Raw genomic sequence first — 57,671 nt, 5'->3', positions numbered from 1 at the left:
GCAGCATAGCTGCTTAGTTTCTTATTAAACATACCGGTCATCATTTCTTCCATTACAAACGCTTTGCTCTTGTCGAGAACTTGTTTACTCTCTAAATGAGCATCGTATAATATATTTCCTTCATGATCCATAATGCGGCGAATGAAAGTAGGTTTTACTTCTTTTCCACCATTTGCGAACATGCTATAAGCGTTAACCATTTCAATTGGTTTTACTGGTGATGTACCAAGAGCTAGAGAAGGCACATCTTTTAATGCACTTTTAATTCCAAATTGTTTCGCTGTTTTTGCAAGCGCGTCATCGCCTAAAAACAAATTCGTTTTCACAGCATAAATGTTATCAGAGACTGCGAGAGCTTGTGCCATCGTTACGAAATCATCTGCATAATAATCTTTATAGTTCTTCGGTTTATACTTTGAAACGCCGTCACCTAAGGTGAATACAGTATATTCGCTTTTTAAGCGCGTAGCAGGCGTGAATCCTCGTTCTAATGCCGCATAATATAGAAATGGCTTAAATGTAGAACCAGGCTGACGAATGGCTTGTGTAGCCCTGTTAAATTGACTCGTAGTATAATCAGTTCCACCAACAAGAGCAGCCACTTCACCTGTCTTTGGATTCATAGAGACGAGAGCAGTTTGTATGTTTGTTGTGTCAGGTATGTGATCTTTTACAGCTTGTTCTGCTACAGCTTGTAGTTTAGGGTCTAGCGTTGTATAAATTCGCAAGCCACCCCGTTGTAAAGCTTGTTCGTCTAATCCAACATCACGAAGGAGCGAAGCTTGTACAGCATCTTGGAAATATGGTGCGACCTCTGCTACTTCTTTCGTATCTAATGAGGCAAAAGTTAGTGGCTCTTTCTTCGCTAAGGCTGCTTGTTGCTTCGTAATATATCCTTGTTCTACCATTTCATCTAATATGAGAGCTTGTCGTCCTTTCGCACGATCCTCTTTCAAAAAGGGAGAATAGACACTTGGCCCTTTCGGGATACCTGCGAGCATACTAGCTTCTGCTAATGTTAACTCTTTTGCCGTTTTATCGAAATATAGACGGGATGCAGCTTCGATGCCATAAGCGCCATGTCCGTAATAAATTGTATTTAAATATCCTTCTAAAATATGATTTTTATTATAATTCACCTCAAGGCGAATTGTGTACATTGCTTCTAATAGTTTACGTTTCCACGTTTTATCATGATCTAAGTAAAGGTTACGAGCATACTGTTGTGTAATCGTACTAGCACCTTGGACTTTTGCCATCGCTTTTAAATCGGCAACAATGGCACCAGCAATACGTTTCATATCAAAGCCATGATGTTTGTAGAATCGTTGATCTTCAATAGATAGTGTCGCCTCTTTTACATAAGGTGAAATTTCATTAAGAGATACATTGTAACGTTTTTGCATTTCATTACTTTGTCCTATAACAGTGTCATCATTTGCGTAAAAGACGCTTGTTTGCGGGACCGCAACAGGAGGAGGTCCCATAATTTTTGCAACTATAATAATAACAAAAAAAGAAAAAACGAAGAAAAGGACGCAAGAAAACATTGCGGTGAAGAAAAGACGTTTATATTTTTTAAGTTTTGGATTCATAGTTTGATCCATCTTTTTTCAGCCCCTCATTAATACAAGCGTTATTGTATTAGTATTGAGGGTTTTCATTTATTTTAAACAATGAAATTTCGAAAATAAAAAAGCCCCTTCCATTAAGAAAGGAGCTCAAAGGCACGTGCTGGCCAATCAGTAATGATGACATCTACACCATAATCAATCATAGTTTGTAAATCTTTGTATTCATTAATTGTATATGGACGGAAAACATACCCTTGCTCTTGTGCTAACTGCACAAATTCTTTCGTTAATAACTGGAAGTTTGGATGTAATCCATTTGCTTCTCTATGTTTTGCTTCGGCAATTGGATCAGCAAGTGGTGTATCATATAAAATTGCTCTTGGGATTTCAGGAGCAATTTCTGCTAATAATGAAACAGAGTCATGGTTAAATGATGAAAATACAATTTGATTAGAAAGATGATATTCACGCACAAGTGCAACAGCTTTTTCCTCAATATTTGGGTAATGAATAACATCTGTCTTTAATTCAATATTTAGTTGTAAGTTCGTTGTGGAAAGCCAAATGAAAACCTCACGCAACGTTGGGATTTTTGCTTCATGGAAAGAAGGGTCTTTATAGCTACCAGCGTCCAATGATTGTAGTTCCTCTACCGTTTTTTCCGAAACAAGTCCAACGCCATTTGTTGTACGATCGACGGTTTCATCGTGAATTACGACAAGTTCACCATCTTTTGATAAGTGGACATCGAGTTCAATTCCGTGAGCGCCAATGCGTTCTGCTTCTTGGAAGGCAATCATCGTATTTTCGGGATGTGTTCCTTTTACTCCGCGGTGAGCGAAAATAAGTGGTTTACTCATGTGAAATTCTCCTTATTATCTCTTTTCTTTCATTATGAAACTGCTTTAGAGAAAATACAATTGAATATGACAAACATTTACAAAAGTCTAACAGTTGCAGAAAAGTTAACGTTAACGTAAAATGTAATAATTAAGTGAAGGGAGGAATAAACATGTATAAAATTGATGAAGTAACAAAGCAAGTCGGTTTAACAAAACGTACACTTCGTTATTATGAGGAAATTGGTTTAATTCATCCCCCAGAACGTAGTGAGGGAAATATTCGTCTGTATACGGATGAGGATATTGCCAGAATTAAAAAAATTGTAGAAGCGAAAGAAGTGCTAGGAATCACACTTCAAGAAATGCAGCATTTTTTATCGTTAAAAGAAAGAATGGAGCAAAGAAGAAGTAGTGAAAATCCTCGTGACCGTGAAGTGATTCAAGAAATTAAAGAGATGCTTGAACAACAAGTGCAAACGTTAGACGAGAAAATGGAGCAAATGCAGCGTGTAAAGACAGAGCTTGAAGATAGCTTACATCGTGCAGTAACATTTTTAGAGAACACAAAAGGAGAGTAATCAAAATGGAGAGCAAACAAAAATTAGGGAGATTGATTACAGTGGTGGCTACCTTCCTTGCCTTTTCGGGTATAGGGGTAGTCGACCCAATTTTACCAAGCATTGCTGAACAAATTGGTGCATCGCATTGGCAAGTAGAGATGTTATTTACAGCATATATTTTAACGATGGCAATTATGATGTTACCAGCTGGAATATTCGCATCGAGATTTGGTGATAAACGAATGATGACGATTGGTCTTGCGATCGTGACTATATTTGCGTTTATATGCGGTATATCGCAAACGATTGCTCAATTATCTCTTTTCCGCGCTGGATGGGGATTAGGAAATGCGATGTTTTTTGCTACAGCAATGACGCTATTAATAGCATTAAGTAAAGAAGTTCATGAAGCAGTAGGATTGTATGAAGCAGCTATCGGTTTAGGGATGGCAGGCGGACCGTTATTAGGCGGGATATTAGGTGGACATTCTTGGCGTTACCCATTTTTTGCGACGAGTATTTTAATCTTCTTAGCATTTATTTTAGTTTTCTTTTTTGTAAAAGAACCGGAGCGAAAAGTGAAGCGTAAAGCGGCAGGCGTAGGAGAATTACTTAACTTAGTTAAATATAAACCGTTTATGCAAGGTGCGATTTCAGGAATGTTATACTACTATGGATTTTTCGTTGTGTTAGCATATTCACCACTTATTATGCATTTATCTGCTATTCAATTAGGGTTTGTGTTTTGCGGATGGGGATTAGCGTTAGCTTACGGTTCTGCAATTTTAGCCCATAAGCTAGAAGGTAAATATGAGCCGAAAACATTGTTGAAAGGAAGTTTACTCGTATTTGCGCTTTTCTTAATCGCGCTATTCTTTGTAAAAATTATGTGGTTACAAATTGTATTAATTGTTCTATCAGGATTAGCATCTGGATTAAATAATGCATTATTTACAAGTTATGTAATGGATATTTCACCTTATGAAAGATCTGTTACATCAGGTGTTTATAATTTCGTTCGTTGGTTAGGTGGTGCAATTGCGCCAATCTTATCAGGGGTCATCGGTCATACTGTTTCACCGCAAAGTCCGTTTTTAGTCGGTGGAATTGTTGTATTAGTTGGTTGCGTAATGCTTTTAATTCCGATTCAAAAACCGGTAGAAGTAGAGAAAAAAGCCCTTTCTTAAGAAAGGGCTTTTTTTATGTATAGATATTGGAGCCCTCTGACTAAAATATATTTTCGCTATTTTTTTACTTTTAACTATACTTTTTGGATGTTTTGTTTTATTTTTGTTAGGGGACATTAATGATGTCCCTATTATAAATTTGCATTGAAAGGCGTGATTGTACGATGGAACTATGGTTCACTGAAAAACAAACAAAACATTTTGGGATTACGGCGCGTATTAACCGCACATTACATACGGAGCAAACAGAATTCCAAAAATTAGATATGGTTGAAACGGAAGAGTTCGGAAACATGCTTATTTTAGATGGCATGGTTATGACAACAGAAAAAGATGAGTTCGTTTATCATGAAATGGTAGCGCACGTACCTTTATTTACACATCCAAACCCTGAAAACGTATTAGTTGTTGGCGGCGGTGATGGCGGTGTTATTCGTGAAGTATTAAAACACCCAAGTGTAAAGAAAGCAACTCTTGTTGAAATCGATGGAAAGGTAATTGAGTACTCTAAACAATATCTACCATCAATTGCAGGCGCATTAGATAATGAGCGTGTAGAAGTAAAAGTAGGAGATGGCTTCCTACACATCGCAGAGAGCGAAAATGAATATGACGTAATTATGGTAGATTCTACTGAGCCAGTAGGACCAGCAGTAAACTTATTTACGAAAGGTTTCTACGCTGGAATCTCTAAAGCGTTAAAAGAAGACGGTATTTTCGTTGCACAAACGGACAACCCTTGGTTTACACCAGAATTAATTACAACTGTGTTTAAAGACGTAAAAGAGATCTTCCCTATTACTCGTTTATACACAGCGAACATTCCAACTTACCCAAGTGGTCTTTGGACGTTCACAATTGGATCTAAAAAACATGATCCATTACAAGTAAGTGAAGAGCGTTTCCACGAAATCGAAACGAAATACTACACAAAAGAATTACACAACGCAGCGTTCGCATTACCAAAATTTGTTGGCGATTTAATTAAGTAAGAAAATCGCGTTTGAACAAATAAAGTGTGAGTAGCTCATTTAAGGTGTTTGTCCAGAAGACTTGAACATGCTAGCTACTTACACTCCTGTAAAGAAAACCGTCTTCTTGTTATGAAACAGAAGACCCGGTAAATCGAGAAAGAGGAGCAATGCGCTCCAAATTTGAGAAATAATGAAAGGTTGGGATACCTTAAGTTCCACATAAGGAGGAAAAGAATATGCGTTTTGATGAAGCTTATTCAGGTAAAGTATTTATTAAAAGTCATCCAAGTTTTGAAGAGTCAAAGGTAGTTATTTACGGGATGCCTATGGATTGGACAGTAAGTTACCGTCCGGGATCTCGCTTTGGCCCTGCACGTATTCGTGAAGTATCAATCGGTCTTGAAGAATATAGCCCGTATTTAGATCGTGAACTAGAAGAGGTAAAATATTTTGATGCGGGTGATATCCCATTACCATTCGGAAACGCACAACGCAGTTTAGACATGATTGAAGAGTATGTATCAAAACTTTTAGATGCCGATAAGTTTCCACTAGGTCTCGGTGGTGAGCACCTAGTGTCTTGGCCAATTTTTAAGGCAATGGCAAAAAAATATCCGGATTTAGCAATCATCCATATGGATGCTCATACTGATTTACGTGAGTCGTATGAAGGGGAGCCTTTATCCCACTCTACACCTATTCGTAAGGTGTGCGATTTAATTGGTCCGGAAAACGTATATTCTTTCGGTATTCGTTCTGGAATGAAGGAAGAATTCGAATGGGCAAAAGAAGTAGGTATGAACTTATATAAATTTGACGTATTAGAACCGTTAAAAGAAGTATTACCGAAACTGGCAGGACGCCCAGTTTATGTCACAATTGACATTGACGTATTAGACCCAGCTCACGCTCCTGGAACAGGAACGTTAGAAGCTGGAGGTATCACATCTAAAGAATTATTAGATTCCATCGTGGCAATTGCAAATTCAAATATAAATGTAGTTGGAGCAGACTTAGTAGAAGTAGCTCCTGTCTACGACCATAGTGATCAAACACCAGTTGCAGCAAGCAAATTCGTGCGGGAAATGCTGCTCGGTTGGGTGAAATAAAAGTACAGCCAACTGTTTAGACCCGGTGACTAAGGTTTTTTCTTGCAAAAGGTGCTTTTTACCTTTTGGCAGGGAAGGTTCTTAGACGCAAGGGGTTAGGAGACGTAACTGGATAAAATAAAAGCGGAAGCGGCTCGCTCAGAATGTGAGGGGGATGGAGCTTCAGACGTAGAGGCGCTTTTTGCCTCGAAGGAAGAAGCGAAGCCACCGATCATTCTAGCCGCTGCAGCTAGATAAAATAAGAGCCCTCTATATGATTAGAGGGCTCTTATTTTGTCGTTATGTGTCGGTAAGTCGATATATTGAAAAAACCGCCGATATAATTTCATTTACCGTTACGCAACACAAAAAAAGCTATTCTCAAACGATGGGAATAGCTCTTTTTCTTATGCAACCTTCTCTTCTGAAGTAACTCCGCGAATTTCATCAGCAGAGCGGATTGGATATTTACGGAACACAATAGATCCAATGTATCCGACAATAGTAGTAACGATTCCACATAATATAGCAGCAATTGTTACTTTTACAACGTCATTAAATCCGAATAGGACAAGAAGACCTGGAATTGGTGATGCTGTTCCTGGTGCATTATTAACAAGCTGGAATAGCGATGTAATAATACCGGCAAGTGCACCGCCAACGAAATTTGTCATATAGATTGGAATTGGATTTGCTGAGACAACATCGGCTTGTGTTAAAGGTTCGATTGCTACAGCAATTGTATCTTTCTTTGAACAAATTTTTAATCGTTTAAAGAAAATAAAGTTCATCGGGGCTGAGGCCGCAACGGCAAGACTACCAATCGCCATAGGTAAACCTGTTAATCCAAGCATTGCAGTTAGTGCCATAGAACTCAGTGGAGAGGTAGAAATAACTGTTATTAATCCACCAAGCATAATACCCATAATGATAGGGCTTTCTGTAGTTGCAACTGAAATCATAGAACCGATTTTACCGAGTGTTGCGTTAACAAGCGGATCCATAAGCATTGCCATTCCGCGTGAGATTGGTGCAGCGATAAATAGGATTGCTAAAAATTCCACGCCAGCTGGTAATTTCTTTTCGAGAAATTTCACGACGAAAGCACAAACGTATCCAGCGAAAAATCCTGGTAAAATACCGAATCCACTAGTAGCGATACCAATTAAAACAGCGTATACGGGGGAAACACCGATTGCTAATGCGACTAAAATCGCTGCTGCGACACCGCTCATACTACCGGAAGCTTCTCCTACTGATTGTAAAAAGTCATTATGAAACATTTCCCCACCTATATAACGGTGAAATGCTTCAATAAGAAAACTTGCGATTGCTGCATTAGCTAAAGCACCCATCGCCTTCATTCCATAAGGCGCACGGTAACTAAAAAGTGTAAATAGACAAAGTACAACAAGTAATAGTGCTAAACCTTGCAAGATAGCCATTTGAAAACTGTCTCCTTTGATTTTTGTAATAAAAATTCGTATCATTCAATAATAATATAAAAGTGTATGAAACGGAAAAATTTTTTCTTGGGAACTTGCTGTAAGAAAAATCCCTTACAATAATGTAAGGAAAGTGTAAGACTTTTAGATAGAGTATAGTATGCTCTTTTCCGTATAATACAAGTATAGATATAATACTAGTGAGAAAGAAGTGCAAACAGGAGGTTCATGTATGAAATTGGTAATTAAAGTTTTAGCTGTATTCGCCATTATTCTAGGTGGAACAGCGTATTATTTGAACACAAAAACAGAAGGTGTACATGCTTTTGTAGACAACTTCTTTTCAAATAAAGAAATACAAGATTATTATGCGGTTATAGATAAAGGTGAGAAAAAAGACGGAGAATACTTGTATACTTTTAAAGGGTATACAGAAGACGGAAAGTTACAGATCATTAAAAGAATGATGAACCGTGAATTGCATACGGGGGCGTTTATAAAAATTTATGCAAAAGGTATGCAAGGAAAAGGATGGGCTGAAATCCCGAAAGAATCTATTCCACAAAAAGCGTTGGAAAAAATAGAAAAACCATAAAAGGAGCGACTCATTCGCTCCTTTTTAGTGCGTTAAAATAGTGATAGATGTTTTTTCCTTGTTAGAAATAATTTTTGCACGTCCACCAATTGGGAAAGTGAAAATCGGGGTTGTATGCCCGAAACTTGCGTTTGCAATGATAGGAATATGTGCAAGTTCAGATTTTGAAGCAATCATTTCTTGAATGTCTTCTATCGTACATTCTGCACCTTTTTGCATCTTTCCTATAACGATTCCCTTTATGTATTCAAAATCTTGCTGCTGCATAAGGGAATGTAAATAACGATCAAAAGTTTTAAGAGTAGATGTTCCAGTTAAACTATCTTCTTCAATAAATAAAATTTTTTCCGTTAAATTTGGCATATATGGTGTGCCTTGCAGTAAGTTAAATGTGCTCATATTGCCACCGATAATATCTCCCGTAGCTTCTCCTTCCTGAATTGAAACGTATCCTTCATTTTTAATAAATTCTCGATTTTCCTGATCTATATACCAAGAATCATCGCTCCATGTTTCAGATGGCAGGACTTCAATAGGCTCATTAGAAGTTAAGCACTTTAAAAAGTAATCGGTTGTATACTCGAGCCCTTTCTCCATTCCAAAGGAAGAGAAATGGGGTCCTGAATATGTAACGAGCCCTGTTTTTGCGTAAATTGCATTATTTAAAGCAGTAATATCTGAATAACCACAGAAAAATTTCGGATTTTTACGAATTAGATCATAATCGAGATGTTTCAATAAACCATTGGAGTTGTATCCGCCAAGTGTCGTCAAAATAGCTTTTACATTAGGGTCTCCAAATGCTTTATGGAGGTCTTGAATGCGGGAAGAAATAGAAGAGGAAGCAAATCGATCTATCTCATCGGCATATTTTGAGAATGTAACTTGAAAGCCCATGTCGGTTAATCTTTTTATAGCAAATTTTTTATTTTCATTTGAAACAATACTTAAACTACACGATGGTGAAATCACTCGTATTTCATCACCCTTTTTTAACTTTGTTGGTATCACTATATTCACCTCTTTAATTGAAAGAATATTTAGATTTAAAAAATATTTTATCATATAAAATAAAGTAGAAGTGAATTATTTTTTGAAATGGAGTTTTCCTGATTTTTCAGCAGACAGACAGAGTCTTTTTTTGATATGATAGGAAAAGTGATTTATTATAAGTAGTATTTAATATCTATAACATTTGAAAGGTGTGCAAGACGTGGAGAAACAACTTGCAGGCTTGCCGGTACACGTTCATTTCGTAACAGAAATCCGTGAAGGGGCGAGGAAGGAAACCGTTGCTTTTGAAGCAAATGGTCAATACTATGTAAAAGGTCAAGGTACATATGTAACATTCCAGGAGCCGAACGAACAAGGCGAAGTGAAAACAATTATTAAAATTCAAGATGAACAAGTTCTCATTATGCGTTCAGGTGCTGTTTCTATGCGTCAGACGCATGTGAAAGGTGAATGGACAACTGGTACGTATACGAGTGAACTTGGTACGTTTGCATTGCAAACAAAGACTGATAACGTTCTTTTTAAATGGTCGGATGAAAAGAAAAAAGGACAACTCTTCTTAACTTACGCATTGCTTCTAAGTGAACAAGAAGCTGGCAGATATACTATTACAATTAATTTGAAGGAGGCAAAATAATGAATTCCTTAGAACAAGTAAAAGGATTGATTAAAGAAGAAATTCAGGCTGCTGTATTAAAGGCAGAATTAGCGACAGAAGAACAGATTCCAAACGTTGTATTAGAATCTCCAAAAGATAAAACAAATGGTGACTTCTCTACAAATATGGCAATGCAACTTGCACGCGTTGCGAAAAAAGCACCCCGTATGATTGCAGAAGAACTAGTTGCAAACTTCGATAAAGCAAAAGCTTCTATTGAAAAAATCGAAATCGCTGGTCCTGGTTTTATTAACTTCTATATGGATAATAGCTACTTAACAGATTTAATTCCAACAATCGTAAACGCTGGTGAAGCTTACGGTGAAACGAATACTGGTAAAGGTGAAAAAGTACAAGTTGAGTTCGTATCTGCGAATCCAACAGGTGACCTTCACTTAGGACATGCACGTGGTGCGGCAGTAGGTGACACTTTATGTAACCTATTAGCAAAAGCAGGCTACGATGTATCTCGTGAGTACTACATTAATGATGCTGGTAACCAAATTCATAACTTAGCTCTTTCTGTTGAAGCTCGTTACATGCAAGCTTTAGGCTTAGATAAAGAAATGCCAGAAGACGGTTATCATGGTGCGGATATCATTGGAATCGGTAAACGTTTAGCTGAAGAATTCGGCGATCGTTATGCGAAAGCTGATGAAAAAGAAAGTTATGAATTCTATCGTGAATACGGTTTAAAATATGAATTAGCAAAACTTCAAAAAGACTTAGAAAGCTTCCGTGTTAAATTTGATGTATGGTTCTCAGAAACATCACTATACAAAAACGGAAAAATCGATCAAGCTCTTGCTGTATTAAAAGAGCGTGAAGAGATCTTTGAAGAAGACGGCGCAACTTGGTTCCGTTCAATGACTTACGGCGATGACAAAAATCGTGTATTAATTAAAAACGACGGTTCTTACACATACTTAACGCCAGATATCGCGTATCACCGTGATAAATTAGAGCGTGGTTTTGATAAGTTAATCAACATTTGGGGTGCTGACCACCACGGTTACATTCCTCGTATGAAGGCTGCTATTCAAGCACTTGGTTACGATAAAGACACGCTTGAAGTAGAAATCATCCAAATGGTACAACTATATCAAAATGGTGAAAAAATGAAGATGAGTAAGCGTACGGGTAAAGCAGTTACACTTCGTGAGCTTATGGAAGAAGTAGGCGTGGACGCAATGCGTTACTTCTTCGCAATGCGTAGCGGTGACTCTCATTTAGACTTCGATATGGACTTAGCTGTATCAAAATCTAATGAAAACCCAGTATACTATGCACAATATGCTCATGCTCGCGTATGCAGTATCCTTCGTCAAGGTGAAGAGTTAGGATTAGCTACAGGCGGAGATGTGAACTACAAGCTTGTTACTTCTGAGAAAGAAGTAGAGTTACTGAAAAAACTTGGTGAATTCCCAGCTGTAGTTGCGGATGCAGCACAAAAACGTCTGCCACACCGTATTACAAACTATGCATTTGAATTAGCAGCAACATTACACAGCTTCTACAATGCAGAAAAAGTATTAAACCAAGATAACGTAGAATTAAGTAAAGCTCGTTATGAATTAATGAAAGCAGTACGCACTACACTTCAAAATGCATTAGCAATCGTAGGAGTATCTGCACCAGAAAAAATGTAATGAAGAAAAGCGGAAGCGGCTCGTTTAGAATAGGAGGGGGATGGAGCTCCTGACAGAGAGGTGTACTTTGCCTCGGAGGAAGGCGCGAAGCCACCGAGTATTCTAGCCGCTGGAACTGGAAAATAAAGAAAAGCGGAGCCGACTGTTTAGTCCCGAAGGCTAAGGTTCTTTCCCACAGAAGATGCATTTTATCTTCTCGTGGGGAAGGTTCTTAGACAGAAGGGGCTAGGAGGCAGAGCTGGACATAAAGAAAAGCGGAGCCGATTTTTCGCTTTCAGTAAAAGGCAATCACACAATGTTGTGATTGCCTTTTTGTATGGAGATAATAAAAAAAATTATCAAACAAAAGGGGAATTTGCGTCGTCTTATATAAATGACAGGAGGCTTATGATGGAAGAAAAGATAGAAGAATTAATTGATATATATAAGCAGCAAATATATTCCTTATGCTATAAGTTAGCGAAAACGAAAGAAGATGCGGAAGATATTTTTCAAGAGACGTGGATAAAGGTTTTTCATCAAGGCACCAACTTTTTTATGTGGATAATTATAAAAAGTGGATTACTACAATTTGCGTTCGTACATTTTATGACTTTTACCGCAAGAAGAAAAGATGGAAAGATCGCGTCTTAGATTTATTTCATAAAGAAGATGGTGGAGAAATAGATTTCGCAGATGATGTGAATATATCAGAAGAATTTATTCAAAAAGTGGAAGCGGAAATGATACGGGAAGTTATACAGCTATTGAATGAAAAATATAAAACCGTGCTCGTACTCTACTATTATGAACAATACTCTTATAAAGAAATGAGCGAAATATTAAATATACCGATTGGTACAGTGAAATATCGCCTTAATTATGCGAAGAAGCAAATGCGAGAACATTTGGAGGGGTTCGTTTATGACAGAAGATAAATTTGAACAGAAGGTAAAGAGTAGCTTAGCAGAAGAGATAACTCCAAACGAAGAGCTAATCAATAACACGAAGCAGAGTGTGCGAAAGGCTCAGAAGTTAGAGAAGAGGTGGCTAATTAGTATTCATGCCAGTTGGATTGTTTTGTTAACAATTGTTATAGAACAATTTATCACTCATTTGGATCATAAAATTCCTATGCTGATAGCAAGTGTGATTATGATGCATGTATACATTCCGATATATGTTGTAATACAGTCATTTTTAAAGAAGGAGTATAAATTACATGAAAGAGTTCGCTAATCCGTTTGTACTATTCGAAGTAGCTGGAGTGACGATGTTTTTAGCTTTTATAGCACTTTTAATATGTGTTGGGTCATGGGTATATACAGATGCTAAAGCACATCAAATGAGCAAAGGATGGAGTATTTTAGCAGTTATATTACCATTCTTTATTGGGTTTTTATTATATATGGCAAGAAGAAATAAAAAGAAGGTTGAAGGAGAACGTAAGGTGAATTTTGTTAAAAAACAGAAAGTAACATTAGTTGCGATATTGGCAAGCACAATGTTTGTATTACTTAGTGGTTTTACTTTTGCACAAACGTTAGATGATGCGTGGAGAGCCGGAGATATATATTTAGCAAATGAGAAGCAAGGGAAAACAAGTTACGAGGCAAAATTCTCATCATGGGATATTGCCGGTAAGGATATTGAATTTCAGTATGAAAAGGATACAGAAGTGACATTTTCTTATGAGACAGATGCAAAACGAGGAAACTTATGTTTTAGTGTGTATGAAAGACAAGGAGAAGGTATAAAAGAGTTAAAGGAAATTTGTGAATCGAAAAAAGGTACTTTTACAGTTACTTTAAAAGCAAATGAGGAATATGTATTGAATATAAGCGGATTAACAGTAAAAGATGGATTTGTAAAAGTGAATTGGGAAGAGAAATAAAAGGGGTCCTATAAAGGACCTCTTTTCTATTGAATAGTATAAGTAACAGAAAAACTAACAGGACTATAGTAAACGTAAGGTGCATGAAATTGAACATACATATTTCCATCTGTTTTTGCAGTGAAAATTCGGCCGTAACCATCAGAATAACGTCCAATAAGGTTATGATTTGAGTCATAAACACTGTAACTAGGAGTTTTGCTGTTAGGTTGAATTGTTAACTCTTGTCCCTTTTGAAGGAAAACAGGTTCTTGTTCAGAACTACCTCCAGTTTGCAAAGAATAAAATTTTGTAAAGCTTTGTTCTTGAGCGGCAGCAGCGACTTTTGTTTCAGGAATAAACGCGGTAGCGCCGGTAATACCTGCTAAAGTTAACGCACCTGCTAAAATCATTTTTTTCATAATAGAAAAAGCCTCCTTATAAGTTGTAATCGGTATTGTTACAGTTAATATTGTATACGATAATGAGTAGGATAAAATATGCTTTTATGCATATATATTTTTTCTCAATAAAAGACCACTGATAAAAATCAGTGGTCTTTTATTGATTAAGCAGCTTTCTGTTCAGTTTGAGTAACAGGTTTTTGAAGCGAGTTATAAACACCTGTTCCGATAACGTCTAATGCCATTTTCATTCGTTCAGGTGAAATATTTTCTAATACGTTATCTTGAGGTGTATGGTATACCTTCTCAATATGATAGATTAATGGATTCCAACTATCGACACCCATCCAAATAAATAGAGCAGCAGGAATACCAGCTTCAGTAAATGGAACATGATCACTAGAACCGAATTTACCTTGTAGGACGAGGTCATTATTTAGTTGTTTACCTGCTTGCAAGGCAGCGTCTGTTACAAAGTTTGTAGAGCCATCAGGTGTCATAGCATATAAATTCTTTGCTTTATCATAATTTGTTGCAACCATGTCGGCGTTAAAGACACCTAAAATACGGTCGCGTTCTTTTTGGGATAGACTATTCACGTAATAATCCGAACCAAGTAATCCAGTTTCTTCAGAACCAAAGGTAATAAAGCGAATTTCTTTATCAGTTTCTACATTTTGAAAAGCACGAGCTAGTTCTAATACTAATCCAGTTCCAGAAGCATTATCATTTGCGCCAGGTGCTCCGACAACACTATCATAGTGCGAGCTTACAACGACTTCTTTTTCATTACCTGTACTCTTCTTTGGTTTCTTTTTGGCGATAACATTTAGAGATGTTAATTTAGATTCATGTCTCGCTTTTAGGGAAAGAATTGTTGTCCCCTTTTTAGCGATTTCTTCTTTAAATGCATTTCCTTGCGCATAAGCAAGACCAAAGACAGGGATAGATTGCTTTTTCATTAGGCGGGGATTGAAGGTTTGTCCATAATTTCCGCGTCCGCCAATTAAACTGTATAAAAGAACACCTTTTGCACCTTTGCTAACAGCATTTTCAACTTGTTTATTATAGTCGGTAACTGTCGTTCCTCTTTCAAATAAAACAATTTTACCGTTTACTTCATTTGGAATATCTTCTAATTTTGTCCCACCTTGAACAAAGATAAGGGGAGCTGTAACAGCTTCTGTAGAAATTAGTGCATTAGGAGCAGCACCAGCTTGCCAATTACGTTTTGTTGATAGGGGTGATTCAATGAATCCAACGTATTGATCGGGCACCTGAAATGGTTGATATTCTACTTCATAGCCCATTGATTTAAGCTGCATACCAATGTAACGAGAAGCCCATTCTTCGGATTTTGTTCCACCGGGGCGAGGACCAATTGTTTCAGATAAGAAACGAACATGTTCAATCGCGCGGTTTGGATCAATCTGTTTTGTAATAGATGGAGTTTGTGTAACCTCTGACGTGGAATCCGCTTTTGCTTGCCCAATTGGAGCTAAGCTAACAGCAAGTGATACAGCAAGCAAAGAGCTTACTATTTTTTGTTTCAATGATTTTCTCATTTTTTCCTCTCCTATTCTTCTATTCTCTCTGACTGACAAAAGAAGACGGATAATGACTTTATTTTACCTTCACACCTTTTATTTTTAAATATTCTGACATTGAGAAATAAAAAAAACGATATATGCATATTTGCATATTTTTGAGGGAGATATGTATGCTATCATTTTAAACGAAGGTTCGCTTTCTACTCTGAAAGCTCCTACATTGCATGAATCTAGTGTACCCAAACTTTAGATTATGTAGAGGAATGGAACCACTGTAGGGTTTCATTTCTCATGTTTGAATCAGTTGATGGTAATTATGTTTCCGCATTTCATAATTATTATCAGTGATATATGTAAGGCATCCATATGAAAATAAGAGGCTGTTCAAAGGTTTTCCGTACTTTTGGGCAGCCTCACCCCGTTAAAAGGACGATACTTTATGTATCGTCCTTTTTGTATAAAAAAACATCCAATCAATTGAGAGATTGATTGGATGTGAAAAAATTATTAATAATTTTTTTTGCGTTTTGTAGCTAAAATACTTAATAATCCAGCTAGTAGAAGAACAATACCTACTGTTTGTGTAGGGTCTTCTTTATGACCTGTATTTGGAAGGTGCTTATCCGTATTTCGATCATCTTGCTGTTTGTTATCTGTTTTATTCGATGTTTCTTCGGAAGTTCCGTTTTCGTGTTTCTCAGGTGTTTCATTATTTTGTTCTTCAGAAGTTCCGTTTTCGTGTTTCTCAGATGTTTCATTGCCTTTGTTATCTTCTTTATTTGGAGGAGTAATTGGCTTGTCATCTCCACCTGAAGAAGATTCAATTTTTTTATTTGAAACTGTAATTTGTAGTGGCTTAGCTTGGGCTTTATCAATTGTAAAGTTTATTGGTGATGCATCTAATTGATAGCCTTTAGGAGCCTTTGTTTCTACTAATTGATAATTACCAGGTTTCAAATCATTTACGATTACTTTTCCGTGTTGATCTGTTTTTAAACCTTCTCGGATGACTTTTCCATCTTGGTCTAAAATATTGAAAATGGCACCTTCAAGTGTTCCATGGTGATCAATATCAACTTTAGTTAACTCAATTGAACCTGTTGTTAAACTATTTAAGGCTGTAACAGAGGTAACCTGAGATTGTCCTTTCGTAATTGTGAAAGGAATTGGTTTAACGTTTAAATCATAGCCAGTTGGAGCTTTCGTTTCAATGAACTGATAATCTCCCGGACGTAAATCAGAAACTGAAATCTTCCCATCTTTATCAGTAGTTAAATCAGTGCGAACAATTTTACCTTTCGCATCGATGATGTTAAACACTGCATCAGAAAGTTTTGTATCTGGATTTATATCATCCACTTTTATTAATTCTACAGCACCCTCAGTTAAGCTATTTGTAGCAGTAACTTGGAGCTTTTCTTTTTGGCTTTTCTTAATTGTAAACTTAATAGGTGTACTATCTAATTTATAGTGTTCAGGAGCTTTCGTTTCAATAAACTGATAGTCCCCAGGACGTAAATCAGAAACAGAAATTTTTCCATGTACATCTGTTGTAAGCTCAGTGCGAATGTCGTTACCATTCATATCAGTAATTTTAAATATCGCATCTTTAAGAGCAGTACCATCTACATCATCTACTTTAGAAAGTTCCACAGCGCCTTTCGTTAAGCTATTTGTAGCTGTAACGGAGATAGGATCAGCTTGGCTCTTTGTGATTGTGAAAGGAATTGGCTCTTTGTTTAAATCATAGTGTTTCGGAGCCGTTGTCTCGATGAATTGATAATCACCAGGACGTAGGTCAGAAACGCTAATTTTACCTTGTTGATTCGTAACAAGATCTTTGCGAATTACAGTGCCATTCATATCCACAATTTTAAATACTGCGCCTTCAAGAGTAGTGCCATCGACGTCATCCACTTTAGAAAGTTCCACGCCGCCTTTTGTTAAACTATTTTTCATAGTAACGGTAGCAATATCTTTTTGGCTTTTTTCAATTGTAAATATAATTGGTTTTTTGTCTAAATCATAGTGTTCAGGAGCCGTTATTTCAACGAATTGGTACGTACCAGGACGTAAGTTTTCGATAACGATTTTACCTTCACTGTTTGTTTTTAAATCTGTTTTAAGTACTTTGCCATCTTGATCTAGTAAATTAAATACCGCATCGGCAAGTTTTGTTTGAGTGTTTAAATCATCAACTTTAAGTAATTCGATACTACCTTGTTGTAAGCTATTTGTAGCAGTTAAAGAAATAGCTTTCTTCTGTCCTTTTTCAATAGTGAATTTGATTGGTGTTTCATCTAAAACGTAATGCTTCGGAGCTTTCGTTTCGATAAATTGGTAATCACCAGGACGTAGGTCGTTAATTTCGATTATTCCTTGTTCATTTGTAACAAGGTCTTTATGAACTACATCACCGTTCATATTAACAATTTTAAATACTGCATCTTTAAGAACAGTGCCATCAACATCATCTACTTTAGAAAGTTTAACTGCACCCTTTGTTAAAGCATTTGTAGCAGTGACATGAAGAGTTTCAGTTTGGCTCTTTTTAATTGTAAATACGATAGGTTTTTTATCTAAATCGTAATGTTCAGGAGCAATTGTTTCAACGAATTGATACGTACCAGGACGTAGGTTTTCAACAACAATTTTACCTTCATCATTTGTTTTTAAGCCTTCTTTAACTAGCTCTCCGTCTGCATCTAATAAATTAAATACGGCGTTAGCAAGTTTTGTATTCATATCAATATCGTCAATCTTTGTTAGTTCAACGCTACCGTTTTTCAAAGCATTTTTGCCTGTAACATTGATCTCTTTCGTTTGACTTCTTTCAATTGTAAATGGAATCGTTGTTTCATCTAATACATAGTGCTCAGGAGCTTTTGTTTCAATGAACTGATAGTCTCCAGGGCGTAAATCAGAAACAGAAATTTTACCGTTTTTATCTGTAACAAGATTCGTATGAACTTCCTTACCATTCATATCCACAATCTTAAAGATTGCACCTTCGAGCATCGTACGATCGATGTCATCAATTTTTGTTAATGTTACTGCACCTTTCTTTAAACTGTTAGTAGCGGTAACAGTAATATTCTCTTTTTGACTTTTTTCGATAGTGAACGGAATAGGGTCTTTGCTTAAGGTATAGTCTTTTGGAGCTTTTACTTCAATAAATTGATAGTCTCCAGGACGTAAATCAGAAGCAGTAATTTTACCGTTTTTATCAGTCGTTAAACCTTTGCGAATTACCTTTTTAGTATCATGAGCGTCAACGATTATAAATTCTGCACCTTCAAGAGTAGTGCCATCAACATCATCAACTTTTGTTAAAGTGACGCCACCTGTAAGTAAACTATTTTTTACAGTAACAGGGATAGGAAGATCTTCCTTACTAGCTTTTTTAATTGTGAACTTAATAGGTGTTTTGTCTAATTTATAATGTTCAGGGGCTTTTGTTTCGATAAATTGATAATCCCCTGGTGCTAAATCAGGAATAACTAATACTCCGTGATCATCTGTTGTTAAATCTTTCATAATTTCTTTGCCAGTTGCGTCTTGCAATGTGAATACAGCGCCGGCAAGAGCTTTACTACTTTCCACATCATCTTCTTTAATAAGTTTAACTTTTCCTTTCGTTAAACTATTTTTAAATGTAAGTGGAAGGAGTTTTTGTTGTCCTTTTTCGATTGTAAATTCAATTGGTTCTACATTTACATCGTAATAAGTTGGAGCCTTTGTTTCGATAAGTTTATAGTTACCAGGACGTAAGTCATCTACAACTAGCCTTCCTTTACTATTCGTAACAAGGTCCGTACGAACATCTTCATTAGTATCTCTATTAACGATTTTAAATACTGCACCTTCAAGTGTTTCCTTTTCATCTGCAGCATTCACTTTTGTTAACTCAATACCGCCTTTTGTTAAGCTGTTTTTAGCGGTAACAGTAGCCTGAGTTGTTTGACTTTCTGTAATCGTAAATTTAATTGGTTTTGTATTTTTGTCGTAATACTTCGGTGCTGTTACTTCGATAAATTTATAATCGCCAGGGCGTAAGCCAGTAGCGATAGCTTTACCATCCGCACCAGTTTTTACATTTTCGCGAATGACTTTCTTTTCATCATTAGCATCAACAATTTTAAATACAGCACCTTCAAGAGCTGTACCATCGATATCATCAACTTTTGTTAATTCAACATCTCCTGGTTTTAAAGCATTTTCAGCTTTCACAAGTAGAGTTTCTTTCTGACTTCTATCGATTGTAAATTCAATAGGTTCTGCTCGTAAAACGTAATGTTCAGGAGCAGCTATTTCAATAAATTTATACGTACCAGGACGTAGGTTACTAACTTTAACTTTACCGTGTTTATCAGTAGTTAAGTTAGTGTAAGGGGAAACGTCATTATTATTTGTATCGACAAGCTTGAATACTGCACCTTCAAGGGGTTTTTTCTCACCAAACTCATCAACTTTTAATAATTCAACTTCGCCCGTTTTTAAGCTGTTATTTGCCGTAACAGTAGCAAGAGCTTGTTGGCTTTTATCAATTGTAAACTCGATAGGGTTTGTACTTAACGTATAATCCTTAGGAGCTTCTGTTTCAATAAATTTATAAACACCAGGCTCTAGATCTTTAATGGTAACTTTTCCATCTGAACCTGTTTTTATATTTTCACGAATTACTTGTTTCTCGTCATTCGCATCGACAATTTTAAATACAGCACCTTCAAGGGCAGTGCCATCGACATCATCGACTTTCGTTAAAGTGACACCACCTTTAATGAGGTGATTTGTCGCGGTAACAGTAAGTGCTTTCTGTTGGCTTTTTTCAATTGTAAATTTAAGCGGTTTTTTATCTATTTCATAATGTTCAGGTGCTTTCTCTTCAACAAACTGGTACTCTCCAGGAAGTAAATTTTTCGCTTCGATTTGTCCGTTACCATTTGTCGTTAATTTGGTATAACCAGGAATTCTTTTGTTATTTTGGTCCCGTACACTAAATACAGCACCTTCTAAAGTATTACCCTCTTTATCAACTTTTGTTAGGATAGCTGAGCCTCTAATTAAGCTGTTTTGGGCCGTTTTATTGATTACTGTTGTTTGATCTTCCTCGATTGTAAATTCAATAAGTCGATCATCTAATTGATAATGCTCAGGAGCCTTTATTTCTTTTAAATAGTAAGTTCCTGGTTTTAAATTATCTACAGTAATTTGTCCTTTATCATTTGTTGTTAATTTTTCGTGTTCTGAAATTATTTTTTTATCTTTATCAAGTAGTGTGAAAACGGCACCTTGCAGTGTGACGTTTTTATTCAGGTCATCAGACTTTGTTAAAACTACTTTACCGACAAACTTCTTATTTGCAAGTTTATATGTTGTAGTCTCTTGTGTACCAAGTTCAACAATTTTCCCTTGTTTTAAATCCCAGCTAATTACATAGCCTTCAGGAGCCTTTGTTTCTTTTAATAAATATTTATCGCGTTTTAAATTATTAAATTTAGCGATACCGTCTTTGTCTGTTGTAATTTTACGGATAACAGTTTTACCTGTACGATCGTATAAAGTAAATTCTGCCCCAGCTAATAGTGCGTTTTTATTGTCGTTATCTACCTTTATAATTTCAAGGTTTCCACGGCCTTTAGTAGCAGATCCTCCGCCTGAACCAGAAGACATTCTCACTTCAATCGTTTCAGTAGTTTCTGTGTTTTTAACTGTCAACTTATTGCCTGTGATTTTCGCTTTATTACTTACTTTTTCTTTATCGTCTGCATTAATAAGTGAGCGATATTCTAAAATATAAGCTCGATCAATTTTTTTCAAGAAGGCAATTTCGAAATGTTGCTTTCCGGTATTATTGTCTGTTGTTATTTTGAGTTTATAGTCTGTTCCTTCTTTTAATTCGTTTACTGTATCTTTTGTTAAATTTCCATATGGATCAACAGTTGTAGGATATAAGTGGAATGAATCTTCCACAATTACCTGATTTTCGGTTGGGTCATCTGTTACAACGGCATCTGCAATGGTTGATTGGCTTTCGTTAATTGCGATACTCCAATTAATATAGTTGTCGTCTTGCACAGCTTTTTTAGTAACGAAGCTGCCACCTTTATTTACTTGAGTGTCACCTGTAAGGGTGTTTACAATTTTAGAGCCATCTTTTAAATCTGCCTCGTTTTTGTAGGTACCTTGGATAAGTTCACCATCAAGGCTTGTTTTAAAGATAATATAGTAAGGTGAATTAATTGATTGTTTGAAATGAACCTTTAGGGTGTTTTTATTGTTCTCTGTAGGTTCTTCAAGTTCATATTGCTCAGTTGGTACAGCATTACCAGGTTGTGCATTATTAGGATTTCCATTTAAAATCATATCGCGCACTTCAATGGATCCAGGCACTAACTTTTGTTTATCTTGTATGACGTCTATAACATAAGGATCTTTAATCTCAACATTATTATAGTTAAAGCCTATTATCCAAGTAATTTCCTTCGTTTGGGCGTTATAAGAACCGTATTTATAACCATTTGCTTTTGTGAAAGTATCAGGATCAAAATTAGCTTCAACCTTATTTGATTGTGGATTAGAATCCGTATCTATCCAAGATAGGTTACCTGTATTTTTAAATGAAGTTTTACCACTTTCTAGCTTTGTATAATCAAAGTCTGTCGTATATTTTACGACTAATGTCTTTGTCATATTAGACTGATACGTACCTATAAGAGTAATTTTGAAGCCTTTATCTGTTGTATCTAAAATATAGTCAGTCCCAGCCTGAAGGGTATAATTACCGTCTTTAATTTCTAGTTTCTTATCTTTTAATTGTAATCCACCATGATCAAAGGTGTCCGTAATGATCGCGTTGTTTAATGGATAGTTGTTATTATTTACTATAATTGTCCAAGTTGTTGTTTTGTCTTTATAATTTGTTTCAGCTTTATTATTAGATTTAATAATATTTTGCTGCTTGAAGCTAGCTTCATTTTCTTTACTTGAATCATTATCAGCTGTAACTTTATTTTTTACTTTTCCATCTTCTATAACTTTATTAGTTGGCTTGGTTTTATAGGTAATCACATAAGCACTATTAATATCATCATTAAACTGTAAATCGAAGCCATTCTTCTTGTTACTTACAGTGTAATTATTAACAGCGTCTCCTGTTACAAGCGTTCCTTTTTCATTATATGAAGCGTTTTTTACAACAATAGAATTTGCATCTAGTTCATGTGTATCGTCAAAAATATCTTTTAAAATCGCATCTGCTTTTTTGATCTCTCTTTGATCACCATTGTAAGTAATTGTCCACTCAATTGTTTGCGTCTTTGGATCATATTTACTTGTTTTATTTAAGTGTGTACCACGAGAAACCGTTACAGTAGAGCTTGCGTTTTGTTGCTTTTGATTATCACTCGTTATCGTAACGTTATTTCGGAAACTTTTAATATTTTCATCAGTAATTTTTGTGGCATATTCGATTTGATATGCTTTATTGATAGAATCTTTAAAAGCAATCTCCAATTTTGAGCCATCTGATGAAATAATATTGTAATCTGTTGGCTCAGCTTCTGCACCACGCGTTACATTCCCATTAACATCAACTTCTAAATAATAAACTTTAATAGAATCTTTATTTAAGTTTGTACCTTGTGGAATGTTATCTTTAAAAATAGCGTTTTTAAGGGTGTCTTGCGTTTTGTTCATCTCTACTTTCCAATTAATTTCATTTGTATTAATTGGTCTATCAGGTAATCCTTTTTTATTCGTAGCTGTTTGTACATTAGGCTTAAAGTCAACTGTAATAGAAACATCCTTATCTTTAATCGGGAAAGGAATTTCTTGTGTTGTTGTACCTTTAATTTCAGCTTTATTAAATTCTGTCTTTAATTGTAGGTTACCAGCAACATCTGGATGCTCTTCAACATAATCGTTGAATGTCATCGTGACTTTTCCATCTTTTGTAACAGTAAAATTACCAATTTGATGGTTTTCACTATCATATAAAGGACTGTTAATTGTATTGTAAATCTTAAAATGTTTAGGAAGATCAAAAATATAGTAATCTCCATTTTTCACATTCATTGACTTTAAAAGTTCCCATGTAAACTCAATATTGGCAGGGGAATCTGTACTTGGACGGTTATCCTCTGTAAATGGTTTTCCGTCTTTATCCGTCAACTTTACACCGGTTAAAATGTTTGTTGTTATTTGCTTTGGACCTGAATTTGTATTCTCAGCAGGGTCGCTTGATAGCTTTTGTTCTGGATTGTCAGTAGCAATTTTAGCTGCTAGGTTTTGTTCCGGATTATCAGTGGCAGTTTTAGCTGCTGGGTTTTGTTCCGGATTATCAGTGGCAGTTTTAGCTGCTGGGTTTTGTTCCGGATTATCGGTAACAGTTTTAGTTGCTGGGTTTTGTTCCGGATTATCAGTAACAGTTTTAGTTGCTGGATCTTGCTCCGGATTGTCAGTAACAGGTTTAGCTACTGGATCTTGCGCTTGTTTATTAGTATCCTGTTTGGTGCCATCTTCTTTAGAGTTTTCTACTTGAACAGGAACTGATATAGGCTGAACCATTGTTCCTAAAGGAAAAGCGATTTGAACAGATTTTTCCCCAGGTTTTAAAGTTGAGTTAAACACGGTATCAACTTTAATTTTTCCTTTAGCGTCTTTCAAATTTTCTACTTGATCATTAAATATTAATTTTAGTTTATTATCTTTAGCTGTTATAAAATATTGACCAATATTTTTTTGATCTGTTACTAAATCCCCTTGCAAATCTTTAGATACTTTTAATGCAAGTGGTATTTGAACTACTGCTGTATCATTTGCGTGTGCAACTTGTTGATCCTTTATTGACCAAGCGTATTCTACTTGAATGGTTGATCCTATCTTTATTAAATTGTTAGGATTTTTTGCTTCGTCAATAATATGATTCGTCGCATCTTTCATTTCAACAGTGTCAAATAAGGAATCTCCTGTTAAGGTTTCCGCTTTTACTTGATTGTATGGAAAACTAGCAAGTTGCGAAAATAGTACGAATACAATTAAACATACATTAAAAAGTTTTTTCATTTTTCCTCCTCTGAACATTCATTTGTCCATTGGGGACTTATTCCACATGAACAAATGGAATATTAAAAGTATTTGTTATAAGCTATTTATTTTTGTTATCCCTCCGTTTCTATACGCGTTCTCAGACAAACAGAATTATGTTCAAAGCAATATTATTTAACGTAAAACAAAATGTATATTTACACAGTTCTATGGAAATATACACAATTCGACAAAAAATGTCGAAAAAAATACTGATATAAATAATGATATCAGACCTTTATATGTGAGATAGTTTTCATGTATATCTAGTAAAAAAGAATGGTTATAAAGGTAAGTTTTACGATACATACTAACCAATGTAGTGTATCCCTTTGTGAAGGCTTATTTTTGCCTTAAAGTTATGTGGAAATAAAAATCTAGATAGGGTTGGTTTTGGTCAGAATGAAGACAATATGTACTTTGAAAATAGTCATTTATTTTGTCTAAAGAGAGTTGTGCGATTAGTGGACCGAAGTTGAAAGGTGATAGTTTCTTACATTGTTAGAGAAATATAAGGATTACAGAATATTCGACTAACACGTTACTACGGTCATTTTTGAGCCTGTTTAAACAATAGGAAAGAAGGTGTTTTACTCCTTAGTTACAATATCTTTTTAGTAAAGATAAGCTTAAGTAACCTCCGCTAAAGATTATATACTTAAATGATAAAGAGTTCAACACTAGTTCACATATTTTCCCAAAAATAAAAAACGGCTGTTTTATGTGGAATAAATCTACAAAACAGCCGTTTTTGGTATTAGATTTCTGTTAAGATTATTGGTTCACCGCGTGTTACGACAACGGTATGTTCACATTGTGCAACAAGACTTTTATCTGGTGTAACGAATGTCCAACCATCGTCACCACGTTCAATAATATGATCAGCTTTCATAGAGATGAACGGTTCTACAGCGATAACAAGACCGTCTTTTAGAAGCGCATTATCCATTGGGTCATAGTAACTTAAAATGTGATTTGGTGCTTCATGTAAGCTAAGACCAATGCCGTGACCAGTTAAGTTTTGGATAACATTGTATCCACTTTTATGTGCGAAGTTTGAAACAGCACGACCAATTTGATTTTGTTTTGAGCCAGCTCTAACCTTTTTCATTGCTGCCCAAAATGCATCAACCGCTGCTTGGCAAAGTTTTTCTTTTGCCTCGTCTTCTCCAAGAACAAATGAAATGCCTGTATCTGCATAATAGCCATCAAGTGCAGCGGATACATCGACGTTTACTAAGTCGCCTTCTTTTAATACACGATCTCCTGGAATACCATGAGCAACTTCTTCATTTACACTAATGCAAGTTACACCTGGAAAATCATATTCTTTTTCAGGTGCAGAAATAGCACCATGCTCATCTAATACTTTTTTACCGATCAAATCAAGCTCTTTCGTTGTCATACCTGGCTTCGCTTGTTTTTTCATTTCTTCACGTGCAAGCGCAACGATGCGGCCGATTTTTCGTAAGCCTTCTAAATCTTGTTCATTACGAATAATCATGAAAACCACTGTCCTTCCTCGAATATATATCTTATCCGATTGTATCATGTTTATTTTCGTCCTGCTACTCGCTTGCGGTATGCAGGTTGATTCCTCTCATAAAGAATACATGACAATTGTCATATCGATGTCATGACGCATCATACTGTTTCCTAAGTTTTCCAAGGAATACAATGTAAATATAAGAAACAGCGGGGGTGGAGAGATGGAAAAGATTATTGAAGTAAATGATGTTTCTAAAACATTTAAACATAAAAACGCAGTAAATAATGTTTCATTTCATGTAAATAAAGGGGAAATAGTAGCGTTGCTTGGTCCAAATGGTGCGGGGAAAACAACGACGATGTCGATGATGCTTGGATTAAAGGAACCAACGGAAGGTAAGGTCTCTATATTTGGAAAGAGTCCAAAGCATAAAGATGTTCGTAATAGCCTCGGTGCGATGCTGCAAGAAGTAAGTGTCATTGATAGTATTACGGTGGAAGAGGCAATTGAGTTATTCCGTAGTTATTATACGAATCCTATAGAGAAAGAAACATTACTGCAGTTATCAAATTTAGAATCAGAGCGAAAGCAAAGATGTGAGAAATTATCAGGTGGGCAAAAAAGAAGGTTAAACTTTGCACTTGCACTTGCGGGAAATCCGGATTTGTTATTTTTAGATGAGCCGACAGTCGGAATGGATATTACGTCTCGAAGAACGTTTTGGGAAACGATTCGAAAGTTAGCAAGTGAAGGGAAAACGATTATTTTAACGACGCATTATTTAGAAGAAGCAGATGCTTTAGCAAATCGTATCTTATTATTTGCGAACGGAAAGATTATCTCAGATGGTACACCAGACGAAATGAAAGCAACGATTTCGAGAAAAACAATCACATTTTACTCAAAGGAAAGCATTCCTACAAAATTACTAAAGGAATTACCAAATGTAATAGAAGTAAAGTCAAACGAAGGCCGCTTCATTTTAACAACGGAGGATACGGATGCAACTTTAAAAGCCATTTATCAAAGGAGTTTACCTGTAACAGATGTTTCAGTTGAACGTGGAAGTCTTGATGAGGCATTTGAACAATTCGTTGCAAATCAGAAGGAGGAAATCGCATGAGAGCGTTATGGATGCAGTGCAAAATAGAAATTTTACGTACATTCCGCAATAAATTATTTATCTTTTTCTCATTATTAATGCCTGTTATGTTTTACTACATTTTCACAAATGTTGTTCAAGTACCACAAAACGGAGATGCGTGGAAAGCACATTATTTAATTTCGATGGCAACTTTCAGTATTGTAGGGACTGCACTCTTTAGTTTCGGTGTAAGGCTTTCTCAGGAAAGAGGGCAAGGATGGACACATCTTCTAAAAATTACACCGCTTCCAGAGGGAGCATATTTAACAGCAAAAATTATCGCTCAAACAGTAGTAAATGCTTTTTCAATATTAGTTATCTTTATTGCAGGGATACTAATTAATCATGTTGAGTTAACGGTAGGGCAATGGATTGGTGCGGGGTTATGGTTATTGTTAGGGGTAACACCATTTTTAGCGTTAGGAACAGTAATAGGTTCCATTAAGAAGGCGGACGCAGCTGCTGGCTTAGCTAATATTTTAAATATGAGTTTAGCTATAGTTGGCGGGTTATGGATGCCGATTGAAGTATTCCCAAAAATATTAAGAACGATTGGTGAATGGACACCAACATACCATTTCGGAAGTGGTGCGTGGGATATTGTAGCTGGAAAATCAATTGGATGGGAAAATATCGCGGTATTAGGAGGTTATTTCCTTATATTTGTTGTAGTATCAATATATATAAGAAAAAGACAGGAAGCGGTATAAATGATAGAGAAGAAGAGGATTGAGATTTTTCCGAAACATATGGGATTCTTTCCGTACATGTGGTTTGTTTATCTATTATTTCCAATTTATCACTTAGCACAAGCATCAGGATGGAAGCTTGTGCTAGGGAGCGGTATGTTGATACTTTTTATTATCACATACCGTCAGCTTTATTTTGTTCAGAAGACGTTTATTTTATGGGCATGCATTCAAATGATACTCATTTTTTTATTTGCTTTATTTTATAATCCTTTTATGATATTTTTTGGCTTTTTCACAGCAAGTGCGATGGGATTTGCGCCGAATAAGAAAGTATTTCAAGTGCTGTTATGCTCGTTAGTTATAATGCTTGGAGCATTTGTATTTGTAAATATGAATCAACTAACACCAACAAGTTTAGTAAATATCGTCCCGATGTTTATTTTAATGCTTCTTACGCCATTTGGTATGCGTAATTTTAATCAGAAAAAGATGTTAAGAAATCAATTAGATGAGGCGAACGAGCAAATTAAAGACTTAGTAAAACGTGAAGAACGGCAGCGGATTGCAAGAGATCTTCATGACACATTAGGACATACGCTATCTCTTATTACTTTGAAAAGCCAGCTTGTAGAGAAGTTAATTGTGAAAAATCCGGAGCGTGCAAGTGTGGAAGCGAAGGAAATTACACAAACGTCTCGTACAGCCTTAAAACAGCTGAGAGAATTAATTTCTGATATGCGTATGATTACGGTAGAAGAAGAGCTAGAGCAAATAAAAGCAATCTTACAAGCAGCTAATATTGAATTAGAAGTGAGGCAAGAAGCAAGATCGAGCTCGTTATCACCAATTGAACAAAATATTGTCGGGATGTGTTTACGTGAGGCCGTTACAAATGTTGTAAAACATAGTAAGGCGACGCGGTGCGCAGTTTCTGTATTAGAATCACAAGGTGAACTAATTTTGAAAGTAGAAGATAACGGAATTGGTTTAACAGATCAAAATCATGATGGAAATGGTATTCGTGGCATGAAAGAACGAATTGCTCTTATTGATGGATTTGTTGAACTAGGTACAATCAATCCAGGGACGTTGTTAACAGTAAAAGTTCCAGTTGTTATTAGAACAGGAAAAGATGAGGTGAGGGCATGATCCGAATTATTATTGCAGAAGATCAGCGGATGCTTCGTGGTGCGTTAGGGGCTCTGCTTGATCTAGAAGATGATATCGAAGTAATTGGACAAGCGGCAAACGGGGAAGAGGCGCTAAAATTAATTGAATCGTTAAAACCGGATATAAGTATTATGGATATTGAAATGCCGATTCAAAGTGGATTAGATGTTGCTGAAGCGTTAAAGAAAGAAAAATCATCATGCAAAGTAATGATTTTAACAACATTTGCACGGCCGGGATATTTTGAAAGAGCAATGAAAGCTGGTGTGCACGGCTATTTATTAAAGGATAGCCCAAGTGAAGATTTAGCGGCAGCAATTCGTAATGTAATGAAGGGAAAACGAGAGGTCTCCCAAGATTTAATGTTCGGCCTATGGCAGGAGCAAAATCCGTTGTCAGATCGCGAAAAGGAAGTATTGTTGCTTGCGAAAGAAGGAAAGACGGCAAACGAAATTGCGAAGACACTTTATCTTTCGCCGGGCACAGTACGTAATTATATTTCTGAAGTATTAACGAAGCTCGATGCGAAAAATAGAATTGAGGCAATTACAATTGCGGAAGAAAAGGGTTGGATATAAAAAGAAGGTTACCTATGAGAGGTAACCTTCTTTTTATAATTATTGTACTTCTATTACTTTATTTACTTTTTGTAACGGTTTGTAACCGTGTGCTTCAAATGCCTTTGCAAATTCATTTGATACGGCAGTGCTATATAAATCTTTTGCAGCTTGTACGATGTGAGATTGAAGTGATTCAAAGTCTTCAGCGGAAGTTGCATAATTTTGCAATGCACGCATAACAACTTTACTTACTTTTTCATTTCCTTGTTTTTGAACAGCAACACCGTTATATGTTTTACCTTCAGCTAATTGATATAATACGTGACTGATAATACCAGAATTCACGTGTGATTCTTGATTATTACCATCGTTATAGAAATCTTGTAAATTTGTATATAATTTATGACCGCCGTCACCAATTTCCCTTGGGATATCACGAATTGTTAGGTCACCTAATGTATCGCCCATAATCCAGTTTCCTTTATCTTTCTTTACGTAATATTCGATTTGTGTACCCCAGAAATCCGCTAATCCCTCGTTTAGTGCAGATGTTTCAGCGCTTGGATATCTCACGACTTTATTTTTCGTCGTGCCACTGAATACAGCATGTCCAAATTCATGAGCTGTTACATCAAGAGCGGATGTTAGTTTTCCGCCTAAACCATCACCAAATACCATTTGGTTCCAAGCGGGATGCCAAAATGCATTTACATAGTCTTCTTTTACACCATCACTAACTTCAGTAGAATCAAAACCGTGTACACTAGCAACAACTTTTGAATCTTTATTGTCGTAACTTTTTAGATTATGTTCTTTTTTAAAGTAATCGTAAATATCACTCATATTCTTCATAGCGCCCGCGGCTTCTTTATCTGCAAAATTAGGATTGCTACTTGAAATTAGTGTCCCTGGATAACCAGCTTGACTATATCCTCCGAGGGAATCGGCGTAGTTTGCATTATAAATATAAATACCATTTCCGCGTGATAAATCCGCTAAATAAAATTTCCCATCAGTTCCTTTGGCAATATTGAAAGAGATGTTTTCTTGAAGTGCATTTTTCCCAGTTCCTTGCTCACTTGCAGGGGATAATCTAGGTGATGTTACTTGATTTATAGTCTTATTCTCTTTGTTTTTAATGAACTTTTCTTGGAAAAGTACTTCGCCAGTTTTTAGATCAACGATAGCATTGCCGTTTATAATTTGTTCATTGTTTTCATAAGTAAATGTAATAACAGTTGCGAATGTATAATAGCCATCTTTTTTCTTGTAAACAACGGTTTCGCTAGAGAATTCTGTCTCAACTGCATCACTTGGAATTTGAACTATATCGCGTAATTTAGATTTTACTTCATTTTTCGACAAAAAATTTGTTATAGTAAGATTAGGTTGTTGATTTAAATTCTGAACAACTTTACCACTAACAGTTGTGATCACTCCATTTTTATCTACTTTTACAATGAGATCTTGGCCATATACTTTATAGTTTTTATATGTTTGTGCAAGGCGAACTTCGGTTTGATTTTCTTTAGTTTCTTTATTTGTAGGTTGGAAATCTACATTTTTTTCAGTAGTGACTTGTTCTTGTTGAGCTTTCGCCCCATTTACCTCACCTTTTAAATACTTTTTAGCAATATTTTCTTTCGTATCATTTTGAGGTTGTGTTAATTTCCCGATTGTTAAACCAGGCTGAGCAATTTCAACTTTGACTGCACTTTTGTCTAACTCTTGAGCATGAATAGCTTCTGTTGATAAAGGGCAAAGAAGACCGAATGTAACGAAAGCACTAGCAAGTTTTCTATAATTCATCTATAACACTCCTAATCTATTATTGTATGTGAGATGAATTGTATGAAAAATTTGCCGAATTATATATATATTATGCATTATTTCATATCAAAAATTGTCGAATTCACATTATTGTAGTGGTATGACAACTTAAAAAATTAGATTGTTATAATGGGATGGTGAGTAAGTATGCACGCAGAAAAATTAGGAAGTGAAATTAAGAAAATTAGGGTGATGAGAGGATTAACACAAAAACAGTTATCCGAGAACATATGTCATCAATCGGAAGTAAGTCGAATTGAATCGGGCGCGGTATACCCAAGTATGGATATATTGCAAGGTATTGCAGCAAAATTACAAGTTCCCATCATTCATTTTTATGAGGTACTTATTTATTCTGATATTGAGAGGAATAAGCAGTTAAAAGATCAAATTATTCTGCTTTGTAAGCAAAAAAAATATAAAGAAATTTATAATAGAGTATGCAATGAATTGAAAAAGGAAGAATATCATCCCGAGCTTCAGCAATTTCTTCAATGGCAATATTATGTAGCTGCTTACGTATTGAAAAAAATCGATTACGAATATTGCATTTTAGAATTAAAGAAATTGCTCAATCAACAACTGGTAGGAATAGATGTATATCAGAACCTTTATATTGAAAACGCAATTGCAAACATTTATGCTGAAAACGGCTATTTGAAGCAGGGTATTGATTTGTTTGAAAATATATTAAAACAATTAGAGGCATTGCATGATAACAAAGAGTTTGATGTGAAGGTGAGACATAATCATGCAAAAGCATTATACATAGACAATCAATACGAAGAAGCGCTTTGTCACGCAAATAAAGCCATTGACCTATCGTGTCGAATTAACAGTATGACATTGATTGGACAGTTATACTTTCGAAAAGGTGAATGCTTAGCAAAACTTGGGTGTGATAGAGCAGAAATTGAAGATGCTTACGAAAAAGCATGCTTCTTTTTTGATATATTAGGAAACCATGAATTAAAAGAATCACTTATAAAAAAAATGAAGAAATAAAAAAGACATAAAGAACAAATATGCATAATTGCATAAAGTCTGGATAATTTTTCATGATATATTTAAAGAAAAAATGCGGGTGATGGAATATGAAAAAACTACTTATTGGTAGTTTACTAACGTTAGCGATGGCATGGGGTATTTCATTAGGAGATACAGCATTAGAGAAAAACCAAATAATTTCTCATAATAATCAAGAGATACAATTAGCTAATGAAGTACCTTTTGAGTTCTAAAAAACAACCGTCTTACTTAGACGGTTGTTTTTTTATGGAGTAACATCCAAACGTCTTTACTAGAAACAGGTTTGCTAATAAAGAATCCTTGAATGTGATCACAATTTTGTTTATGTAAAAATTTCCATTCTTCTTCTGTTTCTACACCTTCTGCAATCACTTCTAAATTTAGTTCTTTTGATAGTGTAATAATGGAAGAGACAATTGCTTCTTCTAAAGGGCTAGTTGTAATTCCACAAATAAACTCTCGAGCGATTTTTAATGTGTTGATTGGATATTTTGTTAAATAAGCTAAAGAACTATAACCAGTTCCAAAGTCATCGATTGAAATTTGAATACCGAGATTTTGAAGTTGTTCTAGTTTTGCAACTACAGATTGATTTTGATTAATTGCGATGCTTTCCGTAATTTCAATATCTAGTGCTTCTGGTTTCAGTTCTGTTTCTTCCAACACCTTTGAAATAGTTGGGATTAAATCTGCATGGTTAAATTGAACAACAGATAAATTTACACCAACTTTTAAGTGAGAGAAACCTTGATTATGCCATCTTTTTGCCTCTAAACAGGCAGTACGTAAAATCCAATTGCCAAGTTCAATAATAAAACCAGTTTCCTCTGCTAGAGGAATAAATTGGGCAGGAGATACGATACCGAGTTTTGGATGCTTCCAACGTATTAATGCTTCAAAACCGATAATTTGTTTTGTTTTTGTGCTTACTTGTGGCTGGTATTCAAGGAAAAATTCATTTTGTTGTAATGCTTTTGAAAGTTCACCTTCTAAGAATTGAATTTCATTTTGAGCGATACTCATTTCTTTTGAGAAGAAAACAAATCGGTTTTTTCCATTTGCTTTCGCACGATACATAGCCATATCAGCATTTTTCATTAATTCATTTACATCAGTTCCATAATCAGGGTACATCGCAATTCCGATACTTGGTGTAATAGAGAGTTCTTCGCCTTGAATGAAGAATGGTTTGTTTAAAATAGTTAAAATCTGTTCAGCTATAAAAATTGCACTTTTTTCTGAGTACATTTCTGGTAACAGAATTGTAAACTCATCTCCACCTTGGCGAGCGACGATATCTTTTGAACGCAAGCAACCGCGTAATCTTTTTGCTACTTCAATTAATAATAAATCTCCAACGTCATGGCCAAGTCTATCGTTAATTTTTTTAAATCGATCTAAATCAAGGAATATGACGGCGACATCATTTGCGTTAGTTTGGGCTGTATTTAAAATGGCTTTTAAATCTTTTTCGAACTTTCGACGATTTGGTAATCCAGTAAGTGCATCGTGAAAGGCTAAATGCTCTACTTGTTTTTGTTTTTCATATAGAGTGGTAATATCACGCGCTATCCCAAACATTCCGACCACTTCTTTGTTTATAAAAGTAGGGATAAGTGTAATATGAAGATAATAATAATAGCCTTCTTGTTCTTTTGTACGAACTTCTAACGTTTGTGGCCTACCTTTCTTTGTAATTTGTAAAGCCTTCTTTAGTAGTTCGTGGTCTTTTGAATCAATGAAGTGTACCAGAGAATAGCTTGCTACTTCACAATAATAGGCAGTAAATAAGCTTTCGCATGCCTTATTAGATTGTTGAAAAATGCCATTCATATTTAAAGAGAAAACGGCATCGGGATGATCTTCGAATAAAGACTTATAGCGTTGTTCACTTTTTGATAATGCAAATGCACCTTCTTCAACTTCGTCCTCTAGTTGTGTAGTCAACTGTTCATATGTAAGGATTAGTGCTTGATTATCTTTCCACATGTAAAGTTGCCGCAAGAATAACAAAATAAGTGATAATACGAGACCAATTAACATAAATTTATCATCCCAAGGTTGAATGATGATAAAGGAAAAAGTAATAATTATACTAAAATAAGGTAGTATAAAACGTACATAATCGAATCGATAATATTTTGCTTTCGTTTCATGTTGCATTGGTTTATCCAAGATATATAGTATGGAAGAAAGTCCAATTAATAAAATAGAAGCAGTGTGTATTAAATAATTAAATTCAGGAGAAGTTTTCATCCCAAAATTTAATTGAAACAGATGAATGTAACCGTATACGAGTATAATAGTGAAACCGATAATTAATGCGATTCTACTCGAAGAATATTGTTCTCTTCTATATAGACTAATAACGGCGTAAATTACTAATGATTGTGCAATGAAATAGCCAATTAAAATCCAAGTTTCCTTTGTTAACATACGGAAGTTTGAAAGGTCCAAGATAAAAGTTAAAGTGAAATAAATGTTCATAATAACAATAAAGATGCTATCGAATGAAAATTGAGCAAGACCCTTAATAGAGTAAATTTTTATAAACTTTATAGCAAATCCAACAAAGAGTAAAACATATTGTATGATAAAAAAAGGTAATGCTTTATATGAGAATATAACTTGCTTATGAATAGAAAGTGAAGGAAGAAATAAAGTTATCTCCATAGCTAACCCGCATAGACAAGTACATAATAATAAAATCCAAAATAATTTATCACCATGCGTCATTTTTCTAATCGCTTTACATAAGCAATAGCAAGAAAAAAGTGCAGCGAAACAGAATAAGAAAAGAATCCCGATTTCTTTTATATTCGACTCATTTGGTATAAGGAATATCCAAAGAGCAAATATAAATATGTATATTATGACAGATTGTATATACTTTTTTTGATTAATCATATTGTGACTCCGTTTCAATAAAGTTGAATCTCGGGGAGAAAATGCTAATTTAAATAATAGCATATAAAATAGAATATTTTTTACTATAAAAATTACTTTTTTGAAAAAATGGTGCAAAGTTACAATTTACCACTGTAACTTTGCACCACCTATTCTTTTCATTCCTCTTATAGCAGAAAGTTCATCTATTAATTGGAATAGTGCTAAGTCTTTTTGTTTACTTTCAATCATAATATCGAAATTATGATTGTTTTTTTTCGCAATGTGTAAGAAAGGCTTAATAAACTCTAAATCGATATATTCAGCATGGGCCCTAAATTCTTTTTCCGATCTCGGGGAGGAAATGTGAACTTTAGGAGAGATATTTGTATGTGACCAAGTTTCAAAAATTGCAGGAAGCAACTCTTCTAGTGGTTCTTCGCAAAGATTAGCCATATGATGATGATAATCAAATACAAATGGGATATTTTCTTTTTGGCAAATTGATAAAGTTTCAGCGGTTGTATAGGTTTTATCATCGTTTTCAAGAGTCATTTGTTTTTTTATATGTGTAGGAAGTTTTTTTATGTTTTCATGGAAGCGCTCAATTGCCTTTTCTTTATTTCCATAGGCTCCACCTACATGAATATTAATGTAAGAAGAATCTGCAATGCCTATAGCATCCAATATTTTATAATGATAAGTCATATCCGTAATAGCGTTAGTAGTAATATGTGGTTTGTCGCTTGTAAATAGCGTAAATTGATTCGGATGAAAACTTATTCGTAAATTGTGTTCTTTAATTAAAGCCCCTATTTTATGCCAAAGTGGTGTGAATACCCCAATATAGTCAAACTCGACTTCGGGATGTGTTGCAAGTGGGACGATGGAAGACGATAGGCGATATAGTGGGATTTCATGTGCTATATTGTAATGAAGGATACGTATTGTGTGCTCTAAATTTTGCCTTATAATATGGTACAGTTTGTCTTCTCGTTCTTGCTTGCTAAGTTTCTTAAAGCTTGTAAACGTCATTGTTTTGGCAGGAGAACAGTCCCAGAGTGCCATTGCATGTGAGACATATCCAAACCGTATAATCATATGAGATACACCTCTTTTATTCATTGTCTTTCCTATAAAAAGAAAGCAAACATTGTTCCAATCCATTCCTTTCCTCTATCGATAAGAGAAGGCGGGTTTACATCGCTATAGGAAAGTACGGATGCATTCTCTAGATCTTCATGGAATTTATTTTTTACTGTTTGAATGAAATGTTTATTATATAACAGGCAGTTTATTTCATGATTAATATATAAACTTCTCATATCAAAGTTTGCCGTTCCGATATCACAAATATCATCGTCCACTATAATAATTTTGGCGTGAAAAAACCCTTGTTGAAATGCATAAATATTGCAACCAGCCTGTATTAATTTTCGGCAGTACGGGAATTTTGCTTCCCGAACGAGAGGGTGATCAGCTTTTTCTGGAACAAGAATTGTGATTTGAACCCCTCTTTCTCTTGCTTTTAATAAGGCATTCATAATTTTTTTTCCAGGAATGAAATATGGTGTACCGATACAGATTTCTTTTTTTGCCGCGTTAATTAAATGTAAAAAAGTATGCTGTAAATAAGCACCATCAGTCGGAATAAATTGATGCAGGATGGTACCTGGTTGTTGTTTTGGAAAATAAAGAGAAGCATCCAATAAATTCTGTTTCGTATCATCAAACCAATCATGTAAAAATTGCTTTTGTAAATCTTGAACCCCTTCTCCTGTAAGACGTAAATGATAGTCTCGCCATAATCCTAAGTGTTCATTATGCCCTAGATACTCTTCGCCAATATTAAATCCCCCGATATAGCCGGTTTTCCCATCAATCACTGTAATTTTTCTATGATTTCTTTGATTGGCAGAAAAGAAAGGAAGAGGAAATTTTACCTTATGACAAAATGAAAAAGATACACCATGTTTTTGCAGGGAGCGAATAGCTTCGTTTGATAAAGAATGGCTGCCAAATCGATCAAGTAAAAGTCGTACTTCAATTCCTTCCTGAGCCTTATCAATCAACAATTTTAAAAATTCACGACTGATTTTATCGTTTTTTACAATGAAGAATAAAATATGAATGTGGTGCTGTGCTTGTTTTATGTCAGTAAATAAAGCGTCATATAAATCTTTCCCGTATGTATAAAGGCGAAAATCACTTTGACGTAAAGGGAAAGTGCGAGAGCTTACTCGTTTTAAATGAAGAAGTCGCCCGTATGAAAGGTCAATTGTAATCCAAAGAGCAACGGATATTAACAAAAGAGATAAGTAGAGCATCAGTGAATTCCCTCCTTCGCATTCTTTTCACCTTCAGTGTGTTACAAATGATATGGGTAGCACGGCTGTTATTATAAATTTCTTTAGAGGATAGATGTTGTACTGGTTAAAGTTTCACTTTACCCCGCTTTAACGGGCAGTAAGCTTCCTATTTCAAAAATTGATGAATAAGCAGAAGCTAGTTAGGAAATCAACTGCCCGTAAAAGCCCGATTGGTTCAACTAATAATCAGCGGGGGAAGAACCGCCCCTACTGATTAAAGTTTCACTTTATAGTTTCACCGAAATAAACAGCTTTATGAAAAAATGTGTTGTTCTATAACAAAAAACTGTTGACTGAATGCTCACTCATTATATAATGGGGATAGGGGATATAATTCAGAAAATTATATATTTTTGAAGATTCAAAAAGAAAGAGGGCTTACAAAGAGAGGGGTAGCATAAAAATGAATAGCTTACTGATTATTAATTGGCTGGCTGCCATTGCTGTTATTGCTTATGCAGGATATTTGTTTGTATATCTTATACGGACGAGAATGGCCTACATACAATTAGGAAAAAAAATTGAGTTTGACCGTCGTTTTAAAGAGCGTTGGGATCTCCTTAAGGTCAATGTTTTCGGTCAGAAAAAGCTGCTGAAAGATAAGAAAAGCGGCATCATTCACGTTATGTTCTTTTACGGATTTATTCTTGTCCAATTTGGAGCAATTGACTTCGTTTGGAAAGGACTCGCACCAGGATCACATCTTCCACTTGGACCACTATACCCTGCATTTACATTCTTCCAGGAAATTGTCACACTTGTTATTTTAATTGCAGTATTTTGGGCTTTTCATAGACGTTATGTAGAAAAGCTTGTTCGTTTAAAACGTAACTTCAAATCAGGTCTTGTTCTTATTTTTATCGGTGGTTTAATGATTTCTGTGCTACTTGGTAACGGTATGGGACTTATATGGCATGGCGAGGAGCTTTCATGGAGTGAACCAATTGCTTCTGCAATCGCTTACGTTTTTAGCGGGATAAATGAAACCGTAGCCATTTCAGTGTTCTATTTTTCTTGGTGGGTGCATTTACTAATTTTGTTAACGTTTTTAGTGTATGTTCCACAATCAAAACATGCGCATTTAATTGCAGGACCAGCTAATGTATTCTTCGGTCGTCTTTCAAACCCAGGGAAGCTTGAAAAGATTGATTTTGAAGATGAAACGCAAGAAACATTTGGTGTTGGTAAAATTGAAGACTTTAGACAAAATCAACTTATTGACTTATACGCTTGTGTAGAGTGTGGCCGTTGTACAAATATGTGTCCGGCAACAGGAACAGGAAAAATGTTATCACCGATGGACTTAATTTTAAAACTTCGCGATCATTTAACTGATAAAGGAGCTGCGGTAACATCAAAAGCACCTTGGGTTCCAGTAGTTGCCTTCAATAATACACAAGGAAATCAGTTAGCGATGATGGCAGCTGGAAAAGGGCAACAAGAATCAGCGTCTACAACGCTCGCTTACGATCCGAGTTTAATCGGAGATGTTATTACAGAAGAAGAGATTTGGGCATGTACAACGTGTCGTAACTGTGAAGATCAATGCCCAGTTATGAATGAGCATGTTGACAAAATTATTGACTTACGTCGATATCTCGTTTTGACTGAAGGGAAAATGGACGCGGAAGCACAACGCGCGATGACAAATATCGAGCGTCAAGGAAATCCGTGGGGGCTGAACCGTAAAGAGCGTGAAACATGGCGCCAAGGTGATGACGAAGTAACAGTTCCAACTGTAAAAGAAAAATCAAAAGCTGGGGAGGAATTCGAGTATTTATTCTGGGTTGGTTCAATGGGATCATACGACAATCGTAGTCAGAAGATTGCGATATCGTTTGCGAAGTTAATGAACGAAGCAGGCATTTCATTCGCAATTCTCGGTAATAAAGAAAAGAATTCTGGAGATACACCACGCCGCCTTGGAAATGAATTTGTATTCCAAGAGATGGCGACAAAGAATATCGAAGAATTTGAAAAGGCAGGAGTGAAGAAAATCGTTACGATTGATCCTCATGCTTATAACACATTTAAAAATGAGTATCCGGACTTTGGCTTGCAAGCAGAAGTCTATCATCATACAGAATTGTTAGCTCAGTGGGTGAAAGAAGGGCGCTTAAAGCCTGTTCACGCTATTGAAGAAACAGTTACGTACCATGATTCCTGTTATTTAGGAAGATACAACGAAGTGTATGAAGCGCCACGTGACATTTTGAAAGCGATTCCTGGGGTGAATCTTGTAGAAATGGCACGTAACCGTGAAACGGGAATGTGCTGTGGTGCAGGTGGTGGCTTAATGTGGATGGAAGAAACAACAGGTTCACGTATTAACGTTGCTCGTACAGAACAAGCATTAGCTGTACAGCCATCCATTATCGGTACAGGTTGTCCATATTGCTTAACGATGATCAGTGATGGAACGAAAGCGAAAGAGGTAGAAGAGAAAGTTCAAACTCTTGATGTGACAGAGATTTTAGAACGATCTGTTATCGGACAGAAAAAAGAAGCGATGTAATTTGTAAGAATGTATACAACTTTAGAAAGAGGTGCAATGATTGCACCTCTTCTCAACGTAGGGATACCGAGCGAGCGCTCAGTGTTAAAAAATGAAATGGGGGAAAGAAACATGAGTAAAACAGTTATTTTAAGTGCTGCAAGAACACCAGTTGGAAAATTTGGAGGATCTTTAAAAGATGTAAAAGCGACGGAACTTGGAGGAATTGCAATTAAAGCAGCGCTTGAAAGAGCAAATGTTGCGGCTAGTGATGTTGAAGAAGTTATATTTGGAACGGTTATTCAAGGTGGACAGGGGCAAATTCCATCGCGCCAAGCTGCGAGGGCTGCTGGAATCCCTTGGGAAGTGCAGACGGAAACAGTGAATAAAGTTTGTGCATCAGGACTTCGTGCGGTTACGTTAGCGGATCAGATTATTCGTACTGGCGATCAATCACTGATTGTAGCCGGCGGTATGGAGTCGATGAGTAACAGTCCTTACATTTTACGCGGAGCAAGATGGGGATACAGAATGGGTAACAACGAAGTTGTTGATTTAAACATTGCTGACGGTTTAACATGCGCATTTTCAGGTACACACATGGGTGTTTACGGTGGAGAAGTTGCGAAGGAAGATGGAATTTCTCGCGAAGCGCAAGATGAATGGGCATATCGTAGCCATCAGCGTGCGGTTTCAGCGCATAAAGAAGGGCGTTTTGAAGAGGAAATCGTGCCAGTAACGATTCCACAAAGAAAAGGCGATCCTATTGTCGTTGCAAAGGATGAGGCGCCACGTGAAGATACAACGATTGAAAAGTTAGCAAAGTTAAAACCTGTATTTGATAAGACAGCGACGGTGACAGCTGGTAATGCGCCGGGACTAAATGATGGTGGTGCCGCACTTGTATTAATGAGCGAAGACAGAGCGAAGCAAGAAGGAAGAAAGCCATTAGCGACAATTTTGGCACATACAGCAATTGCAGTGGAATCTAAAGATTTCCCAAGAACGCCAGGTTATGCAATTAACGCATTGCTTGAAAAAACAGGCAAGAAAATTGAAGACATCGATTTATTCGAGATTAATGAAGCATTTGCAGCGGTAGCAATTGCAAGTACAGAAATCGCAGGAATTGATCCGGAAAAATTGAATGTAAATGGCGGCGCGGTAGCGATGGGACATCCAATTGGAGCAAGCGGAGCGCGCATTATCGTTACACTAATCCATGCACTTAAGCAGCGCGGCGGCGGAATTGGAATTGCTTCGATTTGTAGCGGTGGCGGTCAAGGGGACGCAGTGATGATTGAAGTTCACTAATTAAAGTTCGAGGGTATAAAATTTATTAACAATTAAGGGGGAAGAAAAAATGGGTGTACAAAACATTGTTGTAATTGGTGCAGGGCAAATGGGATCAGGAATTGCACAAGTATGTGCAATGGCAGGATATGACGTGAAGGTACAAGATTTAAAGCAAGAGCAATTAGATAGAGGAATGGCTATCATTACGAAAAACTTAGCGCGCCAAGTAGAAAAAGGACGCATGAAGGAAGAAGAGAAGGAAGCGACATTAAATCGTCTTACAGTAACGCTTGATTTAGATTGTGTGAAAGAAGCGGATCTTATTATTGAAGCAGCTGTTGAGAAAATGGATATTAAAAAGAAAATCTTTGCGAATCTAGATGAAATTGCTCCAGAACACGCAATTTTAGCGACGAATACGTCATCTCTGCCAATTACAGAAATTGCAGCGGTAACGAAGCGTCCGGAAAAAGTAATCGGTATGCACTTTATGAATCCAGTCCCAGTTATGAAGCTTGTTGAGATTATTCGTGGTTTGGCTACCGATGATGCGGTATATGAAGCAATTGAAGATATTACGAAAAAAATTGGGAAAGTACCAGTTGAAGTGAATGATTTCCCAGGTTTTGTATCAAACCGCATTTTACTACCGATGATTAACGAAGCAATTTATACGTTATATGAAGGTGTAGCGACGAAAGAAGCAATTGATGAAGTCATGAAGCTTGGTATGAACCATCCGATGGGGCCTTTGACACTCGCTGATTTTATCGGTTTAGATACGTGTTTATACATTATGGAAGTGTTGCATGAAGGATTAGGAGATAGTAAATATCGCCCATGTCCATTATTACGTAAGTATGTGAATGCAGGATGGTTAGGGCGTAAAACAGGTCGTGGATTCTACGTTTACGAATAAATGCCCCCTTTGTTACAACATAGTGGTCTTACCAAATTATTTAAAGGATATATAGCAAATGGAGGCGGAATATATGAACTTTCGTTTTAATGAAGAGCAGCAAATGATGAGGAAAATGGTTCGGGATTTTGCACAGAAGGAAATAGCTCCCTTTGTTCCTAGTATGGAACAAGGGGTGTTCCCGAAAGAGATTTTGCAAAAGATGGGTGAGCTTGGATTAATGGGTATTCCAGCGCCTGCAAAATACGGCGGGGCAGAAATGGACTTTATTTCTTACATTCTAGCAATTGAGGAAATCTCAAAGGTAAGTGCAACAGTTGGTGTAATTTTAGCTGTACATACGTCAGTTGGAATGAATCCGATTTTATATTTCGGAACAGAAGAACAGAAGAAAAAATATGTTTCTAAACTTGCAACCGGGGAATATTTAGGTGCATTTGCTTTAACAGAGCCAAATGCAGGATCAGATGCAGGGAGTTTGAAATCAAGAGCTGTGAAAAAAGGTGATCATTATATTATTAATGGATCGAAAGTGTTTATTACAAATGGTGGTGAAGCAAGTACATACATTGTATTCGCTTCTACAAATCCAGAGGCAGGAAAAAGTGGTATTTCTGCATTTATAGTAGAGAAAGATACACCTGGTTTAATCATTGGAAAAGATGAACATAAGATGGGACTTCTCGGTTCTCGTACAGTACAACTTACTTTTGAAGATATGAAAGTGCCAGCTGAGAATTTACTTGGGGAAGAAGGACAAGGATTCAAAGTGGCGATGGCGAATTTAGAGGTTGGGCGAATTGGAATCGGTGCGCAGGCTTTAGGAATTGCTGAAGCGGCGCTTGGCTGTGCAATTGATTATGCAAAAGAAAGAGAGCAATTCGGGAAGCCAATTGCGGCGCAGCAAGGGATTGGCTTCAAGCTTGCAGATATGGCAACAAGTGTCGAGGCAGCAAGGTTACTCGTATATAGAGCGGCATCTCTTAGGGCACAAGGATTACCATGCGGTAAAGAAGCATCTATTGCGAAATTATTTGCTTCTAAGACAGCGGTTGAAGTCGCGATTGAGGCGGTGCAAGTATTTGGTGGTTACGGTTATACGAAAGACTATCCAGTAGAACGATTTTTCCGTGATGCGAAAATCACGCAAATATATGAAGGAACAAGTGAAATACAGAAACTTGTTATTAGCCGTGCTTTATAAAAGGGCGAGGGGGAGACGGAGATGCATTTTAAACTATCAGAAGAACATGAAATGATAAGAAAAATGGTTCGAGATTTTGCTAAAAATGAAGTGGCACCAACAGCAGCTGAGCGTGATGAAGAAGAGCGATTTGATCGAGAGTTATTTGATCAAATGGCAGAGCTTGGTTTAACTGGTATTCCATGGCCTGAAGAGTACGGCGGAATTGGAAGCGATTACTTAGCATACGTAATCGCTATTGAAGAATTATCTCGCGTTTGTGCTTCAACAGGTGTAACACTGTCCGCGCATACTTCACTTGCGGGATGGCCAATTTTTAAATTTGGGACGGAAGAGCAAAAGCAAAAGTTTTTACGACCGATGGCTGAAGGGAAGAAAATTGGTGCATACGGCTTAACGGAACCAGGATCTGGATCGGATGCTGGTGGAATGAAGACGATTGCTAAAAGAGATGGAGACCATTATGTATTAAATGGATCAAAAATATTTATCACTAATGGTGGTATTGCTGATATTTATGTTGTTTTTGCACTAACTGATCCTGAATCGAAGCAGCGCGGTACGAGTGCATTTATTGTAGAAAGTGATACACCGGGATTTTCAGTTGGGAAGAAGGAGAGCAAGCTAGGGATTCGCTCTTCACCAACGACTGAAATTATGTTTGAAGATTGCCGTATTCCTGTAGAGAATCTACTTGGAGGAGAGGGGCAAGGGTTTAAAGTTGCGATGCAAACATTAGATGGAGGTCGTAACGGTATTGCGGCGCAAGCTGTTGGTATTGCACAAGGGGCTTTAGATGCTTCTGTAGAATATGCAAGGGAGCGCCATCAGTTTGGAAAACCAATTGCGGCGCAGCAAGGGATTGGCTTTAAACTTGCGGATATGGCAACAGATGTAGAAGCAGCACGCCTTTTAACATATCAAGCGGCTTGGCTTGAATCAGAAGGGCTTCCGTATGGAAAAGAATCAGCGATGTCAAAAGTATTTGCAGGAGATACAGCGATGAAGGTGACGACTGAAGCGGTGCAAGTATTTGGTGGTTACGGTTATACGAAAGATTATCCAGTAGAGCGTTATATGCGAGATGCAAAGATTACACAAATATATGAAGGAACACAAGAGATTCAGAGGCTTGTAATTTCTCGTATGTTAACGAAGTAGGAACGAAAGCGTAGGTATTTTCCTACGCTTTTTCCTTCCAAAAAATAATAGAGAGAGGTGAAGGGAATGGTTAAACATAATGTGCATGCATCGGTGAAAGATGAAAAATTAGTTGCGTTAAGACGTGAACAAATGATTAAAGGTGCGGTGCAACTGTTTAAACAAAAAGGATTTCCGCGTACAACAACGAGAGAGATTGCAAAAGCGGCTGGGTTTAGTATAGGGACACTTTATGAGTACATTCGTACCAAAGATGATGTTTTATATTTAGTTTGTGATAGTATATATGAACATGTAAAAGAAAGATTAGAGGAAGTAGTGTGTACAGAAAAAGGGAGTATAGAAAGTTTAAAGATAGCAATAACGAATTACTTTAAAGTGATGGACGAATTACAGGAAGAAGTATTGATAATGTATCAAGAGGTACGCTTTTTACCGAAAGAATCACTTCCGTATGTATTAGAAAAGGAGTTTCAAATGGTAGGAATGTTCGAGAATATTTTAGAACAGTGTACGGAAAATGGAACATTTACATTAAATAAAAAAGAAATACAGCTTCTTGCGCATAATATTTTTATACAAGGACAGATGTGGGGATTTAGACGCTGGGCGCTGCAAAAACTGTATACGCTCGAAGAATATACAGAAATGCAAATTAGGTATGTATTGCAAGGGGCCCATATGCTTCCGAAATAAGGAACAGACAAATTATAATTTTACTACCCTATAAAAGTTTCCCGTTTTTTTTTGTAGCATATTTGTGCGACTTTTGTTTATAATGAATAGTATGGATTTTTTTAAGCAGGCCGTTATATATAAGGTTATATTTGATGAAAGGAAGTGCCGCATAAGTGGATTTTAAGCAATATTCACCAGAAGAGCTAAAAGAATGTTCAATGATTGAAGTTGTACATAGCGTTTTAGGGGATAAAAAACAAGCAACGACATTCAACGAGTTGGTTCAAGAAATCGCTCAAGTGCTGGGACTATCTCAAGAGCAAGTTAATGCGAAAATCGCACAATTTTATACAGACTTAAACATCGATGGACGTTTCATTAATTTAGGAGAAAATCGTTGGGGGCTACGCAGCTGGTACCCATATGAGCAAATTGATGAAGAAATCTTGCCTCAACCAAAACCGAAGAAGAAACGTAAAGTTGAAGAAGACGGTTTTGACGACTACATTGAAGAAGATGAAGACTTCGACGATGCAGACATAACTGAAGATGAAGATGATGATGTAGAAGATTTGGACAAGGTTCTTGAAGATGAAGACGGAGATGACGATGATCTTGATGATTTAGATGAAGATGATGACGACTTCGCCGAAGAAGAACTTGAGTATGATGAAACTGAAGAAGAAGAAGAGGAAGAACTGTAGTTCTTGACTTTTCATTATCGTCCATGTAGAATCATTTTTGGGCTCTTTAAAAAAGGACGATAATACTTTTAAAGTGTAAATATAAAAGAAAATTGCTCCCTACTTATTACTTTTTGTGATGAGGGGAGCAATTTTCTTTTTTGTTTTTTGTTTAGAAAATAAAAAGAGTCTAACAATAAGATGGATACAGTGTTATCTACATACGTTGCGCTTTGCAACGGTGATTATATAACAACAGAGTAGAAGGGAGCTTTTTCATGACTAAGTATATTTTTGTAACAGGCGGTGTAGTATCGTCTTTAGGAAAAGGTATTACAGCAGCATCTCTTGGAAGACTTTTAAAAAATCGTGGTTTAAACGTAACGATTCAAAAGTTTGATCCATACATTAACGTAGACCCAGGGACTATGAGCCCATACCAACACGGTGAGGTATTCGTAACAGATGATGGCGCTGAAACTGACTTAGACCTTGGTCACTATGAGCGTTTCATCGACATTAACTTAAACAAATACAGCAACGTAACAACAGGTAAAATTTACTCTTCAGTTCTTCAAAAAGAGCGTCGCGGTGAATATTTAGGAGGAACAGTTCAAGTTATTCCTCACATTACTAACGAAATTAAAGAGCGCGTATATCGTTCTGGCCGTGAAACAAATGCGGATGTTGTTATTACAGAAATCGGTGGAACTGTTGGTGATATCGAGTCTCTACCATTCTTAGAAGCAATCCGTCAAATTAAGAGCGACATCGGTCGTGACAATGTAATGTACATTCACTGTACGTTAATCCCATACTTAAAAGCAGCGGGTGAAATGAAGACAAAACCAACACAACATAGTGTTAAAGAACTTCGTAGCTTAGGTATTCAACCAAACATTATCGTTGTTCGTACAGAAATGCCTGTTTCTCAAGATATGAAAGACAAGCTTGCATTATTCTGTGACATCGATACAAAAGCAGTTATCGAAGCTCGCGATGCAGATACTTTATATGCGGTTCCATTATCTCTTCAAGAACAAAACATGGACCAAATCGTTTGTGATCACTTAAAATTAGACAATCCAGCTGCAGATATGACAGAGTGGACTGCGCTAGTTAACAAAGTGCGTAATCTTTCTAAGAAAACAAAAATCGCTCTTGTTGGTAAATATGTAGAACTTCAAGATGCTTATATTTCTGTTGTAGAAGCACTTCGTCATGCTGGTTACTCATTCGACACAGATGTAGAAGTAAAATGGGTAAATGCTGAGCACGTAACAGCAGAAAACGTAAAAGAATTAGTTGGCGATACAGATGGTATCCTTGTACCAGGTGGCTTCGGCGATCGTGGTGTAGAAGGTAAAATCGTTGCGATTCAATATGCTCGTGAAAACAAAGTTCCATTCTTAGGAATTTGCTTAGGTATGCAACTTGCATCAATCGAATTCGCACGTAATGTATTAGGTTTAGAAGGTGCTAACTCTTCTGAAATCAACCCTGACACACCATATGCAATCATCGACTTATTACCAGAACAAAAAGATGTAGAGGACCTAGGTGGTACACTTCGTCTTGGTCTATACCCATGTAAGCTTGCTGAAGAAACAAATGCTTACAATGCTTATAATGAGCCGGTTGTATATGAGCGTCATCGTCATCGTTATGAGTTCAACAACCAGTTCCGTCCTGATATGGAAAAAGAAGGATTTGTATTCTCTGGTACAAGCCCAGACGGCCGTCTAGTTGAAATCATTGAATTAAAAGACCACCCTTGGTTCGTGGCAGCACAGTTCCACCCAGAACTTGTTTCTCGTCCAAACCGTCCACAACCATTGTTCCATGACTTCGTAAGAGCTTCTATTACGAATAAAGAGAGCAAGTAATAAAAAAAGCGCCTGAAATAAGGCGCTTTTTTTAATATTCATTTAACATTTCATCGATTGTAAATTTGATTCCGTGATAAGCAAATAAAGCTACTATTAAACTTGGGAATCCGTAGCGATTACCTTCATCGTCTGGAATAAGACCTTTTAACAGTTTTGTATCAATATGTACGTCTGTATATCGTTCGAGTGATTCCGTACCTTCTTGAAGAGCAGAAATGCCGACAATAGAGTGTCCCTCTTCTTGTAGTTTTTTTGCAATTTCTACAACCGCTTCATCTGTTGAAAAACGGCTAATAAGAAGTACACGATCCGCAGAGGTTACTTCTGCTTCTTTACCATTTTCAAATAATCGTTTTGCTTGCTTCATTGGTTCAGCACCGAATAGTGCTTCAGCAACGACACCCTCCATTTCATTTGTACCATGTAAATAAATGAAACCTTCGCCAATTAATGCTTGAGCAAGTAGACGGGCGCTATCTTCTATATTCATTTCCTCTTTTTGAGAAACTCTGGAGAAATAACCACTTAATTGAGTTGAAAAAATTTTTAACATAATGTTACTCCCTTCGTACGTGTTTACCGGCTTTCATTATAGTGTATTTTTTTAGAAAGGTGAAATTGAATGGTGGCATAACAAAATAGGAAACGGTAAAATAAGAAAGAATAGGAAGGAATTTGCCAAAGAATAGCGAAAATTAATCGTTAAGATATAAGAAGCTTTAAATCTTGTACTTACACAGAAAGGTTGGGAGTTATGGAAGGGAAAATTTTAATCGTTGATGATCAATATGGCATTCGTGTGTTATTACATGAAGTGTTCCAAAAAGAAGGTTATCAGACATTCCAAGCAGCAAATGGATTTCAAGCTTTAGATATCGTGAAAAAAGATAATCCAGATTTAGTTGTGTTAGATATGAAGATTCCAGGTATGGATGGTATAGAGATTTTAAAGCATGTAAAAGAAATTGATGAGAGTATTAAAGTAATTTTAATGACTGCTTATGGAGAGCTTGATATGATCCAAGAAGCAAAAGATTTAGGTGCTTTAATGCATTTTGCTAAACCATTTGATATTGATGAAATTCGTCAAGCTGTGAGAAATGAGCTCGCTGTAGAGGCGTAAAAATGAATTTTTTATAAAAAATATGGAAAAAAGCGTTTACATGGACTATTGTGCAGGTGAATACGGTTGAGTTTTTGAGTACAAGTTGTTATCCTATTGAGTGTAGAAAAAAGTCCGGTATGTATATATACATATTTTACCTTATTCTGGTCATACTACCAGCGATAAGAACTTATCGGATACAAAAAACGTTTTTTAGGAGGATTCACCATGCCTTTAGTTTCTATGAAAGAAATGCTAAACAAAGCACTAGAAGGAAAATACGCAGTTGGTCAATTCAACATGAACAACTTAGAGTGGACTCAAGCTATCTTAGCTGCTGCGGAAGAAGAAAAATCTCCTGTAATCCTAGGTGTATCTGAGGGTGCAGCTCGTCATATGACTGGTTTCAAAACAGTTGTAGCTATGGTTAAAGCTTTAATCGAAGAAATGAACATCACTGTTCCTGTAGCGATTCACCTTGATCATGGTTCAAGCTTCGAAAAATGTAAAGAAGCAATCGATGCAGGTTTCACATCTGTAATGATCGACGCTTCTCACCACCCATTCGAAGAAAACGTTGAAACTACTAAACAAGTAGTAGAATACGCACACGCTCGTAACGTATCTGTTGAAGCTGAGCTTGGAACAGTTGGCGGACAAGAAGACGACGTAATCGCTGAAGGCGTAATTTACGCTGACCCAGCAGAGTGTAAGCACCTTGTTGAAGCAACAGGTATCGATTGCCTAGCTCCAGCTTTAGGTTCTGTACACGGTCCTTACAAAGGTGAGCCTAACTTAGGATTCGCTGAAATGGAACAAGTTCGTGACTTCACTGGCGTACCTTTAGTATTACATGGTGGTACTGGTATCCCAACTGCTGATATCGAAAAAGCTATCTCTTTAGGTACTTCAAAAATCAACGTAAACACTGAGAACCAAATCGAGTTTACAAAAGCTGTTCGTGAAGTATTAAACAAAGACCAAGAAGTTTACGATCCTCGTAAATTTATCGGACCTGGCCGCGACGCTATCAAAGCAACTGTTATTGGTAAAATTCGCGAATTCGGTTCTAACGGTAAAGCGTAAGAATAAAATTCCGTTTTGGAAACCGTCTAGTCTTTTAGACGGTTTCCTTTCGTTGTATAATGAAAGCGTGAACAAGTCTAAAGATTTTATCATTTTTGTTTTTAAATAGAAAATAATGTGCATAGTCCTATTAATAAATGTGATAACGTATCTAAATTGATAAAGTGAATTCGATGAATAGTTGATCTTTATCTATTCGTGCTACAGGAGAAATGAAGATAATGGTTTCCTATTTATTGAGTTTTGGGATGGAAAGAGTAATTGAGATTCTTAAGGGGAGCTTTCTATAAAAAGATAGAAAGTAAATACATTCACAAGAAGGGAGCTCAATATGGAAAAATTGCTAATTGAAGGCGGAAGAGCTTTAAATGGAACAATTCGAGTAAGTGGTGCAAAGAACAGTGCCGTTGCATTAATTCCAGCGACAATTTTAGCAGATACTCCAGTAACTATTGGTGGTGTCCCTAATATTTCGGACGTGAAAATGTTAGGAGACTTACTAGAGGAAATTGGAGGGAAAGTAACTTATGGACAGGAGGAGGAGATGGTAGTCGATCCTTCTAACATGGTTGCAATGCCTTTGCCAAATGGAAAAGTGAAAAAATTGCGCGCTTCTTATTATTTAATGGGTGCAATGCTTGGCCGTTTTAAAAAAGCTGTTATTGGGCTTCCGGGTGGATGTCATTTAGGACCGAGGCCGATTGATCAGCATATTAAAGGGTTTGAAGCGCTAGGTGCACATGTTACGAATGAACAAGGTGCCATCTATTTAAGAGCAGATGAGCTACGCGGGGCACGTATTTATTTAGATGTTGTTAGTGTAGGAGCTACGATTAATATTATGCTAGCAGCTGTACGAGCAAAAGGTAGAACTGTTATTGAAAATGCAGCGAAAGAGCCCGAGATTATTGATGTAGCTACATTGTTAACAAGCATGGGGGCACGTATTAAAGGTGCTGGTACAGATGTAATCCGAATAGATGGTGTGGACTCTTTACATGGTTGTCACCATACTATCATCCCAGATCGTATTGAAGCTGGTACGTATATGATTCTAGGAGCTGCATCAGGAGGAGAAGTAACGGTTGATAATGTTATTCCTCAGCATTTAGAATCAGTTACTGCAAAGCTAAGAGAAGCTGGTGTTCAAGTTGAAACGAACGATGATCAAATTACGGTGAACGGTAATAGAAAGTTAAAAGTAGTTGATATCAAAACGCTTGTATATCCAGGTTTTCCAACGGATTTACAACAGCCGTTTACGACGCTTTTAACAAAGGCGCACGGAACGGGAGTTGTAACAGATACGATTTACGGTGCCCGTTTCAAACACATTGATGAATTACGTCGTATGAATGCTCAAATTAAAGTAGAGGGTCGTTCGGCAATTGTAACTGGTCCTGTGTTACTGCAAGGTGCAAAAGTGAAGGCGAGTGATTTACGAGCGGGAGCGGCACTTGTTATTGCAGGTTTAATGGCAGATGGAATTACAGAAGTAACAGGACTGGAGCATATTGATCGAGGTTATGAGAATATAGTGGACAAGCTTAAAGGGCTTGGAGCAAACATTTGGCGAGAACAAATGACAAAGCAAGAAATTGAAGAAATGAAGAACGCATAAGTGATACTTCCGCAAGGGGGAAGTGAAGCATCACTACTTGCGGAAGTACACTTTATAGAAAAACACGGTTCACAAAATACGGCAGAAATATAAAGACTTAAAGGAGAGGGATTATCGTGGAGAGAAGTTTATCTATGGAGTTAGTACGTGTAACAGAGGCTGCAGCTTTATCATCAGCGCGTTGGATGGGGCGCGGGAAAAAGGATGAGGCAGACGGTGCAGCAACATCAGCTATGCGTGATGTATTTGATACAATTCCGATGAAAGGTACAGTTGTAATTGGTGAAGGTGAGATGGATGAAGCACCAATGCTATATATCGGAGAGAAATTAGGTACAGGATATGGACCACGTGTAGACGTTGCGGTTGATCCTTTAGAAGGGACAAACATCGTAGCAGCTGGTGGCTGGAATGCTCTTGCTGTTATTGCAATTGCAGACCACGGTAATTTGTTACATGCCCCTGACATGTACATGGATAAAATCGCGGTTGGCCCAGAAGCAGTTGGGGCGGTAGACATTGATGCGCCTATTATTGATAACTTACGTGCAGTTGCGAAAGCGAAAAATAAAGATATTGAAGATGTTGTAGCGACAGTTTTAAATCGTCCACGTCATCAAGAAATTATCGAAGAAATTCGTAAAGCTGGTGCGCGCATTAAATTGATTAATGATGGAGATGTAGCTGGAGCGATTAATACAGCGTTTGATCGTACAGGTGTAGATATTTTATTTGGATCTGGTGGAGCACCTGAAGGTGTATTAGCAGCAGTTGCTTTAAAATGTTTAGGTGGAGAAATTCACGGAAAACTATTGCCACAAAACGAAGCTGAATTAGCGCGTTGTAAAAAAATGGGTATAGAAGACATTAATCGTATCCTTCGTATGGAGGACTTAGTAAAAGGTGACGATGCAATCTTTGCAGCAACAGGCGTAACAGATGGAGAACTATTACGCGGTGTTCAATTTAAAGGTAGCGTAGGAACAACGCAATCCCTTGTTATGCGCGCAAAATCAGGCACAGTTCGCTTCGTAGATGGTCGTCATAGCTTAAATAAAAAACCGAACTTGGTTATTAAATAAAAAGCGTAAGCAGCTCGTTCAGAATGGGAGGGGGATGGAGCTTCTGACGTAGAGGCGCTTTTTGCCTCGTAGGAAGAAGTGAAGCCACCGACCATTCTAGCTGCTGAAGCTGGATTAAATAAAAGGTGGAAGCAGCTCGCTCAGAAAGGTTAAAATGGTCGACTTTTCTAACTATCGGAGCTGGAACTAAATTAAATAAGAAGCGAAGACAAATTTTCTTGTCTTCGCTTCTTGTATTTGTGTTCCAACGTATTGATTAAAACTAGATAAAAGGGTTACAATAGTGAATATTACCCTACTTGAACTTATTGCCTTTCATTATTAATTATTTGCCTTCCGTATTTTTTCCCTTTACCCATGAAAAAAGAGAATAACGTTAAAGTGTGGTGTCTGAATGAATTTGTCAATTGCAGCATTAGAAAACATGAAATTAAAAGAGTTATACGAGCTTGCGAAAGAATTTAAGATTTCGTATTATAGCAAGTTAACGAAAAAAGAGTTAATTTTTTCTATTTTGAAAGCTCGAGCAGAAAAAGAAGGTTTCTTTTTCATGGAAGGCGTATTAGAAATTATTCAATCAGAAGGATTTGGATTCCTACGTCCTATCAACTATTCTCCAAGCTCAGAAGATATTTATATCTCAGCTTCGCAAATTCGTCGTTTCGATTTACGTAATGGAGATAAGGTTTCTGGTAAAGTACGACCTCCGAAAGAAAATGAACGCTATTTTGGGTTATTACAAGTTGAAGCTGTAAACGGAGATGATCCAGATTCAGCAAAAGAGCGTGTGCATTTCCCTGCATTAACACCATTATACCCAGATCGCCAAATGAAATTGGAAACGGAACCTAAAAAGTTACCGACACGCATCATGGATTTAATCGCACCAGTTGGATTTGGACAACGTGGTTTAATTGTTGCGCCTCCAAAGGCTGGTAAAACAAGTCTATTAAAAGAAATCGCGCATAGTGTTACAACAAATCATCCGGAAGCAGAATTAATTGTACTTTTAATTGATGAGCGTCCAGAGGAAGTAACAGACATTGAACGTTCTGTTAAAGGAGATGTTGTAAGTTCTACTTTTGATGAAGTGCCAGAAAATCATATTAAAGTAGCTGAGCTTGTGTTAGAACGTGCGATGCGTCTTGTAGAGCACAAGAAAGATGTTATCATTTTAATGGATAGTATTACCCGTTTAGCTCGAGCTTACAACCTCGTTATTCCACCAAGTGGTAGAACATTATCAGGTGGTATCGATCCAGCTGCCTTCCATAGACCGAAGCGTTTCTTTGGAGCTGCGCGTAATATTGAAGAAGGCGGTAGCTTAACAATTTTAGCAACAGCCCTTGTTGATACAGGATCCCGTATGGACGATGTTATTTACGAGGAATTTAAAGGAACTGGAAATATGGAACTTCACTTAGATCGTTCATTAGCTGAACGTCGTATCTTCCCGGCGATCGATATTCGTCGTTCTGGTACACGTAAAGAAGATCTATTAATTCCAAAAGAACATTTAGACAAGTTATGGGGCATTCGTAAAACAATGCGTGATACACCAGACTTCGTTGAAAGTTTCTTACGTAAGCTTCGTCAAACGAAGACGAATGAAGAGTTTTTACAAAACATTGTTGCAGACTCAAAAAGGTATGTAACAACTAAGTAAAGGGAAAAAATCAGGACTCGCTTATTTTATAGTAAGCGAGTTTTTTATGCTGTTTAGGTGATATTAAAGAGAGGGATAAGTGAGAGAACCTTAGCCAGTCAGAGCTGAGCGAGCCGTCTACACTTTAAGATAATATCCAGTTCCGGTGGCTAGCTCTTCGCATCTAAGAACCTTCCGCCCAAAAGGTAAAAAGCACCTTTAGGGCGAAAGAACCTTAGCTGGTCAGAGCTGAGCGAGCCACCTCCACTTTCAATTTAATATCCAGCTCCAGCGGCTAGAATGGTCGGTGGCTTCGCGTCTTCCTACGAGGCAAAAAGCGCCTCTACGTCAGAAGCTCCATCCCCCTCCCATTCTGAACGAGCCGCTTGCGCTTTTAAAATTAAAAAGACAAAAACAGGTAGTTGCAAAATGAAGTTAGCCTTGTTATAATTTCATCATATGTGTTTCATCAATATAGTTGTGTATGCAGCTGAAGATGAAAAACTCTGTTTCGAAAATGATTCAGGGCGGAAGGAGATGAAAAGAATGAAAGCAGGAATTCACCCAGATTACAAGAAAGTTGTATTCATGGACACAAACACAGGCTTCAAATTCTTAAGCGGATCTACTAAAGGATCTAACGAAACTGTTGAGTGGGAAGATGGTAACACTTATCCATTACTAAAAGTTGAGATCAGTTCTGATTCTCACCCATTCTACACTGGACGTCAGAAGTTTGCTACTGCAGACGGACGCGTTGACCGCTTCAATAAGAAATACGGTCTTAAGTAATAAAAACATAAAACAGGCAAGTGTATGTATTCGCTTGTCTGTTTTTTTTGCGAAAATATTATACCTTTACCCTACTTTTAACTGAAAAGTAGATGAAAGGAGAGCTTCATGTACTTAATAAATCAAAATGGCTGGATTGAAGTGATTTGCGGTAGTATGTTTTCTGGCAAGTCAGAAGAGCTAATCCGCCGTGTGCGCCGTACGCAATTTGCAAAACAACATGCAATTGTATTTAAACCATGTATTGATAATCGATATAGTGAAGAAGATGTAGTATCACATAACGGATTAAAGGTAAAAGCAGTTCCTGTTTCAGCTTCAAAGAATATATTTGAACATATTACAGAAGAGCTGGATGTTATTGCAATCGATGAGGTGCAATTTTTTGATGGGGACATTGTGGAAGTGGTGCAAGTATTGGCAAATCGTGGCTATCGTGTCATTGTAGCTGGTTTAGACCAAGATTTCCGTGGTCTACCATTTGGACAAGTTCCTCAGCTGATGGCGATTGCTGAACATGTGACAAAACTACAAGCAGTATGTTCTGTATGTGGATCTCCAGCAAGTCGTACACAACGATTAATTGATGGAGAACCAGCGGCATTTGATGATCCAATTATTTTAGTTGGAGCTTCAGAATCGTATGAACCGCGTTGTCGTCATTGTCATGCAGTACCTGCAAACAAAGATAAGTAAAACTCGCTGCGCAAGGCGGGTTTTTTTCAAAATAGAGAGAATGAGCGGTGTGAGCCGCTTACGCTTTTAAATATATCTAGTTCTGGTGGCTAGCTCTTCGCATCTAAGAACCTTCCGCCCAAAAGGTAAAAAGCACCTTTAGGTCGAAAGAACCTTAGCTGGTCAGAGCTGAAAGAGCCACCGCCACTTTTAAATATATTATCTAGCTCCAGCGGCTAGAATCTCCGGCCATTTCACTCTCTCGCTCGAAGCAAAGAGCGCTTCAAGATCGAGAGTTCCAATGTCCTGCGATTCTGAACGAGCCGTTTGTGCTTTTAAATATAATTTGCGTTTTTTTGAGTAAGTACCATATACTATTTGTATTAGATACTAGGATGTAGAGGTGAATGATGTGTTAGATCGTTTGCAAGCTGTAGAAAATCGTTATGAGAAGTTAAATGAATTGTTAAGTGATCCAGCGATTATTAGTGATTCAAATAAGCTTCGTGAATATTCAAAGGAACAGTCTGATATACAGGAAACGGTAGAGGTGTATCGTGAGTATAAGGATGTTCGTGAGCAATTAAAAGATGCGAAAGCAATGTTAGAAGATAAGTTAGACGCAGAAATGCGTGAAATGGTAAAAGAAGAAGTTTCTGAGTTAGAATCACAAGATAAAACATTATCAGAGCGTCTGAAAATTTTACTTGTTCCAAAAGACCCTAATGATGATAAGAACGTTATCGTTGAGGTTCGTGGAGCTGCTGGTGGAGACGAGGCAGCTTTATTTGCTGGTGACTTATACCGTATGTATAGCCGTTACGCTGAGGTACAGGGCTGGAAAACGGAGATTATTGAGGCTAGCTATACAGAGTTAGGTGGATATAAAGAGATTATCTTTATGATTAATGGTAAAGGTGCTTTCGCGAAGCTGAAATTCGAGAATGGTGCTCACCGTGTACAACGTGTTCCTGAAACGGAATCTGGTGGACGTATTCATACATCTACAGCAACTGTAGCTGTATTACCAGAGGCAGAAGAAGTAGAAATTGATATTCACGAGAAAGATGTTCGTGTTGATACATTCGCTTCTAGTGGACCTGGTGGACAGAGCGTTAATACAACGATGTCAGCGGTGCGTTTAACGCATTTACCGACTGGTGTAGTTGTATCTTGTCAGGATGAGAAATCACAGATCAAGAATAAAGAAAAAGCGATGAAAGTATTACGCGCACGTGTTTATGATAAGTTTAGACAAGAAGCGCAAGCTGAGTATGATCAAAACCGTAAACAAGCTGTTGGTACGGGAGATCGTTCAGAGCGTATTCGTACGTATAACTTCCCGCAAAACCGTGTTACAGACCATCGAATCGGTTTAACGATTCAAAAGCTAGATCAAATCTTACAAGGTAAGTTAGATGATTTCATCAATGCCTTAGTGATGGAAGATCAGGCTCAAAAGATGGAGGCAGCTGAGTAATGCGTGTCTATGAAGCCCTGAAATGGGCTTCTTCTTTTTTACAGGAAAATGGACGAGATGAAAATGCGGGAGAAATTGTCCTTTGTCATGTATTAAAGGTGAACAGAACAGGATTACTTATGAATATGCGTGAAGAAATAACTGAGGATCAAGAGAAAAGCTTTACGGAGTTTATCCACAAGTATGTAGAAGGTATTCCTATTCAATATATGA

Annotated in this window: 45 protein-coding genes and 1 pseudogene (2 of these 46 running past the window's edge); 33 read left to right on the top strand and 13 right to left on the bottom strand. The window is 36.8% G+C overall.

All coding sequences use genetic code 11. The annotated features are described in order from the left end of the window. Both NST27_RS26285 and NST27_RS26280 read right to left on the bottom strand, forming a co-directional pair. Positions 1–1,607 carry the 5' portion of a transglycosylase domain-containing protein gene (locus NST27_RS26285; protein WP_000372963.1) on the bottom strand. Its footprint begins 445 nt before the window's first position, so the window shows 1,607 of its 2,052 coding nt (coding positions 1–1,607); the start codon lies at positions 1,605–1,607; the stop codon falls past the left edge of the window. Between the two features lie 101 nt (positions 1,608–1,708). After that, complete coding sequence (locus tag NST27_RS26280) at positions 1,709–2,434, bottom strand: glycerophosphodiester phosphodiesterase (protein ID WP_000042786.1); 726 nt, start codon at positions 2,432–2,434, stop codon at positions 1,709–1,711. Between the two features lie 152 nt (positions 2,435–2,586). On the opposite strand from NST27_RS26280, the gene NST27_RS26275 reads away from it, so the two are divergent. From NST27_RS26275 to speB, 4 genes are all read left to right on the top strand, one after another. Beyond that, positions 2,587–2,994, top strand: coding sequence for a MerR family transcriptional regulator (locus tag NST27_RS26275; protein WP_000276557.1), 408 nt, complete (start codon positions 2,587–2,589; stop codon positions 2,992–2,994). A gap of 5 nt (positions 2,995–2,999) precedes the next feature. Continuing rightward, positions 3,000–4,163 carry an MFS transporter gene (locus tag NST27_RS26270; RefSeq protein ID WP_000444243.1) on the top strand — a complete coding sequence of 388 codons (1,164 nt, stop codon included), beginning with the start codon at positions 3,000–3,002 and terminating at the stop codon, positions 4,161–4,163. Between the two features lie 164 nt (positions 4,164–4,327). Then, on the top strand, positions 4,328–5,155 hold the full coding sequence (gene speE / locus NST27_RS26265; protein WP_000424698.1) for a polyamine aminopropyltransferase: 828 nt from the start codon (positions 4,328–4,330) through the stop codon (positions 5,153–5,155). 218 nt (positions 5,156–5,373) lie between these two features. Next, positions 5,374–6,246 (top strand): agmatinase, encoded by an 873-nt coding sequence (speB, locus tag NST27_RS26260; RefSeq protein ID WP_001209831.1) that lies wholly within the window; start codon positions 5,374–5,376, stop codon positions 6,244–6,246. Between the two features lie 386 nt (positions 6,247–6,632). Here the strand turns inward: speB and NST27_RS26255 are convergent, their stop codons facing one another. After that, positions 6,633–7,670, bottom strand: coding sequence for a PTS sugar transporter subunit IIC (locus tag NST27_RS26255; RefSeq protein WP_000996332.1), 1,038 nt, complete (start codon positions 7,668–7,670; stop codon positions 6,633–6,635). A 232-nt stretch (positions 7,671–7,902) separates the two neighbouring features. Between NST27_RS26255 and NST27_RS26250 the strand changes: the two genes are divergently transcribed. Continuing rightward, complete coding sequence (locus NST27_RS26250) at positions 7,903–8,265, top strand: YxeA family protein (protein WP_000779920.1); 363 nt, start codon at positions 7,903–7,905, stop codon at positions 8,263–8,265. A 24-nt stretch (positions 8,266–8,289) separates the two neighbouring features. Here the strand turns inward: NST27_RS26250 and NST27_RS26245 are convergent, their stop codons facing one another. Then, positions 8,290–9,276, bottom strand: a complete 987-nt coding sequence (locus tag NST27_RS26245) for a S66 family peptidase (RefSeq protein WP_047387295.1) — start codon at positions 9,274–9,276, stop codon at positions 8,290–8,292. 202 nt (positions 9,277–9,478) lie between these two features. Here NST27_RS26245 and NST27_RS26240 point away from each other — a divergent pair, with 202 nt between their 5' ends. The 5 genes and pseudogenes from NST27_RS26240 (at position 9,479) to NST27_RS26220 (ending at position 13,459) form a co-directional block, all read left to right on the top strand. Further along, the gene (locus NST27_RS26240) at positions 9,479–9,916 is read left to right on the top strand and encodes a DUF1934 domain-containing protein (RefSeq protein WP_000414867.1); all 438 of its coding nucleotides are present in this window, start codon (positions 9,479–9,481) and stop codon (positions 9,914–9,916) included. Beyond that, a complete protein-coding gene (argS, locus tag NST27_RS26235) occupies positions 9,916–11,586 on the top strand; it encodes an arginine--tRNA ligase (RefSeq protein WP_001086445.1) in 1,671 nt (556 codons plus the stop codon). The genes NST27_RS26240 and argS overlap by 1 nt, the downstream gene beginning before the upstream one ends. A 390-nt stretch (positions 11,587–11,976) precedes the next feature. Continuing rightward, a pseudogene (locus NST27_RS26230) lies at positions 11,977–12,503 on the top strand (RNA polymerase sigma factor). Further along, the gene (locus tag NST27_RS26225; protein WP_000133819.1) at positions 12,490–12,804 is read left to right on the top strand and encodes a hypothetical protein; all 315 of its coding nucleotides are present in this window, start codon (positions 12,490–12,492) and stop codon (positions 12,802–12,804) included. The pseudogene NST27_RS26230 and the gene NST27_RS26225 overlap by 14 nt, the downstream one beginning before the upstream one ends. Further along, positions 12,788–13,459 (top strand): hypothetical protein, encoded by a 672-nt coding sequence (locus tag NST27_RS26220; protein ID WP_000657196.1) that lies wholly within the window; start codon positions 12,788–12,790, stop codon positions 13,457–13,459. Before NST27_RS26225 ends, NST27_RS26220 begins: the two co-directional genes overlap by 17 nt. 26 nt (positions 13,460–13,485) lie before the next feature. Here the strand turns inward: NST27_RS26220 and NST27_RS26215 are convergent, their stop codons facing one another. The 4 genes from NST27_RS26215 to map all read right to left on the bottom strand — a co-directional run bounded on the left by NST27_RS26215 (position 13,486) and on the right by map (position 26,031). Continuing rightward, positions 13,486–13,860 (bottom strand): hypothetical protein, encoded by a 375-nt coding sequence (locus NST27_RS26215; protein ID WP_000738223.1) that lies wholly within the window; start codon positions 13,858–13,860, stop codon positions 13,486–13,488. Positions 13,861–14,006: 146 nt separating this feature from the next. Beyond that, positions 14,007–15,407 (bottom strand): M28 family metallopeptidase, encoded by a 1,401-nt coding sequence (locus NST27_RS26210; RefSeq protein ID WP_001232228.1) that lies wholly within the window; start codon positions 15,405–15,407, stop codon positions 14,007–14,009. 492 nt (positions 15,408–15,899) lie between these two features. Beyond that, positions 15,900–24,458, bottom strand: a complete 8,559-nt coding sequence (locus NST27_RS26205) for a SpaA isopeptide-forming pilin-related protein (RefSeq protein WP_061661649.1) — start codon at positions 24,456–24,458, stop codon at positions 15,900–15,902. Between the two features lie 778 nt (positions 24,459–25,236). Next, positions 25,237–26,031, bottom strand: coding sequence for a type I methionyl aminopeptidase (gene map / locus NST27_RS26200; RefSeq protein WP_003313889.1), 795 nt, complete (start codon positions 26,029–26,031; stop codon positions 25,237–25,239). Positions 26,032–26,188: 157 nt separating this feature from the next. Between map and NST27_RS26195 the strand changes: the two genes are divergently transcribed. The 4 genes from NST27_RS26195 to NST27_RS26180 are packed head-to-tail and all read left to right on the top strand — an operon-like array spanning position 26,189 to position 29,552. After that, positions 26,189–27,091: an ABC transporter ATP-binding protein gene (locus NST27_RS26195; RefSeq protein ID WP_000411110.1), complete on the top strand. Its 903-nt coding sequence runs from the start codon at positions 26,189–26,191 to the stop codon at positions 27,089–27,091. Further along, positions 27,088–27,822, top strand: a complete 735-nt coding sequence (locus tag NST27_RS26190) for an ABC transporter permease (protein WP_001202431.1) — start codon at positions 27,088–27,090, stop codon at positions 27,820–27,822. The genes NST27_RS26195 and NST27_RS26190 overlap by 4 nt, the downstream gene beginning before the upstream one ends. After that, complete coding sequence (locus NST27_RS26185) at positions 27,823–28,953, top strand: sensor histidine kinase (protein WP_000570611.1); 1,131 nt, start codon at positions 27,823–27,825, stop codon at positions 28,951–28,953. Then, positions 28,950–29,552: a response regulator transcription factor gene (locus tag NST27_RS26180; protein WP_000619246.1), complete on the top strand. Its 603-nt coding sequence runs from the start codon at positions 28,950–28,952 to the stop codon at positions 29,550–29,552. Before NST27_RS26185 ends, NST27_RS26180 begins: the two co-directional genes overlap by 4 nt. Positions 29,553–29,591: 39 nt before the next feature. On the opposite strand, the gene NST27_RS26175 is transcribed toward NST27_RS26180, so the two are convergent. Further along, positions 29,592–31,343, bottom strand: coding sequence for a M4 family metallopeptidase (locus NST27_RS26175; RefSeq protein ID WP_001109509.1), 1,752 nt, complete (start codon positions 31,341–31,343; stop codon positions 29,592–29,594). A 168-nt stretch (positions 31,344–31,511) separates the two neighbouring features. On the opposite strand from NST27_RS26175, the gene NST27_RS26170 reads away from it, so the two are divergent. Both NST27_RS26170 and NST27_RS26165 read left to right on the top strand, forming a co-directional pair. Beyond that, the gene (locus NST27_RS26170; protein ID WP_000542925.1) at positions 31,512–32,369 is read left to right on the top strand and encodes a helix-turn-helix domain-containing protein; all 858 of its coding nucleotides are present in this window, start codon (positions 31,512–31,514) and stop codon (positions 32,367–32,369) included. Positions 32,370–32,458: 89 nt separating this feature from the next. Further along, a complete protein-coding gene (locus NST27_RS26165; RefSeq protein ID WP_000734726.1) occupies positions 32,459–32,605 on the top strand; it encodes a quorum-sensing peptide PapR in 147 nt (48 codons plus the stop codon). 16 nt (positions 32,606–32,621) lie between these two features. Here the strand turns inward: NST27_RS26165 and NST27_RS26160 are convergent, their stop codons facing one another. From NST27_RS26160 to cls, 3 genes are all read right to left on the bottom strand, one after another. Continuing rightward, on the bottom strand, positions 32,622–35,300 hold the full coding sequence (locus tag NST27_RS26160; RefSeq protein ID WP_047387281.1) for a DUF4084 domain-containing protein: 2,679 nt from the start codon (positions 35,298–35,300) through the stop codon (positions 32,622–32,624). A 126-nt stretch (positions 35,301–35,426) separates the two neighbouring features. Next, on the bottom strand, positions 35,427–36,380 hold the full coding sequence (gene uvsE / locus NST27_RS26155; RefSeq protein WP_047387337.1) for a UV DNA damage repair endonuclease UvsE: 954 nt from the start codon (positions 36,378–36,380) through the stop codon (positions 35,427–35,429). 32 nt (positions 36,381–36,412) lie between these two features. Beyond that, entirely contained in the window at positions 36,413–37,606 is a 1,194-nt protein-coding gene (gene cls, locus NST27_RS26150) for a cardiolipin synthase (protein ID WP_000966427.1), read from the bottom strand. Positions 37,607–38,051: 445 nt separating this feature from the next. On the opposite strand from cls, the gene NST27_RS26145 reads away from it, so the two are divergent. The 8 genes from NST27_RS26145 to pyrG all read left to right on the top strand — a co-directional run bounded on the left by NST27_RS26145 (position 38,052) and on the right by pyrG (position 47,969). Next, entirely contained in the window at positions 38,052–40,163 is a 2,112-nt protein-coding gene (locus NST27_RS26145) for a heterodisulfide reductase-related iron-sulfur binding cluster (protein ID WP_001086776.1), read from the top strand. 9 nt (positions 40,164–40,172) lie between these two features. Next, positions 40,173–41,456 carry an acetyl-CoA C-acetyltransferase gene (locus NST27_RS26140; protein WP_009327427.1) on the top strand — a complete coding sequence of 428 codons (1,284 nt, stop codon included), beginning with the start codon at positions 40,173–40,175 and terminating at the stop codon, positions 41,454–41,456. A 49-nt stretch (positions 41,457–41,505) separates the two neighbouring features. After that, on the top strand, positions 41,506–42,357 hold the full coding sequence (locus tag NST27_RS26135; RefSeq protein WP_000538880.1) for a 3-hydroxybutyryl-CoA dehydrogenase: 852 nt from the start codon (positions 41,506–41,508) through the stop codon (positions 42,355–42,357). Between the two features lie 73 nt (positions 42,358–42,430). Continuing rightward, positions 42,431–43,561, top strand: a complete 1,131-nt coding sequence (locus NST27_RS26130) for an acyl-CoA dehydrogenase (RefSeq protein ID WP_047387279.1) — start codon at positions 42,431–42,433, stop codon at positions 43,559–43,561. A 21-nt stretch (positions 43,562–43,582) separates the two neighbouring features. Further along, entirely contained in the window at positions 43,583–44,722 is a 1,140-nt protein-coding gene (acdA, locus tag NST27_RS26125) for an acyl-CoA dehydrogenase AcdA (protein WP_047387277.1), read from the top strand. A 66-nt stretch (positions 44,723–44,788) separates the two neighbouring features. Beyond that, on the top strand, positions 44,789–45,418 hold the full coding sequence (locus NST27_RS26120) for a TetR/AcrR family transcriptional regulator (protein ID WP_000238599.1): 630 nt from the start codon (positions 44,789–44,791) through the stop codon (positions 45,416–45,418). 155 nt (positions 45,419–45,573) lie between these two features. After that, a complete protein-coding gene (gene rpoE / locus NST27_RS26115) occupies positions 45,574–46,104 on the top strand; it encodes a DNA-directed RNA polymerase subunit delta (RefSeq protein ID WP_000346284.1) in 531 nt (176 codons plus the stop codon). 257 nt (positions 46,105–46,361) lie between these two features. Next, on the top strand, positions 46,362–47,969 hold the full coding sequence (pyrG, locus tag NST27_RS26110; protein ID WP_000170460.1) for a CTP synthase: 1,608 nt from the start codon (positions 46,362–46,364) through the stop codon (positions 47,967–47,969). Positions 47,970–48,000: 31 nt separating this feature from the next. On the opposite strand, the gene NST27_RS26105 is transcribed toward pyrG, so the two are convergent. Then, entirely contained in the window at positions 48,001–48,525 is a 525-nt protein-coding gene (locus tag NST27_RS26105) for a DUF2529 domain-containing protein (protein WP_000912392.1), read from the bottom strand. Between the two features lie 201 nt (positions 48,526–48,726). Between NST27_RS26105 and spo0F the strand changes: the two genes are divergently transcribed. From spo0F to prmC, 9 genes are all read left to right on the top strand, one after another. Beyond that, complete coding sequence (spo0F, locus tag NST27_RS26100) at positions 48,727–49,095, top strand: sporulation initiation phosphotransferase Spo0F (RefSeq protein ID WP_000398594.1); 369 nt, start codon at positions 48,727–48,729, stop codon at positions 49,093–49,095. A 210-nt stretch (positions 49,096–49,305) separates the two neighbouring features. Beyond that, positions 49,306–50,163, top strand: a complete 858-nt coding sequence (locus NST27_RS26095) for a class II fructose-bisphosphate aldolase (protein ID WP_001131855.1) — start codon at positions 49,306–49,308, stop codon at positions 50,161–50,163. Positions 50,164–50,494: 331 nt separating this feature from the next. Then, complete coding sequence (gene murA, locus NST27_RS26090) at positions 50,495–51,784, top strand: UDP-N-acetylglucosamine 1-carboxyvinyltransferase (RefSeq protein WP_000413254.1); 1,290 nt, start codon at positions 50,495–50,497, stop codon at positions 51,782–51,784. Between the two features lie 116 nt (positions 51,785–51,900). Then, entirely contained in the window at positions 51,901–52,866 is a 966-nt protein-coding gene (gene glpX, locus NST27_RS26085; protein WP_000442340.1) for a class II fructose-bisphosphatase, read from the top strand. 394 nt (positions 52,867–53,260) lie between these two features. After that, entirely contained in the window at positions 53,261–54,532 is a 1,272-nt protein-coding gene (gene rho, locus NST27_RS26080) for a transcription termination factor Rho (protein ID WP_001053903.1), read from the top strand. 525 nt (positions 54,533–55,057) lie between these two features. Then, positions 55,058–55,303, top strand: a complete 246-nt coding sequence (locus NST27_RS26075; RefSeq protein ID WP_000643433.1) for a type B 50S ribosomal protein L31 — start codon at positions 55,058–55,060, stop codon at positions 55,301–55,303. Between the two features lie 108 nt (positions 55,304–55,411). After that, positions 55,412–55,999 carry a thymidine kinase gene (locus NST27_RS26070; RefSeq protein ID WP_047387273.1) on the top strand — a complete coding sequence of 196 codons (588 nt, stop codon included), beginning with the start codon at positions 55,412–55,414 and terminating at the stop codon, positions 55,997–55,999. Between the two features lie 391 nt (positions 56,000–56,390). After that, positions 56,391–57,458 carry a peptide chain release factor 1 gene (gene prfA / locus NST27_RS26065; protein WP_000887064.1) on the top strand — a complete coding sequence of 356 codons (1,068 nt, stop codon included), beginning with the start codon at positions 56,391–56,393 and terminating at the stop codon, positions 57,456–57,458. Then, positions 57,458–57,671 carry the beginning of a peptide chain release factor N(5)-glutamine methyltransferase gene (gene prmC, locus NST27_RS26060; RefSeq protein WP_001267060.1) on the top strand. The gene runs 638 nt beyond the window's last position, so the window shows 214 of its 852 coding nt (coding positions 1–214); the start codon lies at positions 57,458–57,460; the stop codon falls past the right edge of the window. The genes prfA and prmC overlap by 1 nt, the downstream gene beginning before the upstream one ends.

Source organism: Bacillus sp. FSL W8-0770 (assembly GCF_038008705.1).
Classification (GTDB): Bacteria; Bacillota; Bacilli; order Bacillales; family Bacillaceae_G; genus Bacillus_A; species Bacillus_A cereus.
This window is presented reverse-complemented; position numbering and strand designations above follow the sequence as displayed.

Excerpts from the sequence above, each read along its gene's own strand:
- NST27_RS26280 (WP_000042786.1), bottom strand. The coding sequence starts at position 2,434 with ATGAGTAAACCACTTATTTTCGCTCACCGCGGAGTAAAAGGAACACAT.
- NST27_RS26275 (WP_000276557.1), top strand. The coding sequence starts at position 2,587 with ATGTATAAAATTGATGAAGTAACAAAGCAAGTCGGTTTAACAAAACGT.
- NST27_RS26270 (WP_000444243.1), top strand. The coding sequence starts at position 3,000 with ATGGAGAGCAAACAAAAATTAGGGAGATTGATTACAGTGGTGGCTACC.
- speE (WP_000424698.1), top strand. The coding sequence starts at position 4,328 with ATGGAACTATGGTTCACTGAAAAACAAACAAAACATTTTGGGATTACG.
- speB (WP_001209831.1), top strand. The coding sequence starts at position 5,374 with ATGCGTTTTGATGAAGCTTATTCAGGTAAAGTATTTATTAAAAGTCAT.
- NST27_RS26255 (WP_000996332.1), bottom strand. The coding sequence starts at position 7,670 with ATGGCTATCTTGCAAGGTTTAGCACTATTACTTGTTGTACTTTGTCTA.
- NST27_RS26250 (WP_000779920.1), top strand. The coding sequence starts at position 7,903 with ATGAAATTGGTAATTAAAGTTTTAGCTGTATTCGCCATTATTCTAGGT.
- argS (WP_001086445.1), top strand. The coding sequence starts at position 9,916 with ATGAATTCCTTAGAACAAGTAAAAGGATTGATTAAAGAAGAAATTCAG.
- NST27_RS26225 (WP_000133819.1), top strand. The coding sequence starts at position 12,490 with ATGACAGAAGATAAATTTGAACAGAAGGTAAAGAGTAGCTTAGCAGAA.
- NST27_RS26220 (WP_000657196.1), top strand. The coding sequence starts at position 12,788 with ATGAAAGAGTTCGCTAATCCGTTTGTACTATTCGAAGTAGCTGGAGTG.
- NST27_RS26215 (WP_000738223.1), bottom strand. The coding sequence starts at position 13,860 with ATGAAAAAAATGATTTTAGCAGGTGCGTTAACTTTAGCAGGTATTACC.
- NST27_RS26210 (WP_001232228.1), bottom strand. The coding sequence starts at position 15,407 with ATGAGAAAATCATTGAAACAAAAAATAGTAAGCTCTTTGCTTGCTGTA.
- NST27_RS26205 (WP_061661649.1), bottom strand. The coding sequence starts at position 24,458 with ATGAAAAAACTTTTTAATGTATGTTTAATTGTATTCGTACTATTTTCG.
- map (WP_003313889.1), bottom strand. The coding sequence starts at position 26,031 with ATGATACAATCGGATAAGATATATATTCGAGGAAGGACAGTGGTTTTC.
- NST27_RS26195 (WP_000411110.1), top strand. The coding sequence starts at position 26,189 with ATGGAAAAGATTATTGAAGTAAATGATGTTTCTAAAACATTTAAACAT.
- NST27_RS26190 (WP_001202431.1), top strand. The coding sequence starts at position 27,088 with ATGAGAGCGTTATGGATGCAGTGCAAAATAGAAATTTTACGTACATTC.
- NST27_RS26185 (WP_000570611.1), top strand. The coding sequence starts at position 27,823 with ATGATAGAGAAGAAGAGGATTGAGATTTTTCCGAAACATATGGGATTC.
- NST27_RS26180 (WP_000619246.1), top strand. The coding sequence starts at position 28,950 with ATGATCCGAATTATTATTGCAGAAGATCAGCGGATGCTTCGTGGTGCG.
- NST27_RS26175 (WP_001109509.1), bottom strand. The coding sequence starts at position 31,343 with ATGAATTATAGAAAACTTGCTAGTGCTTTCGTTACATTCGGTCTTCTT.
- NST27_RS26170 (WP_000542925.1), top strand. The coding sequence starts at position 31,512 with ATGCACGCAGAAAAATTAGGAAGTGAAATTAAGAAAATTAGGGTGATG.
- NST27_RS26165 (WP_000734726.1), top strand. The coding sequence starts at position 32,459 with ATGAAAAAACTACTTATTGGTAGTTTACTAACGTTAGCGATGGCATGG.
- NST27_RS26160 (WP_047387281.1), bottom strand. The coding sequence starts at position 35,300 with ATGATTAATCAAAAAAAGTATATACAATCTGTCATAATATACATATTT.
- uvsE (WP_047387337.1), bottom strand. The coding sequence starts at position 36,380 with ATGATTATACGGTTTGGATATGTCTCACATGCAATGGCACTCTGGGAC.
- cls (WP_000966427.1), bottom strand. The coding sequence starts at position 37,606 with ATGCTCTACTTATCTCTTTTGTTAATATCCGTTGCTCTTTGGATTACA.
- NST27_RS26145 (WP_001086776.1), top strand. The coding sequence starts at position 38,052 with ATGAATAGCTTACTGATTATTAATTGGCTGGCTGCCATTGCTGTTATT.
- NST27_RS26140 (WP_009327427.1), top strand. The coding sequence starts at position 40,173 with ATGTATACAACTTTAGAAAGAGGTGCAATGATTGCACCTCTTCTCAAC.
- NST27_RS26135 (WP_000538880.1), top strand. The coding sequence starts at position 41,506 with ATGGGTGTACAAAACATTGTTGTAATTGGTGCAGGGCAAATGGGATCA.
- NST27_RS26130 (WP_047387279.1), top strand. The coding sequence starts at position 42,431 with ATGAACTTTCGTTTTAATGAAGAGCAGCAAATGATGAGGAAAATGGTT.
- acdA (WP_047387277.1), top strand. The coding sequence starts at position 43,583 with ATGCATTTTAAACTATCAGAAGAACATGAAATGATAAGAAAAATGGTT.
- NST27_RS26120 (WP_000238599.1), top strand. The coding sequence starts at position 44,789 with ATGGTTAAACATAATGTGCATGCATCGGTGAAAGATGAAAAATTAGTT.
- pyrG (WP_000170460.1), top strand. The coding sequence starts at position 46,362 with ATGACTAAGTATATTTTTGTAACAGGCGGTGTAGTATCGTCTTTAGGA.
- NST27_RS26105 (WP_000912392.1), bottom strand. The coding sequence starts at position 48,525 with ATGTTAAAAATTTTTTCAACTCAATTAAGTGGTTATTTCTCCAGAGTT.
- spo0F (WP_000398594.1), top strand. The coding sequence starts at position 48,727 with ATGGAAGGGAAAATTTTAATCGTTGATGATCAATATGGCATTCGTGTG.
- NST27_RS26095 (WP_001131855.1), top strand. The coding sequence starts at position 49,306 with ATGCCTTTAGTTTCTATGAAAGAAATGCTAAACAAAGCACTAGAAGGA.
- murA (WP_000413254.1), top strand. The coding sequence starts at position 50,495 with ATGGAAAAATTGCTAATTGAAGGCGGAAGAGCTTTAAATGGAACAATT.
- rho (WP_001053903.1), top strand. The coding sequence starts at position 53,261 with ATGAATTTGTCAATTGCAGCATTAGAAAACATGAAATTAAAAGAGTTA.
- NST27_RS26075 (WP_000643433.1), top strand. The coding sequence starts at position 55,058 with ATGAAAGCAGGAATTCACCCAGATTACAAGAAAGTTGTATTCATGGAC.
- NST27_RS26070 (WP_047387273.1), top strand. The coding sequence starts at position 55,412 with ATGTACTTAATAAATCAAAATGGCTGGATTGAAGTGATTTGCGGTAGT.